Origin of the sequence: Chryseobacterium pennipullorum (assembly GCF_003384725.1) — a bacterium.
GTDB classification, from domain to species: Bacteria; Bacteroidota; Bacteroidia; order Flavobacteriales; family Weeksellaceae; genus Chryseobacterium; species Chryseobacterium pennipullorum.
In genome coordinates, this window is the sequence record NZ_QNVV01000015.1 from 57,672 (window position 1) to 115,342 (window position 57,671).

At 39.3% G+C, this 57,671-nt stretch carries 40 protein-coding genes and 1 tRNA gene (2 of these 41 cut by a window edge); 17 read left to right on the top strand and 24 right to left on the bottom strand.

Going from position 1 to position 57,671, the window contains the following annotated elements; genetic code table 11:
- The 4 genes from DRF67_RS15515 to DRF67_RS15530 all read left to right on the top strand — a co-directional run.
- Nucleotides 1-4,347, top strand: partial view of a SpvB/TcaC N-terminal domain-containing protein gene (locus DRF67_RS15515; protein WP_165851811.1) — the 3' portion only. It extends 3,138 nt beyond the left edge of the window; 4,347 of the gene's 7,485 nt are visible here — the last part of the coding sequence; its start codon lies off the left edge, out of view; it ends in the stop codon at nucleotides 4,345-4,347.
- Between the two features lie 198 nt (nucleotides 4,348-4,545).
- Nucleotides 4,546-12,543: a Tc toxin subunit A-related protein gene (locus DRF67_RS15520; RefSeq protein ID WP_165851812.1), complete on the top strand. Its 7,998-nt coding sequence runs from the start codon at nucleotides 4,546-4,548 to the stop codon at nucleotides 12,541-12,543.
- Between the two features lie 42 nt (nucleotides 12,544-12,585).
- Nucleotides 12,586-14,739, top strand: coding sequence for a Hint domain-containing protein (locus DRF67_RS15525; protein ID WP_115929213.1), 2,154 nt, complete (start codon nucleotides 12,586-12,588; stop codon nucleotides 14,737-14,739).
- Between the two features lie 65 nt (nucleotides 14,740-14,804).
- Entirely contained in the window at nucleotides 14,805-15,344 is a 540-nt protein-coding gene (locus DRF67_RS15530) for a hypothetical protein (protein WP_115929214.1), read from the top strand.
- A gap of 265 nt (nucleotides 15,345-15,609) precedes the next feature.
- Here the strand turns inward: DRF67_RS15530 and DRF67_RS15535 are convergent.
- From DRF67_RS15535 to uvrA, 3 genes are all read right to left on the bottom strand, one after another.
- A tRNA-Arg gene (locus tag DRF67_RS15535) sits at nucleotides 15,610-15,684 on the bottom strand.
- A 458-nt stretch (nucleotides 15,685-16,142) separates the two neighbouring features.
- The gene (locus tag DRF67_RS15540; RefSeq protein ID WP_228435825.1) at nucleotides 16,143-16,910 is read right to left on the bottom strand and encodes a S9 family peptidase; all 768 of its coding nucleotides are present in this window, start codon (nucleotides 16,908-16,910) and stop codon (nucleotides 16,143-16,145) included.
- Nucleotides 16,911-17,088: 178 nt separating this feature from the next.
- On the bottom strand, nucleotides 17,089-19,881 hold the full coding sequence (gene uvrA, locus DRF67_RS15545; RefSeq protein WP_115929216.1) for an excinuclease ABC subunit UvrA: 2,793 nt from the start codon (nucleotides 19,879-19,881) through the stop codon (nucleotides 17,089-17,091).
- 644 nt (nucleotides 19,882-20,525) lie between these two features.
- Here uvrA and DRF67_RS15550 point away from each other — a divergent pair.
- Entirely contained in the window at nucleotides 20,526-22,337 is a 1,812-nt protein-coding gene (locus DRF67_RS15550; protein ID WP_115929251.1) for a TonB-dependent receptor plug domain-containing protein, read from the top strand.
- Nucleotides 22,338-22,408: 71 nt separating this feature from the next.
- The gene (locus DRF67_RS15555; protein WP_115929217.1) at nucleotides 22,409-23,125 is read left to right on the top strand and encodes a DUF2490 domain-containing protein; all 717 of its coding nucleotides are present in this window, start codon (nucleotides 22,409-22,411) and stop codon (nucleotides 23,123-23,125) included.
- Here the strand turns inward: DRF67_RS15555 and DRF67_RS15560 are convergent.
- From DRF67_RS15560 to DRF67_RS15610, 11 genes are all read right to left on the bottom strand, one after another.
- Nucleotides 23,122-23,568: a phosphohydrolase gene (locus DRF67_RS15560; protein ID WP_115929218.1), complete on the bottom strand. Its 447-nt coding sequence runs from the start codon at nucleotides 23,566-23,568 to the stop codon at nucleotides 23,122-23,124. The two genes, DRF67_RS15555 and DRF67_RS15560, sit on opposite strands and share 4 nt — an antisense overlap.
- An 80-nt stretch (nucleotides 23,569-23,648) precedes the next feature.
- The gene (locus DRF67_RS15565) at nucleotides 23,649-23,984 is read right to left on the bottom strand and encodes a YegP family protein (protein WP_115929219.1); all 336 of its coding nucleotides are present in this window, start codon (nucleotides 23,982-23,984) and stop codon (nucleotides 23,649-23,651) included.
- A 238-nt stretch (nucleotides 23,985-24,222) separates the two neighbouring features.
- Entirely contained in the window at nucleotides 24,223-26,001 is a 1,779-nt protein-coding gene (locus DRF67_RS15570) for an acyl-CoA dehydrogenase family protein (RefSeq protein ID WP_115929220.1), read from the bottom strand.
- A 53-nt stretch (nucleotides 26,002-26,054) separates the two neighbouring features.
- Nucleotides 26,055-26,411 carry a four helix bundle protein gene (locus DRF67_RS15575; protein ID WP_115929221.1) on the bottom strand — a complete coding sequence of 119 codons (357 nt, stop codon included), beginning with the start codon at nucleotides 26,409-26,411 and terminating at the stop codon, nucleotides 26,055-26,057.
- Nucleotides 26,412-26,451: 40 nt separating this feature from the next.
- A complete protein-coding gene (locus DRF67_RS15580) occupies nucleotides 26,452-27,630 on the bottom strand; it encodes a thiolase family protein (RefSeq protein WP_115929222.1) in 1,179 nt (392 codons plus the stop codon).
- 104 nt (nucleotides 27,631-27,734) lie between these two features.
- Complete coding sequence (gene tnpA, locus DRF67_RS15585) at nucleotides 27,735-28,199, bottom strand: IS200/IS605 family transposase (protein ID WP_115929223.1); 465 nt, start codon at nucleotides 28,197-28,199, stop codon at nucleotides 27,735-27,737.
- Nucleotides 28,200-28,286: 87 nt separating this feature from the next.
- Entirely contained in the window at nucleotides 28,287-30,692 is a 2,406-nt protein-coding gene (locus DRF67_RS15590; RefSeq protein WP_115929224.1) for a 3-hydroxyacyl-CoA dehydrogenase/enoyl-CoA hydratase family protein, read from the bottom strand.
- A 9-nt stretch (nucleotides 30,693-30,701) separates the two neighbouring features.
- A complete protein-coding gene (locus DRF67_RS15595; RefSeq protein WP_115929252.1) occupies nucleotides 30,702-31,154 on the bottom strand; it encodes a MarR family winged helix-turn-helix transcriptional regulator in 453 nt (150 codons plus the stop codon).
- A 165-nt stretch (nucleotides 31,155-31,319) separates the two neighbouring features.
- Nucleotides 31,320-32,243 (bottom strand): ABC transporter ATP-binding protein, encoded by a 924-nt coding sequence (locus tag DRF67_RS15600; RefSeq protein ID WP_115929225.1) that lies wholly within the window; start codon nucleotides 32,241-32,243, stop codon nucleotides 31,320-31,322.
- A gap of 101 nt (nucleotides 32,244-32,344) precedes the next feature.
- Entirely contained in the window at nucleotides 32,345-33,316 is a 972-nt protein-coding gene (locus DRF67_RS15605; RefSeq protein WP_115929226.1) for an iron ABC transporter permease, read from the bottom strand.
- A gap of 24 nt (nucleotides 33,317-33,340) precedes the next feature.
- Nucleotides 33,341-33,901, bottom strand: coding sequence for a TlpA family protein disulfide reductase (locus DRF67_RS15610; protein WP_115929227.1), 561 nt, complete (start codon nucleotides 33,899-33,901; stop codon nucleotides 33,341-33,343).
- A gap of 33 nt (nucleotides 33,902-33,934) precedes the next feature.
- On the opposite strand from DRF67_RS15610, the gene DRF67_RS15615 reads away from it, so the two are divergent.
- Both DRF67_RS15615 and DRF67_RS15620 read left to right on the top strand, forming a co-directional pair.
- Complete coding sequence (locus tag DRF67_RS15615; protein ID WP_115929228.1) at nucleotides 33,935-35,059, top strand: ferredoxin--NADP reductase; 1,125 nt, start codon at nucleotides 33,935-33,937, stop codon at nucleotides 35,057-35,059.
- A gap of 56 nt (nucleotides 35,060-35,115) precedes the next feature.
- Complete coding sequence (locus tag DRF67_RS15620; protein WP_394337874.1) at nucleotides 35,116-35,673, top strand: SanA/YdcF family protein; 558 nt, start codon at nucleotides 35,116-35,118, stop codon at nucleotides 35,671-35,673.
- On the opposite strand, the gene tamL is transcribed toward DRF67_RS15620, so the two are convergent.
- Complete coding sequence (gene tamL / locus DRF67_RS15625; protein ID WP_115929230.1) at nucleotides 35,670-38,270, bottom strand: translocation and assembly module lipoprotein TamL; 2,601 nt, start codon at nucleotides 38,268-38,270, stop codon at nucleotides 35,670-35,672. The two genes, DRF67_RS15620 and tamL, sit on opposite strands and share 4 nt — an antisense overlap.
- On the opposite strand from tamL, the gene DRF67_RS15630 reads away from it, so the two are divergent.
- On the top strand, nucleotides 38,256-38,981 hold the full coding sequence (locus DRF67_RS15630) for a TrmH family RNA methyltransferase (protein WP_115929231.1): 726 nt from the start codon (nucleotides 38,256-38,258) through the stop codon (nucleotides 38,979-38,981). The genes tamL and DRF67_RS15630 overlap by 15 nt on opposite strands.
- Before the next feature lie 104 nt (nucleotides 38,982-39,085).
- Here the strand turns inward: DRF67_RS15630 and DRF67_RS15635 are convergent, their stop codons facing one another.
- The 5 genes from DRF67_RS15635 to porQ all read right to left on the bottom strand — a co-directional run bounded on the left by DRF67_RS15635 (nucleotide 39,086) and on the right by porQ (nucleotide 42,172).
- On the bottom strand, nucleotides 39,086-39,586 hold the full coding sequence (locus DRF67_RS15635; protein WP_115929232.1) for a phosphoribosyl-ATP pyrophosphatase: 501 nt from the start codon (nucleotides 39,584-39,586) through the stop codon (nucleotides 39,086-39,088).
- Nucleotides 39,587-39,589: 3 nt separating this feature from the next.
- Nucleotides 39,590-39,898 (bottom strand): phage holin family protein, encoded by a 309-nt coding sequence (locus tag DRF67_RS15640; protein ID WP_115929233.1) that lies wholly within the window; start codon nucleotides 39,896-39,898, stop codon nucleotides 39,590-39,592.
- Nucleotides 39,899-39,978: 80 nt separating this feature from the next.
- Nucleotides 39,979-40,326, bottom strand: coding sequence for a YtxH domain-containing protein (locus DRF67_RS15645; RefSeq protein ID WP_115929234.1), 348 nt, complete (start codon nucleotides 40,324-40,326; stop codon nucleotides 39,979-39,981).
- A gap of 95 nt (nucleotides 40,327-40,421) precedes the next feature.
- Nucleotides 40,422-41,096, bottom strand: a complete 675-nt coding sequence (gene cmk / locus DRF67_RS15650; protein ID WP_115929235.1) for a (d)CMP kinase — start codon at nucleotides 41,094-41,096, stop codon at nucleotides 40,422-40,424.
- Nucleotides 41,097-41,179: 83 nt separating this feature from the next.
- On the bottom strand, nucleotides 41,180-42,172 hold the full coding sequence (porQ, locus tag DRF67_RS15655; protein ID WP_115929236.1) for a type IX secretion system protein PorQ: 993 nt from the start codon (nucleotides 42,170-42,172) through the stop codon (nucleotides 41,180-41,182).
- A gap of 167 nt (nucleotides 42,173-42,339) precedes the next feature.
- Between porQ and pyrH the strand changes: the two genes are divergently transcribed.
- The 3 genes from pyrH (at nucleotide 42,340) to DRF67_RS15670 (ending at nucleotide 45,480) form a co-directional block, all read left to right on the top strand.
- Complete coding sequence (pyrH, locus tag DRF67_RS15660; protein ID WP_115929237.1) at nucleotides 42,340-43,047, top strand: UMP kinase; 708 nt, start codon at nucleotides 42,340-42,342, stop codon at nucleotides 43,045-43,047.
- Nucleotides 43,048-43,615: 568 nt separating this feature from the next.
- Nucleotides 43,616-44,170: a ribosome recycling factor gene (gene frr / locus DRF67_RS15665; protein WP_115929238.1), complete on the top strand. Its 555-nt coding sequence runs from the start codon at nucleotides 43,616-43,618 to the stop codon at nucleotides 44,168-44,170.
- Nucleotides 44,171-44,418: 248 nt separating this feature from the next.
- Nucleotides 44,419-45,480, top strand: a complete 1,062-nt coding sequence (locus tag DRF67_RS15670; protein ID WP_115929239.1) for a 3-oxoacyl-ACP synthase III family protein — start codon at nucleotides 44,419-44,421, stop codon at nucleotides 45,478-45,480.
- 67 nt (nucleotides 45,481-45,547) lie between these two features.
- Here the strand turns inward: DRF67_RS15670 and DRF67_RS15675 are convergent, their stop codons facing one another.
- The 4 genes from DRF67_RS15675 to DRF67_RS15695 form a co-directional block, all read right to left on the bottom strand.
- Entirely contained in the window at nucleotides 45,548-46,189 is a 642-nt protein-coding gene (locus DRF67_RS15675; protein ID WP_115929240.1) for a hypothetical protein, read from the bottom strand.
- Between the two features lie 342 nt (nucleotides 46,190-46,531).
- Entirely contained in the window at nucleotides 46,532-47,989 is a 1,458-nt protein-coding gene (locus DRF67_RS15685) for an LptF/LptG family permease (RefSeq protein ID WP_115929242.1), read from the bottom strand.
- A 121-nt stretch (nucleotides 47,990-48,110) separates the two neighbouring features.
- Nucleotides 48,111-48,758, bottom strand: a complete 648-nt coding sequence (locus tag DRF67_RS15690) for a LolA family protein (protein ID WP_115929243.1) — start codon at nucleotides 48,756-48,758, stop codon at nucleotides 48,111-48,113.
- Between the two features lie 64 nt (nucleotides 48,759-48,822).
- Nucleotides 48,823-51,393, bottom strand: a complete 2,571-nt coding sequence (locus DRF67_RS15695; protein WP_115929244.1) for an FtsK/SpoIIIE family DNA translocase — start codon at nucleotides 51,391-51,393, stop codon at nucleotides 48,823-48,825.
- Nucleotides 51,394-51,978: 585 nt separating this feature from the next.
- On the opposite strand from DRF67_RS15695, the gene DRF67_RS15700 reads away from it, so the two are divergent.
- From DRF67_RS15700 to ccsA, 5 genes are all read left to right on the top strand, one after another.
- Nucleotides 51,979-54,939 carry a hypothetical protein gene (locus DRF67_RS15700; RefSeq protein WP_123912763.1) on the top strand — a complete coding sequence of 987 codons (2,961 nt, stop codon included), beginning with the start codon at nucleotides 51,979-51,981 and terminating at the stop codon, nucleotides 54,937-54,939.
- Nucleotides 54,940-54,949: 10 nt separating this feature from the next.
- The gene (locus tag DRF67_RS15705; protein WP_115929253.1) at nucleotides 54,950-55,450 is read left to right on the top strand and encodes a hypothetical protein; all 501 of its coding nucleotides are present in this window, start codon (nucleotides 54,950-54,952) and stop codon (nucleotides 55,448-55,450) included.
- Nucleotides 55,451-55,657: 207 nt separating this feature from the next.
- Nucleotides 55,658-56,242: a cysteine hydrolase family protein gene (locus DRF67_RS15710; RefSeq protein ID WP_228435826.1), complete on the top strand. Its 585-nt coding sequence runs from the start codon at nucleotides 55,658-55,660 to the stop codon at nucleotides 56,240-56,242.
- Nucleotides 56,243-56,308: 66 nt separating this feature from the next.
- Nucleotides 56,309-56,890: a Crp/Fnr family transcriptional regulator gene (locus DRF67_RS15715; RefSeq protein ID WP_115929247.1), complete on the top strand. Its 582-nt coding sequence runs from the start codon at nucleotides 56,309-56,311 to the stop codon at nucleotides 56,888-56,890.
- 286 nt (nucleotides 56,891-57,176) lie between these two features.
- Nucleotides 57,177-57,671, top strand: the 5' end (the start) of a protein-coding gene (ccsA, locus tag DRF67_RS15720; protein ID WP_115929248.1) for a cytochrome c biogenesis protein CcsA. It continues 2,781 nt past the right edge of the window; the window shows 495 of its 3,276 coding nt (coding positions 1-495); the start codon lies at nucleotides 57,177-57,179; its stop codon lies off the right edge, out of view.

The following is a 57,671-nucleotide window of genomic DNA, read 5'->3' on the forward strand; positions in this document are numbered from 1 at the left end:
TCCTGGACCCGCAATTATTTCTGGAATGAAACACAAGATCATTTTTTACCATTACTCACAATCGCCTCACGGGGATTACAGGCATATACGGCCACAGCACAGTTTACCCAAAATTATATCGATTCGGCCTATAAGGGGAAATTAACGAACGATGTCGTTACCAATGCCGGATTTGTTTTCGATAAAGAAACGGGCTATTGGTGGAACAATGGAACGGTACAAACTTATTTTAAAGCCGATACTCCGGAGTTGTTTTTCTTGCCTGATGAAGTGATCAACCCTTTTGTTGCAGCTGATTCAGAATTGTCGGTTTGCGGGAAGATGGGCTATGATGCACCGTATAACATTCAGGCGGTGGAATTAATAGAATATATTGATCCCGATAATGACATCAAAAACACACAACTACTCACACTGGATTATCATACCTGTACACCCAAACAGTTGGTGGATATTAATGGTAATGTATCGCAGGTACTTTACGACCCGTTAGGACAAGTGCGTGTTTCGTCTCTATTCGGAATTAAAAATGGCGATTTGGAAGGGAGCATGCTCCTGTATCCATATGGCGGTTTTCCGGCAGAATATCAAACACGAACAACAGCACCGGATGGAACACCCATCACAATACAATCGGTTTTAGACCAACAGGATTACTATATACAAGGTGCTTTGACTTACTTTTTCTACGACGAGCATAACTGGACCGATCGTAAACAGCCTTTGGCGGCTATATCTTTATCGGCAACCAATTTTATTCATAAAGGTGCCGAAAATTCAGAGTGTCGAATCCGGATTGAGTTTTCAGATGGTTTTGGCCGGATTATCGAACAGAAAGAATTGGTGGATCCTGGATTGGCTTATGTCGACAATAAACTGGTTCAGGTCGAAGAACGCTGGAATACGTCCGGCCGAACCGTATACAATAATAAAGGACTGGTAGCACAGCAATACCTGCCTTTTTTTAGTGCAACATCCGATTACGAAAATCAACAGACATTGATTGATGAAGGGAATATGCCGCCCCCTTCGGTAATGCATTATGACCCTCTCGGCCGGTTAATCCGTACCGACGATCCGAAAGGGTTCTTTTCAAAAATCACTTTTACGGCCTGGGAACAGAAAACCTACGATGCAGACGATACGGTATTGGATTCGGAGTACTATAAAACGTTTATGGCTAATTATCCGGTCAATCCGACTCAGGAACAGCAGGACGAAAAAAATGCTTTAGATAAGGCGGCCAAATGTTATAATACACCTACAACCGAGGTTTTCGATAATACAGGAACGCAGTTTTTGCTTCAAACAAATAATCTGGGAAAAGTTACTGCTGCTACATTTGACGCCATTGCCACCGGATCCGGCAGTACGGGTGCCGAGATTTTGCAGGCTTTGGTGACCGCCGGTTATATTAGTGCCGAAGGATGGCTTACCTCAATTTTTACGCCGTATCAACCCGGATTTGAATTGCAGTTGGCCCCGAAATTCGACAGTATAAACGAACAGATAACCCTAATCTTGCTGCAAGGTGTATTAACATCTTATTCGGAAACCGATATACAAAGCCGGGTGTTGCTGCAAATAGATCCACGTTTGTATTACACGAATGTGACTACGGGTACCGATTATATTAATCAGCGCAACACCTATCAGATGAACGAAACAAGTGCGCTGGTCACCGAAAGTGCAGATGGCGGAATGGAGTTTCATTTTAACAATATCATGGGGTTGTTATGTTGGTCGTGGACACCAAGAATGTATAACCAACGCATTACATACGATCGTTTGCAACGTCAGAAAACGCTACGGGTTAAGCGATATGTTGATGGCGATCCGATTGTTCCGGTCGATCAATATCCTTTAGTAGAGGTGTGTACTTACGGTGAAGAAATTCCGGATGCCGCCTTGTTAAATCTCCGCGGAAAATTGTACGAACAAAAAGATTTATCGGGAATTGTAACGTTTAACAGGTATGCACTTACCGGACAATCGATTTCGAAAATCCGCCAGATGACTACCGTTTACAAAGATGCCATCGATTGGAACGATCCGGCAAAGGTTCCGTTGGATCCCCATACTTTATCACTCGAACAAATCTATAATGCTGTGGGCAATTTACTAACCGAAACAACTACCGACGGTACTGTAACACAACGCAGCTATTCGAAATCGGGCTTACTGGCAACGATCGATCTGAAATTACCGGACGGAAAGTCAAAACCGGTTATCCAACGAATTGAATATAACGCTTCAAACCAGCGAAACCGGATTGTTTTTGCCAACAATTCATCAACGGTTTATACTTACGAAGCGACTACCCAGCGGTTGATCACCCTTAAAAATACCCGATTGGTAACTTCGGGCGAAAATCCGCTGTTGCAGAATATAACCTATGTATACGATCCGGTGGGTAATATTACAAGATTACGGGATTTAAGCAGGGATACTATTTTTTATAACAATCAGAAGGTGGTGCCGCTATCAGATTATACCTACGATATTTTATACCGTTTGTCGGCGGCAAATGGCTATCAGCATCCCGGAATATTAGCCAACACCTATCAGAATAACGTGGTTAACAACGACTTTAAACAAAGTAAATTTTCGGTTGCACCCTCTGATTATGACAAACTGGAAAACTATAGTGAAAACTATACCTACGATAATTCCGGAAACCTAACTCAGTTAAAACATATTGCCAAATCAGCCTCCTGGACCCGCGATTTACCGGTTGAGGTGAATTCCAATCGTTTAACAGGTATTACGTACGACGACTCTGGGAATTTGCGTCAGGTTATGATCAATAAACCCGTGGCGCTGGATTATAACTGTTGCGAAAATCTGGTGCGTGCCGCTATTATTACCCGTCCGGAAGAAGAAGATGATGCCGATTATTATGTATATGACAGTGCAGAACAACGTACCCGAAAGGTGAGCGAACGAATGGCAAACGGCAGTACTGTAAACATGATGGAAAGTACGGTATACTTTGGCAACTATGCCTTAAAACAACAGCAAACGGTTACCAATAATACAACGACTACCACCTTAGAACGCGAAACCTTACGCATTATGGATGGCGAAACCTGTTTACTGATTATGCATTACTGGAAGCTCGACGACAATAAAAAGGAAAAACAAACCGGCGACCGCTCATTCCGATGGCAGCTTTGTACCCAACTGGATTCCGTAGCGGTTGAAGTCGACGATCAGGCGCTGCTGATTAGTTACGAAGAATATTTTCCGTATGGCGGAACGTCTATTATTGCAGGTCCGAATCAACAGGAAGTGAGTCTTAAAAACTACCGGTATTCCGGAAAAGAACGGGACGATACTACCGGATTATATTACTACGGGCACCGCTACTATGTTCCCTGGCTGATGCGCTGGAATAAACCCGATCCGGCCGGTGGCGTCGATGGTCTCAATTTATATGCTTTTTGTATCGGTAATCCGGTTAGCATGAAAGATGCTGACGGACTAAGTGCAGGTGGTAAGGGAGGAAACGCAAAAAAAGCAAAGAAAAAAAAGGCTTTTGCATTAAGCGACAGCTCAGCAACCGATGCAGATGATGAATCGGATGGTGGAAAGTCGCTTAAAAAACCCAGATTGCTGAAGGTTTCCAAAAAGATTCGTAAAGAAAAAAGTAAAAGGTTGAAAGAAAAAATAGCTTCCAGACATGGTAGCAATATGAAATTAGCCAAACGTGTCCATCAGTCCAATTTATATACAGGAGTCACCGAGGAGATTGTCGCTCCTAATAAAGGGATGAGTCCCGAACGGTTACTGGTTCGCCATTTATCGACGGCTCTTTTGGCTCAAAACGAGGAGTTTACCGAAGTGCAGGCAGCAATCAATCATACTGAAAAAACGATTTATGTAGCCAGCAACAAAAAGCAAAATGAACTCAGTACATTATTGTCAGACACTCTTAAAAATTTTACCGTTCCGGATAAAAAAAACTATTCAGGACGTGTAGCCCGACATCTGGGTAAACTGGAAACCGAGATCAACGGAGCGTATCAAGATTATAAACTGGAATTTGTTAAAGGCCATGAAGAACAACATGCCGAAACCAAAATTGTGGAAGCCGGAAAACAATTCAATTATATCGGCGGTACGCGTCGACCTTGTCTGGCTTGTAGCTTGTTTTTCCAGATTCATAGTATTGCTACCACATCCTATGGTCAGCACCCTGGCGCTTATTGGGATTCTGTAGCGGCACTTCTTTCGTTGAGCCCTTATCAGGAACATCTGAGTATGACGACTTATGCAGGAATATACTATAAAAATTTCGGGGTATCTGCCAGTCATGTACACGATTACGATACCGATAGTGAATAATGATATTAAAAAACAGTAAAACTACTACTCATGGAAGTAAAACAACTGATTCATAAATTTTATGAAGTAAATCCGGACATAGATTTGCTAACGGCCAATCTTCATATGGAAGAGACCTTAGCCTCCATAAAGCTACCCAAAACCAAATCTCGTACCACCGCAACCGACATGGTAGAACAGCTCAAACAAGTGGCTCGGGTGGTACGCTTACATCCGGAAGCGCAAGCGGGCAACAAATTAACGGCTGATGTGATGGTTACTCTATACGAAAAATTCGATGGATTAAACTCAGCTCACGACATTGTCCGACAAAGCAGAGAAGTGTTTGTAAAACAATATACCGATGCTTTTGGCTGCGCCGAAGTAGCATCGGAGGTATACAGGAGAGCGACTGAAGTAACCAATAATGTGGCTAATCTTACCAATGCCATTTTAAATATGTCGACGCCGCTTTCTAAAGCGATATCAACATCATCTGTAAGTGAAGAGGTAACCGAGTATTTTACTGGATTGGTAGGCTATCAGGAACTGTTTGGAAGTCTAAACTATTGCGATTGCCCGGAATGTAAATCGGTACTGGGACCAGCAGCCTATTTTGTCGATCTGATGCGTATTGTACAAAAATATATTACCGAACCCAATACCGCTACCATACCCCATGCAAGTACATTGGCTGTAAGACGTCCTGATTTGGGAACGATACCGCTAACCTGCGAAAAAACAAATACAATCGTCCCATATTTACAAATCATCATTGAACGTTTGGAACAAAGTCTGTCGACCAGTTGGAAAATTTCAGGTACAACCGATTTGTACAAGCAGCTTGCCGCGACGTATTATCCGTTTAACTTACCATTCCTGCAACCGTTAAGCAGTATACGGATTTATCTCGAGGAACTAAAAACAACACTGGGCGATATATTTGCCTGCCAACAATTAACCGGACCGCAATTAGCCGCCGAACAATTGCAAACAACCCTCGAAGGTTGGAATTTGCTTAAAACGGCAACGGTAGATACCGCGAAATTACAAACCTATTTTGGGGTGACGAAACTGGACGATCTGAATAGCTTTACAGTCTTTTCTAAACAAACCGATTTACTGGTAACGCAAGTCCAGGATTTACTATACCAAAACTTATCCGGTTCCGAAATTACAGCCGGACTAAATGGCCAGTTCTTTATCAATAAGGGGTTAGCCAAACCGATTGTAGTGGGGAATACCGATTCGGTAAATACCATCGATAACCTGACGCCAACGGCTCTGGATCAGATTAATCGCTATTTGCGCCTTACGTTGCTTAGCGAATGGTCGTTTGATGATCTCGACTGGGCTTTACATGCTTTGAATAACGGAACACCGGAAATTAATGAAAGTATATTACAACTGGTACCAAAATTACAACAACTGGTTACCCGAATGAATAGCGATGTCGCTACGGTAAGTACCTATTTGTTTGATTTGAAAACTTACGGAATGGGCAACGATCCGGCACAGTCGACAGCACCGTTTGACATCGTGTTTAACACCGGACAAACCGCTTTATACCACCCTAAAAATAGTGCTACAGAAGCATATCCGCTTAATAAAACCTATCTGGATACACCATTAAGTTGGGAATATGCTTCCAACAGCGGAAACAATCCGGCCAATGCGGTTCGTGTTGCTTCAGCCTTGGGCGTTTCGCAAAACGATTTGCAGCTGCTGGTTTCGGCTTTATATACGGCTACACCCACCATAGTGCTAAATGTACCAACCATTTCAGCCTTGTCGCGTCATGTAGGCCTGGCAGGCTATTTTAAATTAAGCATCCAAGATTATCTGAGCTTTTTAAGTTTATCGGGAAAAGTACAACTGGTTTTTACGATTGATGAGCTGACGGCACTCATTGACAACAAAGAAACACTGGCTACAGTGACCCGACTAACGTTTGAGGATCTCAATTATACGGTAAATGCGGTTGTATCGCCAACCGTTAACATTTTATACTATCCCGATAAAAGTGAAGCATGGCTTAAAACACTACCGATACTTATTCCCGCATCCGATTCTGAAGACGATCAATTGATCAAACTTTACGAACAGGTTGGTGCGTTCTTCGGTATTCCATCCTCATTGGCGCAATCGGTTTTGGGACTTACTGTTACCAATCCACTTTCGATATTCCTGAACCCTGATACAACCAATGCGATAAAAGCATTAAGTCTAATTTCACGTTGGTTGGTATGGGTAGAAAAAACTGGCGTCAGTCAGGATTTACTTGATAATATTGCTGTCAGTAAAGCGGCTTATGGCATTACCGATACCACAAAACTAACGTTTGCAAATAGCATTGTACTCCTTCAGTTCCAGTTTTTTACCGGTATTTATAATGATGTAAACAATCGGTTTTCAGACTACATGACGGCGATTACCGGCAATAAAAATGATGTTGCCGCAGCCATCTTGTCGGAAGCAACCGGATGGGATAAATCGATAATCACAGCATTGTATGCCTTAAAATATACCAATCAGGTTGATCGCCTGTACAGCATGCAGGCCGTTATTACGCTGCTTAATAAAACAGGTTTAAATCTGGACGCTTTTCAGGGGTTACTTAGTCTGGCCGGAAAAGGTGTTGCCGACTGGGATACATTTGTAGCACAGGAAAACAAATTATTAACCGCGATTCAGGCACGATATAATATAGGAAGCGACTGGAATCAGCTGGCCGTACAAATTGGCGGTAAAACCGCATCAGCCCAAAGAGACGCCCTGATTGGAGCGACTATCTTTGCCCTGCGCTCTGCCGATGACACTGCCTACATCCAGAATACACGCGATTTACACGACTATTTGCTTATTGATGTGGATATGTCGGATGTAGCACAAATTTCCTATATCAAAGAAGCACTTAATGCGATTCAGTTGTATATGAACCGTTGTCGTTCGAAACTGGAAGCCGGTGTGGTACTTTTACCGATCCCTGATGTTTGGTGGGAATGGATGATGAATTATAGGGTATGGGAAGCCAACCGCGAAATTTTCCTCTATCCTGAAAATTATCTCGATCCGGCTTTCCGCAGCTCCAAAACCGATCTGTTTAAACAACTGGAAAATGACCTAAAGCAAAACGATATTACCGATGGCAATGTAACATCGGCGTATATGAAATACTTGGAAGGCTTTGCAGAATTGGCAAAACTGGTGTATGTAGATGCCTATTATTGTAGGGTTTCTGACGATACCCGAGATAATCAGCCCACCTTGTTTTTGTTTGCGCGCACCGCTACCAATCCATATACCTATTACTATATCACAAGGGAAAGCGAAGGCACCTGGTCACAATGGATTAAAATTGATCTGGCCATTAATGCCGTACAAATTACACCGGTTTATGCCTTTAATAAGTTGTTCCTGTTTTGGGTAGAACAGAGTGTTGCGATCGATAAAACACCGAATACCACTACCGAAAACATTGTGAAGGCCTCGATAAACTATACGTTTTATAATTTTCAGAATCAATGGGTACCGGCACAATCACTGGTAAAAGACTATATTATTGATGTTAGTCCAAGTGCTTATAGAACAGCAAATAATAAACTTTTTCCAGACAATTTCTTCGACCCCAATAGTCTTTGGTGGAATAAATTATATCCGCTCAAAATACAACAGGATAGTTTCTGGGAAATTACCAATGGCGGTAATCGATTTGAACAATTAGTGATTGCCTTCGGCCCGATGATTGATACTACGGTGCAGTATCCGCAACCTGCCAATAATCCACCGAATGATTCCAATCCGGCAGTTCAGATTTTTGAAAATCAATTGTTTGAAACAGGGCAAAACTATAATTATGTCTATAATCTGGGGTATAAAGGGCAGTTGCCGTTGTTTAAGCCGATTGTTTTAAACGACAGTCTGGATAGCAGTTATTTGGTAAACCCCGACGAAATCCTGTTTTTCGAAAAAGACAGCGATAAGAGTAATCCTCTGTTTACTCCACAAATCGACGCAACATCGGGACAAATGAACCTGATTAGTACTTCCCGTACGATTTACGATAATGATATTGCGGGACAGATTATTACTCCGGCCATTCCAACACCACAAACTTCCTTATCGGACAGTTCATTTATTTCTACCGATGCGGGTATTAATGCGGCCGGTTCTAAAACGGTTTATAATACGTTGGTAGACTATGGTTATATCGATAGTAGCGGTATGCTGGGACGTTCTGATTATGCGGAAATGCGCACCGACGTGATGAGCATTTTTGAAGGCGATCCTGGTCAGCTTAAAAAGACACAGTTTGTAATGGGAGTCGTAAACAGGGCCAGTGGTTCCCGCTGGTTATCCCAAAACGTACGGAATAAAAATTACGGATTGTTTACGATTAAAAACGCCGTAGGAACCTTTGTTTTTTATGGCGACAAAGAAGCGTTTTTAATGGAAGATCCTGATAAAGATCCTGTATTTATTTCCGATTTGTTGTTTAATGCCGACACTATGTTTTTGGAAACATCGTTCCTTTCCTCGGGCGCCGGTATCGATGCCAGTGGATCCAGCCAGATTTATAATAATCTGATTGATTACGGGTATTTTACAGCCGACGGACAACTGGAACGTGGTACAACAATTAGCGATCTGACTAAGGCGCTCAATGAGATGCTGGAAGGACAACCGAATAAAGCCGATAAGGTTGATTCAGTTCTGGATATATTAACCAATCAACCGCTGTTTTATAATACTGATTTTATTTCTGACAGTGCCGGGATTAATGCCAATGGTTCTAAAAATATTTTTGATCAGCTTATGCAGGCCGGGTATCTCGATAAAAACGGCCGTTTAATGACGGATATTGATTTTAATGAGTTAACCGGTGAGCTTTACGATATTCTGGAAGGGCAACCGGATATCGATAAAAAAGTACGTTTTGTGGTACAGGTGTTGTATCAGGCAGAATACCCGTCGTCTATCGGATTCTTCCGAAGTTTGAACACCACTCCTTATGCTTGCGAATATAATTTTAAAGCGATACGTCTTACCACAGGAGCTATTCATAATCTCAGTGCCCGTATCTTTTCCGGTGGTGTCGGCAAACTGTTGTCACTCGAAAGTCAATTGATCCCGGTGGATCCGGAATTGCCTTTTAACAGGTTTGGTTTTGAAGAGCCATATGTTGTCGCTCCTGAAGCTCCCGATGGTGGACAGGTCGATTTTAACGGGGCGTATGAATTGTATTATTGGGAATTGTTTTTCCACGCGCCCATGTATATTGCCAATTTATTAAAGACAAATCAGGTATTTGATCAGGCTGAAAAATGGTACAAATATATTTACGATCCAACGGCGGCGCCTTATCTGGTAGAGGCAGATTCTTTTGTGTGTGCCACGATAGGAGTTACCGATTCGAGTCGTATTTACCGCGTTTTACTGGATAATAAATGGATTGATAGCGAAGGATATGTGAGCAGTAAATTTACAGCCAAAACCAATCTGAATTCGATTCTTTCTTTCCTTCAGCCGGTACAGATTCAATCGGTAAAAAATGTATTGCTCAACCATCAGGTAGCGCGAGATATATGCCGCGTATGGCAGTTTAATCCTTTCCGGAACCATACGGTAGCTTCGTTGCTCGAAAACATTACGAACGCCAAACAAATTGCGGCCTACAATCAATATCCGTTCGATCCGCATGCTATTGCCCGTTTGCGTATTGGCGCCTACGAAAAAACAATGGTAATGCAATATATCGATAACCTTATTAAATGGGGCGATTGGTATTTTTCGCAGTACACCTGGGAGAGTAATACCATGGCGAATATGTTGTACATCTACGCTTATAATTTACTGGGGCCAAAACCGGAAGATCTTGGACCGTGTCAGGCTGAGGATCCGGCGAATTTTAACGACATTGTGGCTCAATACGGCGACAATATACCACAGTTTAAAATTACCCTCGAAGATCATGTGGGAAGTAGTTCCAGCGGATTAAATTTCCAACCGTATAACGATATTGATGCTTATTTCTGTGTACCGGAAAATGACAAACTCGAACAATACTGGGATACTGTTGTCGATCGGCTTTATAAAATAAACAACAGCTTAAATATTAATGGAATACCACAACCATTGCAATTATTCGAACCGCCTATCGATCCTGGTTTATTGGCACGTGCTGCGGCAAGCGGAGGTAATCCGTTAAGTATTATAACGAACAATGCTGCTATTCCGGCTTATCGCTTTGAGTATCTTATCGATCGGGTAAAAAATATAGCTTCTACATTAAGTCAGTTGGGATCCGGTTTATTAAGTGCACTGGAACGTAAAGACGATTCAGCACTGGCCAAATTACAGGCCACACAGCAAAATGTGCTGCTTAATCTTAACACAATGATTAAAGAACAGGAGATCGAAGAAGCCAAACAAAACATCGCCGGTTTGCAGCAAAATCTGTTAAGTGCTCAAAATCGTGAACAATTTTACCAACAGCAGTACGACGAAAACCTGAGTCCTCTTGAAATCGCCAGCCTTTCGTTACAAGGTGCAGCTATTTATCCCGAATCGGTTTCAATTGGAATTAACGGAATTTCGATTGCCGGTTATCTGGCACCGAATATCTTTGGTTTTGCCGATGGAGGGATGAAGTTCGGAGATGCCATTAATGCGGGCGCTCAGATTGCACAAACGACTTCGTCTATTTTAAACCAGAGTGCCGGAATTATTGCGACGACTGCTCAGTATAACAGACGACGTGACGACTGGAAGCTGCAACAGCAAACAGCAACCTATGATGTGGCTCAAATTCAGGATCAGATTAATTCGGCTAATGCGCAACTACTAATCAACCAGCAGAATCTGGTGATTCATAAAAAAACAATTGATCAGGAGAATGCCTATGAACAATTCCTGACGACTCGTTTTACGAATATGGATTTCTATTCGTGGATGATCAGCCGATTGTCAACCATTTATTTCCAATCGTATCAGCTTACGCTGGGAATGGCGTTGGCAGCACAATCGGCTTATCAGAATGAGCTGAACAGTACCGAACAGTTTATTCAGTTCGATTATTGGGATACTCTTCACAAAGGACTGTTGTCGGGCGAAGCTTTATTATTATCGTTACAACAAATGGAACGCAGTTATGTGTTGAAAAACACACGTACTTTCGAAATTGAAAAGACGATTTCCTTGCTACAACTGGATCCGTTACAGTTTATGGAATTTAAAACAGGACTTCATTCGGGAGTAAAAGGAACGCTTCGTTTTAAACTTTCGGAACAGTTGTTCGATTTTGATTTCCCGGGACAGTATCTGCGTAAAATCAAAACGATCTCGGTATCGATTCCTGCTGTGGTAGGGCCTTATCAAAATATTAATGCGGTATTGCGACAAACCAAAAATTATACCGTGATGGAACCTAAAATCAATGCGGTTAAATATGTTATGGATCCGGTTAATAATCCCGATCCGGGTAATGTACGGGTAGACTGGATTCCCAACCAGAAAATCGCACTTTCCAAAGGTATGGACGATAATGGTTTGTTTGTGCTCAACTTTAACGATAGCATGTATCTGCCGTTTGAAGGAACCGGTGCTGTTTCGGAATGGGAATTAAACCTGCCGCCGGAAACCAATCATTTCGATTTTAATTCAATATCCGACATTATCGTAAAAATCAGCTATACGGCTTACGAAGATATGGGACAGTTTGCCACCGATGTAAAAAATCAGCTGCAATCCCAGAATCCACCGTATCCATATCAGGTAGCCAAGCAAATTGTATTGCAACAGGCTTTTAGTGCTAACTGGTATCAGTTTATGCATCCGCAACCGAATCCGGTAACGCAATCGATGGCGTTTAGTTTAACCGATGCTATTGTGCTGCCAAACCTTAAAAAGGTAGCACTACAATCGGTAACAGTAGTGGTGCAAACTCAAAATAATACAACGGTTTCCGATAAACAGGAGGGTAGCTTTTTAACCTTAAAACAATCGGATAAAAGCGATCTGAGCGTTCCGATAACGAATAATGTAGGAACGGTTGCACTTAGCGGGCCTTTTGAGGCAGAAACAGCAGAACTTCTATTTACAATCGCCAATACACCGGATGAATTGCTTACGGCCGATAAGAAACAACTTGATCCGAACAGATTAACCGGACTGCTCATTATTATTAACTATACATCTAATGTATTTGCAAAACAATAAAATTCATCATCAACTAAATATTAACCTTTAAACTTTTAAATTATGGCATGGGAAGAATGCGTAACATCAATTAGGGCGAACCTTGACCCTAACGCAAAAGAAGTAAATCAGGTAATCTGGACAGGGCCAAACGCACAGGTTACAGAAGAGAATCTGGAAACCGACAGTTTTTCGGCGAGTAAGCCGTTTGCCTTGATTTGTCCAGACCGTCACTGTCAGGATTATGGCGATTTTTCGCCTCAGGCACACGCTTTATGTAACTGTAAAGACGTGAACGGAAACCCAATTCCGGATTGTGTCCCTAAAAATGTATTATATCCTTATCCGAGTGGTGTTTGTTTGAACATCGACAATCCATCGGATTATAGTACCAAACGGGGACGGGCTTGTACTAAGCAAGGCGATAGCTATTATGCATTAACGTGTTTCTGTTGTTGTTCGTGTTATGCGAACGGTACCAAAATTGCTGTTCCGACGGGATTCAAAACGATTGAGTATTTTCAAACGGGAGATGAGGTATTAACCGCATCACTGGCAACAGGATCATTGAAATGGAATACCGGAAAAGTGGCGTATAGTATGGGTACCGGACCAGACGGACACCAGTCGGCCATGGTATATATGCATTATGGTGACGACGATCGTCAGATTATTGTAACTCCGGATCAGTTGTTTTTAATGAGTACCGGAAAATTAAAACGTAGTGATCGGTTGGTTCCGGGTGTGGACGAATTGGTAAATGAGTGGGGAGACGCGGTACCGATTCACGAAATCAGTATCGGAGAATATATAGGTGGAGTGCACCATATTTCTACTGCTGCTGCCTTCGATGGGGTTATAGACGGACACTTGTTATTGTCGGAAGGTGTTGTTTCGGGCGATTTTACCTTACAGGCCAATTCGGGTCAACTTATCGATATGGGTGCAATGGAAGATCATAAAGAATTGCCTAAAATCGGTTCGGAAGAATATGAGAAAAAGTATTCGCAATTATCGAAAGAATACTACGGCGTAATGCATATTACGGCATTAAGCGACGGAAAAAGAGAAAAAGTACAGCGTCCGCAAAAATTCTATCTGCATGGCGAACGTTCGATCACTGTTCCGAATACAGCAGCAACGTATCTGGACGATGCTCAGGCAGCGGACGTGTACAATAATGCACCGCGTTGGAGTTTTGAAGATATTGGAATGAACAGCTCGCTAATAAAATATGTATTGCGTTTGTTTAAAGGGTTTTTCCCGGAAATCAATTTCTATTATGATCAGTCAAACGTGACGCCTAATGCATATGCTTTTGTGTTGATGGATATGCAATACGTGGTGTTAACGGGTGGTTTAACACGTTTAAAAGGAATGGATCAGGAAGGATTATCGTTTGTATTGGCGCATATGATTTCGACGCTTCAAAAATCAAATCCGATTGGGGCTAATGGCTGGACTTCTGTGGCTATGGCCGATTATTACAGTATAGGTTTCCTAATGGATGTTTATTTCGGGAAAAATTTCGGAACCATGTACAATCCTGGAATTAAACAATTGGATACTTCGTTGTTTAAATATATTTCGCCCGAAAATCAGGCGTATACAAACGATCCGTATCACCCTACAGTAGATACGCGTTTCGATGCACTGGATGCAGGTAAAGCAATGGATTTCCCACCTGATGGAATTGGTGGTCCAACAGCCGGTGGATTGAAAGTGGTAGGCGTTAAAGCATTCCCGCCAATGGTAGGGGCGTTTAGTTTTGTGAATCAGGATATTGACGAAGCAGCATCGGAAGACGCATTCCATTTGTTGGTACAAAACAAAGTGGTGACTGTTGATGGTGAGGTTTCTCCGGACTTTACAGTGAATACCGACCTGAACTTTTTATTCCCTCATGTTTCGGATGAAAATCAACGCAGCATGATGATCGAACAGGTTCGCAGTAGTCTGATTCACGCGATGGGACTTATTCAATTGGAATTTAACGACCTTGTTAATCCGGCTTCGGCTTCCAGCTACCACGATTTTACACTCGATCCGGATGCCCGTATCGGTAGTGTTGTGGCCAAAACCAATATTCCTGTCGTGGAAATTGCTGCCGAAATTAAACGTGGTGTTAAATATACGTTGACTGCATCAACGAATGTCCGTTCGTATAACGGATCAACAATTGATTTACAACAACGATCTATTTCTTTTGAAGTCTAAAAGAGAGGATTACTATCGCTGCCGGTAATCTTGCCGGCAGCGATTTTAACTAAAAACCTGAATCTATGGAATTGAATGAACTAAAAGAAATGACCAACATGAACGAGGCTTGTGTGCGGTTTAGCGAAATTTTGGGATCGTCGAAACCTGTTCCGGACGGTGTGTTGTATGCTGCACTTGAGGATGAGGATTATGCACGGAATTTATTACTAGCCCGTAGAAGTCCTGAATTGATGAATATGCTATTGGCCCAACGGACCCAATACAGTCCGAAAACAGTTGTTCCACAAGAAGAAAAGCAAAGCGGCTATACCAACCTGCAATTGCTTGAAAAGCTAGGAAAATCAATGTGGAAATGGGGTTTGGTTGGCTTTTCTACGGTGACGGAAGAGGTTTATAACAAACGACTGGCGGCCTGTGCTTCGTGTGATCAATTAGAAGAAGCCCCCGATCAATTGGTGTATAAAATCAGCTTAAAGAAAAATGAAGATAAACGCACCTGCAAAACCTGTGGCTGTGTTGTGGCCAGGAAAGCAAGGTTAACAAACGATACCTGTCCCCTGGAAGATACCGGAAACCCCGGGTTTAATCGTTGGGGTGAGTAAACACCATCCCTGCAAAGATTCTTTGCAGGGATGGTGTTTTTAATCGATATGAATCGAAAAATACAGTATATTTAAGAAAAAAGTATTTTTCTCTCCACCAGTTGGGAAACTAAAACAAAAAAAAAATCCAGCAAATCTTGAATTTACAGGAATTGAATATCGAACTACCAGTGTAAATTCTGTATTAAGAAGTATGTCTCTTGTAACCAATGGATTAGGGGATATAGATAATAAAAAAATGATAAGAAAACAGCTTATCCCTGTCTGGTAGCCCCACCAGGGATCGAACCTGGATCTAAAGTTTAGGAAACTTTTGTTCTATCCATTGAACTATGGGGCCATTTTATACACTAATTTACAAATTATTCTGAAACAATTAATGATTAATGATGTCTGGAAAATTAAGGCACTTGTTATTGATGGCATCAATACGTATCATGATCATCTTATTGTATGTTTCGATGAGGGTAGCCTGTATCCACCGAGCTTTAGCTAAAGCATAAGGTATAAAAGAATCTGCCCTTTAGGGGCAGATTCAGTAGATAAAACATCTCATTTTTTTAATTAGACAACAATAAAAAGCACAGCCGACAATGCTGTGCTTAAATTTTTATTTCAAATTTAATTGCAATTTCAATAGTAGTAAGAAAAGCAAATAAAGTTTCCACTTCGATTATTATTACATAGTAAATGTAGTGATAAATTCAATACGAAATATGAATTAAATGTTAAAATTCACAAGTTATCCACATTTTATTGTGGATAAGTATTGAGATTTGGGGATAAACTATTTCAATTTCATTCAGAAAGGTATTTCAAAACATATTCTGACAGGATTCTTTTTTCCTCCATGCTGCCTTTATTATCCATGTGACCATGATTGATGGATGTGGGCTGGATGGTCATATGATGCTTTTTTTGTTCTTCTGAAGTAGGAAGGACGCCTTCATCAGCAGGATAGTCATTGGAGCGCAGAGAATAAATTTTCGGTAGGGAAGTTCTTGGCAGAAACATTCTTCGGTTATCCATGGCGATTACTTTATAGACCAGATTAGGGTGTTGGTTGGCAAACAGGGCTGCCATATCGCCACCGTTCGAATGGCCTATTACTGTGAGATGCTTATAATCAAGATCCGGACGGGTCTTTTTAAGCTCTTTAAGAACAAACAGGATATTATCCGAACCATTTTGCCAGAAAGGTCTTCTCACAATCTGAAGGTTTCCTTCCACAGGCAGCAGGGCGTCCGTAGTGAGCTCATGCTGAATACTCACCGTATAATATCCTTTTGAAGCTAATTTTTCCGTTAAGTACGAATACACAAAATAATCGCCTCCTTTGTTTTGACCGTAGCCATGATTGAAGATGACCACCTGCTGGTTGGGAATTTTCCGTTGGGATTCAGGACTGTAAATCGCAACAGGGATTTTACGGGCTCGGCCTGGATCAAATAAAGTCAGAGTGTCCAGCTTGACTTTATATTCATGATCTGAACTGATGTTTTTTTGCATGCTGTGGCAGCCCACTAAAAAAGGAATTGCTAAAAAAGTATACTGTTTATATTTCACGGATGATGTCATTTACTTAATGAAGTACGAATAGATTGTTCTCATGAGTAAATATAGGAGGAATTTTCAGAGCGGCAAAGTGACCGTTAATCGTTCCGGACAGTAGTGGTTTGGTAAGACCATACGCGAGTGTGCCTGTATAGAAAAGCAGAGAGCTCAATGGCTCTCTGCTGATTATTTAATTTTCAAGTTTCTCTTTGATATATTTGGCTGTAAAGGACTTCTTATTTTTCGTCAGATCTTCAGGAGTCCCGGCAAACACAACTTCGCCGCCATGCTTCCCTGCTTCCGGACCAATATCAATGATGTAATCCGCAGACTTGATGATATCAGGCTGATGCTCAATAACAATGACGGAATGACCAAGATCAATCAGCGCCTGCAGAGATTTCAGCAGCTTTTGGATATCGTGAAAGTGCAGGCCTGTAGAAGGTTCGTCAAAGATAAACAGCGTTTTGTCTGTTGTAACTCCTTTTACAAGGAAAGAAGCCAGTTTCACACGCTGTGCTTCACCCCCTGAAAGAGTGGAAGAGCTTTGTCCAAGCTGGAGATATCCAAGTCCCACCTCCTGTAAAGGTCTTAGTTTCGTTACAATTTTTTCTTCATTATTATCCTTAAAGAAATCCAGTGCTTCGTTCACGGTCATATGAAGAATATCGGAAATGCTTTTTTCATCAAATTTAACCTCAAGGATCTCGTTTTTAAAACGGGTCCCTTTACAAACTTCGCACTCCAGTTCGATATCAGCCATAAACTGCATGGAAACATTGATCACTCCTTCACCTTTACATTCGTCACATCTTCCACCATCTACGTTGAAAGAGAAATGCTTAGGCTTATAACCCATCATTTTGGCCACTTTTTGTTTCGCAAAAAGATCACGGATATCATCATAAGCCTTCAGATAAGTGACAGGATTGGAACGTGAAGATTTTCCAATCGGGTTCTGATCGATCAGTTCAATATTTTTAATGAGTTTTTTCGGAAACTCAACGGAATCGTACTCACCCTTTTTACCTCCCATTCCCAACTGGATCTGAATATCATTGGTAAGGATCTCCTTCATCAGGGTAGATTTACCACTTCCTGAAACACCGGAAATAACGACCAGACTTTCCAGAGGAACATCCACATCGATATTTTTAAGATTATTCTGACGGGCTCCCTTAATGTGGATCCATTCTTTTGCCTTTCTTCGTTTTTTGGGAACTTCTATTTCCAGTCTTCCTGTAAGATAATCAGAAGTCAGTGTATGGGCTTTTTTCAGATCCTTGTAATCTCCTGCAAAAACCAGTTCACCTCCAAGGTATCCTGCTTCAGGACCAATATCGATAATATAATCTGCAGCTCTCATAACGTCTTCATCATGCTCAACAACAATGACGGTATTTCCCAGATCGCGAAGATTTTTCAGCACTCCGATCAGGTTTTCCGTATCCTTCGAATGAAGGCCTATGGAAGGCTCATCCAGGATATAAATAGAACCTACCAGAGAACTTCCAAGGCTTGTTGCCAGATTAATTCTCTGACTTTCCCCCCCTGAAAGGGTATTGGACGTTCTGTTCAAGGTTAAATATCCTAAACCTACTTTCAATAAAAACTCGAGCCTTGTCGTTATTTCGTAAAGAAGTCTTTTGGCCACTTCTTTATCGTGTTCAGACAATTTTAATCCGTTAATCAGTGGTGCCAGCTCGTCCAAAGGAAGCTCAATCATAGACTGGATATTATGTCCGTCTACTTTTACCCAGCTTGTTTCCTCACGAAGTCTTAATCCTTCGCAGGTAGGACAAAGGGTTTTTCCACGATAGCGTGAAAGCATTACTCTGTACTGGATCTTGTATAAGTTTTCTTCAAGCATTTTGAAGAAATTATTAATACATGGAAAATTGCTATTTCCATTACCTTTCCACAAAAAGGCTTTCTGTTCTTTCGTTAGTTGATGGTAGGGCTTGTGAATAGGGAAGTCACCGGCTTTTTTGATAAAATCCTTCTTCCATTCGCTCATGGTTTCTCCTCTCCAGCAGACTACCGCATCTTCGTAAACGGATAAAGTCTTATTCGGAACCACGAGATCTTCATCAATTCCGATTACCTTCCCATAGCCTTCACAGGCAGGGCATGCCCCGTAAGGATTATTGAAACTGAAAAAATGAACATTCGGTTCCAGAAATTCTATTCCGTCCAGTTCAAATTTGTTGGAAAACTCTTTCACCTTACCGGTATCCGCGTTCTTTAATGAACAATATCCGCGACCTTCATAAAAAGCCATCTGGATAGAGTCTGCAAGACGCTGTAGAAAGCTTTCATCCTCTTCATACGAAAAACGGTCGATGACAAGATTGATCGTCATTCCTTTTTCCGGAACAAACCCGAAGCTTTCCAGATCTTCAACTCCGGCTACATTTCCATTCACTTCAAGCCTGGTGAATCCTGCAAGCTTTAAAACATTAAGAGTTTCCTTAAAATTGTCCGCATCATATTCCAGTGGAGCGGTGAGCAGGAAAGAGGTGTCTTTTTCAGATGCTTTGATAAAATCCACCACATCGGATACAGAGTCTTTTTTTACTTCTTCACCTGATATCGGAGAGAACGTCTTTCCGATTCTGGCAAATAAAAGCTTCATATAGTCATAGATCTCGGTGGAGGTACCCACCGTAGATCGGGGGTTGGATGAAATTACTTTCTGCTGGATCGCAATAGAGGGAGCCAGTCCTTTAATATCATCTACCTTTGGTTTCTCCAGTTTTCCCAAAAACTGACGTGCATAAGAACTTAAGCTTTCTACATATCTTCTCTGTCCCTCCGCATAGATCGTGTCGAAAGCAAGCGATGACTTACCGCTTCCTGAAACTCCTGTAATCACAATAAGCTTGTTTTTAGGGATCAGGACATCTATATGTTTCAGATTGTTAAGATGTGCATTCTTAACGTAAATCTGTTTTTTAATATCTATTTCTGTCGTATTGGCCATATTTTGTTTATTCATAAAATGTACTGTGCAGGACTAGGGTCTGCCGGTACGATGGTGTGTTGCCACAGATTATTCTACAGCAGTCATCAATTGGACTGTAATGTATTCCTGAATTCATCCGGCAGATAGCATTTTCTACATGATGCCATCAAAAAACACGGCTGAAAAAGAATGTTTTCGCAGTAAAATTAAGACCCACAAAATTACGAATTTTTAGTGAAAATTCTACGCTTCTTTTCATGCTAAAATTTAAAAGAAGAAGATGCAAAATATCTTTCGGATATAAAAATAACCGGGTACCACACAGAAAAAATAAAGCGATTTTTTAGACTTATTGTTTTATTAGTTTTTATTATTGTCGTATTCAAAACGATTGAGGGAGTTTTCTTATGTTTTTTTGTGCAGGTATTGTTTTGTATTTTAAAATTATTTAAAATTGCATTCATAAATATGTAATATAAGAATGAGAAAATTATTCAGAGATCTGGTTACACATTTAATGAGAAAACGATAAAAATTATTCACTTCGACACAAGATGCAGCCTCTTTGCTGCATTTTTTTTTATGACAAGTATCATTTGTCTGTCTTCATGAACTCCCTTACTTTTGAATCCTGTTATATAACGAAAACTACGGAAACGATTATGATCAAAAAGATAGGAAGTGTTTTTTTTCTCGGATCTCTGCTATGGGTGAATGCCCAGGAAAAGACAACAGATATAGAAAACATTGAATTTCAAGGGAAATTTATCTCTACCCCATATAAAAGTGCCAACCAGAATATCACGGTTCTTACCAAAGAAGATATTGCCCATTCTCCGGCAAGGAGTATTGATGAGATCCTCCAGCAGATCCCCGGTATGGATATCAGAAGACGTGGGGCCAACGGAGTTCAGAGTGATATCGGTTTTCGTGGCAGCTCGTTTGAACAGGTGCTTCTTCTGTTGAACGGAATCAGAATGAATGATTCGCAGACCGGACATAATAATATGAATGTTCCGGTGGATCTGGATGATGTAGAAAAAATTGAAGTGATCAAAGGCCCTGCTGCGAGACGCTTCGGTCAGAATGCGTATGCCGGGGTGATCAATATCATCACCAAAACATCTCCGGGAAAGAAAGTGAAAATAAGCGCTGACGGTGGAGACTACAGTACCTATGGATTGGGATTCAATGCCCAGATTGGTAACGAAAAGTTTTCAAATTCCCTTCAGGCGAATTCTGCTGGTTCGCAGGGATATATGTATAATACCGATTACGAGATCAGAAATGTATTCTATCAGGGAAAACTGAATATTAAAAACGGAGACCTGAGGCTACAGGCCGGTTTTTCAGAAAAAAAGTTTGGAGCAAACGGATTTTACGCCTCCAAAAGTGCTACAGAACAGTATGAGGAAACCCAGGCATCCATCGTGAGTGTCGCTCATCAGCAGACCTTTGGAAAACTGAAATTCAATTCAAATGTGTATTGGAGAAGAGGGCAGGACATGTACTTGTATACCCGGCAGAATCCTAAAGGATATAGGAATATGCATATCGGAAATAATGTAGGGGGTGAAATGAACTCCAGCTATCAATGGGGTTTGGGGACAACCGGAATAGGGGTAGAACTGAGAAAGGAATTCCTGGTAAGCAGCAATTTAGGAAACCCTAACCGTTTTGTTTCCCAGGTTTTCTTTGAACATCATTTCTCGTTGCTGGACAAGAAACTGAACATAAGCCCGGGAATTTCATGGGCTAATTATTCTAAAGAAGGAAATTTCTTTTATCCGGGATTGGATGTAGGGTATAATTTTACTCCGAACAGTAAAATCTATGGAAACATAGCAAAAGTACATCGGATTCCCACCTTTACAGAGCTTTACTACGTAAGTCCTACTGAAAAAGGGAACCCTGCGTTACAGCCGGAAAATGCTATTTCCTCTGAAGTAGGGTACCAGTATCAGAATAAACATGTTCTGGCAAAAATCAGTGGTTTTCTAAGAAACTCAAGCAATTCTATCGACTGGGTTAAAAAGAACGCAAACGATAAAGTATGGCTTGCAGAAAATGTTGGCGACATCAAAATAAGGGGAATCGAAGCCGAGCTTAGTCATAGAATAACGGACTGGCTGAAGTATATGGTAGGATACACCTATATCGACAGCCAATATCAGCAGTCTGATGAATTTGTTTCAAGATATATTCTTGATAATCTGAAGCATCAATTGGTTTCAAAGCTGGAAACCCGATTTCTTAAAAACTTTACCAATGAGCTGGTTTACAGGTACAGTGAGAGAATGAATCTGGGGAGCTATAACCTTCTGGATGAGAAATTAAGCTTTGCAAAAAAAGACTATTCAGTGTATGTTCTGGTGAATAATATTACCAATACACAATACACGGAAGCCTTTGGTGTCGAAATGCCGCAAAGATGGTTTCATATTGGTTTTTCTTACACAATTAATATTAAGTAGATATTAATTCGATGTTAATGAAAATTAATATTAACAAATTGTTAAAACATATACATTTGCAAAAATTTTTTATGAAACGGTTATTAGGATTAAGTTTACTTTTGGGCATTTCTTTTTTTAAAGCACAGGAACACGTTTCCAGCTTCAATGCAGTAACCTTAACCTATAAATTTCATCCAAAATTTTTCCTGTATGGGGAAGGCCAGCTTCGGGGTAACGAAGACTATACGTATCCGGATTATTATGAAATAAAAGGAGGCGTAGGGTATAATCTGACCAAAAACCATAAACCTTTCATCGGACTTGGGAGGTATGTCAATTATAAAGAACACAGCCTGAGCCGTGAAGAATTCAGGATGTGGCTTCAGGATGTTATCGACTTCAAAAAAGGGATTGTAAAATTTGAAAACCGTTTGCGGGCTGAGAAAAGCTGGTTTTATGAGCCGAAGATCGACAAGTCATCCCAAAGAATGCGCTATCGTTACCGTCTGAATATAAGTGTCCCTCTGAATGCCAAAACCATCAAGAAAGGAACTGTTTTTGCCAACGTTTATGACGAGATATTCCTTGTAAGTCCCATGAAGCCTACATTTGCCAGAAACAGGGTGTACGGCGGTTTTGGCTATCAGATTGACGAGTATTTTGGGATCCTGACCGGATATCTATGGCAGCGTGAGTTTGAAGCAAAAGGAAACAAAAACCTACACTTTATTTATTTGGCTTTAAACATCAATATAGACGATACAGATCACCATACCAAAACGTATGATTTCCCTGGTGCAGATTAATATTTTTCTATAAGATACCGGTACGCTTTAAGATATTTATTGAACCTTTTAATGTCCTTAGGGGTGAGCTCTCTGTTTACCCTTCTGAGGTCCATATTATCACGGAGGTCATTAAGTTTTACCGCAACGGCTAAGGGCGATCTTTCTGTTCTTTTAACGAACTCATCATAGTCTTCTTCCGGATCAAATTTAGTCAGGCAGCTGACTGCAAAAATAATATATTCCGGAAAACCTTCCGTTCTGAGATAGTCCAGACTGAATTCCAGCGGATGATCTTCCACCACATCATGTAAGACTCCTACAATTTTCTCATCCATTGTTTTTCCATATTCCATTACCCGCATAACATGGGCGATGTAGGGAGCATGGTATTTGTCGGTTTGTCCTTTATGAGCCTTATCGGCAATTTTTATGGCTTTATTTAATAGTTCTTCTTTTGTCATTGCTGATGAAAAATAGAGTACAAAAATAAAAAATGCCCTAAAAACAAAGGCATTTTTATCAGAATTATTTTCTTTTGATTTTACATATTGCTCTCATCCTCTACAGGAGCATTGGGAGCATTGTTTTTTACCGATTCTATTCCGTTTTCCATTCCGTTGTCAGATTCATACATCTGGCTGGTACCAATGATCTGACCGTTTCCGGCCTTAAGGTTGAAATAGCATCTGCCATCTTTGGCTACATTTCTTTCAAATTTAGAATCTTCCTGTGCGTTGGTTTTTACAGAGCCTATTCCATTTTCGCAGGAAGACCGTGTGCTATACCCCTGGCTGGTCAATATAACCTGTCCGTTTCCAGCCTTAAGATTAAACTGAAAATCACCATTTGTTCTTTTTGAAACAATAAATTTTCCCATATGTTTTTTAATTTGAGTTAATCGTTTTTAGTTTTAATAAAAATACTAAAAATATTTAAAACTCCGGATGTTTCCCTAATGAAAACAGGGTATTCAGGTACAAAAAGTAGTGAGGAACTTATTTTTCAATATATACTTTTACGCTTGATCCAAAACAGGACTTTAAAGATTATAGGTATGATCGTACGCAAAAACGCCCCAAAAATGGGGCGTTCAGAATCAAATTTATGTTATAAGACTAATAATTTCCTTTGTTGATATAATGAGCAGCCACCTTTTCAGTTAATGCCACTACATTAGGATGATTTGTATATTTTGTAAACCTTCTCAATCCTGAAAGCATCATTCTCTGCTCATCACCTTCAGCAAAAGAAATAATTCCTTCTTTAGCAGCCACAATGATTTTTTCAACGGCTTTATAAAGGTTCAGCTGAGCCATAGCTGCTTCTACAGAATCAGGAGAGAAATGTTTTTCAGCTCTTAGTACTGCCGATTCTGCCATGTAGATCTGATTAAGGATCTCCGATGCATTAAGCAATAAATGCTGTTGTTTTTCGATATCCATCATATATTTCTGAAGAGCGGCTCCTGAAACCATAAGGAATACCTTCTTAAGATTAGCGATGATCGCTTTTTCCTCACTCATGAACTCTGAGTAGTCAGGAACTTCAAATGAAGGGATTCCCATCAACTCTTTGCTGATTGCCATTGCAGGAGATAAAAGATCTAATTCTCCTTTCATTGCTCTCTTGATCAGCATTCCTACCGCCAATAACCTGTTGATTTCGTTTGTACCTTCATAAATTCTACCAATTCTGGCATCTCTCCATGCAGATTCCATCGGGGTATCTTCTGAGAATCCCATTCCGCCATAAATCTGGATTCCTTCATCAGCTGTATTTTGAGTAAGATCAGAAACGAAAACTTTAAGGATTGACGCTTCTACTGCAAATTCTTCAACACCTTTTAATTCAGCCTGTTGATGGTCCATGCCGCCAGCGACTAATTCTGCAATTTTATCTTCAACATTTTTTGCTAAACGGTAAGAACCCGCTTCACTTACAAAAACTCCGGTTGACATTTCTGCAATTTTCTTTCTGATGGCTCCGAAAGTAGAAATTGAAACACCAAACTGCTTTCTTTCATTTGAATATTGAATGGAATGGTTTAAAATTCTTCTTTGTCCATCAAGGTTTGCAGCTGCTAATTTAATTCTACCAACATTCAATGCGTTCAAAGCGATCTTGAAACCGTTATTTCTTTCGCCTAACATATTTTCAACAGGAACTTTCATATCATTGAAGAAAACCTGACGGGTAGAAGAGGAACGAATACCTAATTTATGCTCTTCTTCACCAAATGTTAAACTGTCCGGATTTTCTAATTCTGAACGGTTGATCACAAAACCGGTGATGTTTTTATCATCATCAATTTTTGCAAATAATGTGAAAGTATCTGCAAAACCGGCATTGGAAATCCACATTTTTTGTCCATTGATGATATAATGTTTTCCATCTTCAGACAATTTTGCTCTTGTTTTTCCTGAGTTGGCATCAGATCCTGCATCCGGCTCAGTCAAACAATAGGCTCCGAATTTTGTTCCTGTAGCTAAATCCGGAAGGTATTTCTTTTTCAATTCTTCACTTCCGTAAAGGAGAGTAGGAAGAGTTCCAATTCCCGTATGTGCCCCATAAGCTGTTGCTAATGAGCCATTTCCTCCGGAAACATAGTCGCAAGCCAACATTGTACTCACAAATCCCATTCCCAAACCGCCATATTCTTCTGGAACGGTGATTCCTAACAGTCCCATTTCCCCTAATTTACGCATTGTTTCTTCTGTCAATGCATAATCTTTTTTCTCAAAACGATCATGTTGTGGAATAACTTCTCTGTCAATAAATTCTTTAGCAGAATCACGAAGCATCTTCTGTTCCTCGTTCAGCTCTTCAAGACTGAAAATTTCGTTTGCAGGAATTTGTTTAATTAGGAATTCCCCACCTTTAAGTATATTGCTCATTTGTTATTATTTTAAATTTTAGATTAAAGAACAAAGAGAAAAGAATAAAGACTTTATAGTACTAAATTTCTTTGAAAGCCAGATATCATTCTCTGTAGTTCTGTTATTTTATTTTCTAGTTTTTCAGTTTTAGACATTTCAAAATAGTCTCTATTTCCTGAAATTATAATTTGAGTTTGCAATTCATAAAGAGAACCCAGACTTATTTCTAAAAACCGGTTAAAGTCTTTATTAGAACTTCTACTAGATCCCTCAGCAATATTTGAAGCGACTGAAACCACACACCTTCTAATTTGAGATTTCAGCCCGAACTCCTCATTTTTCTGAAAACTGTCAGTAGCTACATAAACTTCATCAGCTAATTCAATGGAAAGTTTCCAGATATTTAGATGCTTGAAATTATGTTTCATCTAGTTCTTTTCTCTTTATTCTTTGCTCTTTTAGTCTATTCTATAATAGTTCAAAAATAGAAGCTGCTCCCTGTCCGGTTCCCACACACATAGAAACCATTCCGTATTTATTGCCACGCTTTCTCATCTCGTCAAGAAGCTGAACCGTTAATTTCGTTCCGGTACATCCAAGAGGGTGACCCAAAGCGATGGCTCCTCCGTTTACATTTAGAATATCTGGATTTAAGCCTAATTCTTTTTTGATGGCAACAGATTGAGAAGCGAAAGCCTCATTAAGCTCGATAAGTTCGATATCCTTTAATTCCAGCCCTGCCTGTTTTAAAGCTTTAGGAATAGCGTAGATAGGTCCCATACCCATGATTCTTGGCTCCAATCCAGCTGCAGCATAAGCAACTAATCTTGCTTCAGGCTCCAAACCTAATTCTTTTACCATTTCTTCACTCATTACCATGACAAAGGCAGCTCCATCACTCATCTGAGAAGAGTTTCCGGCTGTTACGCTTCCTCCATTGGCAAATACAGGTCTTAACTTAGCAAGACCTTGCAAAGAAGTATCTGCTCGTGGACCTTCATCTACAGAAAAATCAAACTTTTTAGTCTGCATTTTCTGATTTTCGTCCAGGAAATTATATTCTACAGGAATAGGGACTATCTGGTTGGCAAATTTCCCCTCCTGATTTGCTTTTAAAGCTTTCATATGTGACTCAAAAGCAAACTGATCCTGTTCTTCTCTTGTAATATTATATTGTTTAGCTACTTCCTCTGCAGTATATCCCATTCCCCAATAATAATCAGGATTGGTTTTTGCGATATCTGTTTCAGGAACCGGCTTATACCCTCCCATTGGGATGTACGACATAGACTCTGTACCTCCGGCAATAATACAGTCAGCCATTCCAGCCTGTATTTTTGCAGAAGCAATAGCAATAGCCTCACTTCCGGAAGCACAATATCTGTTGACCGTTACGCCCGGAACTTTGTCCGTGTTCAGTCCCATTAAAGAGATCAAACGGGCAACGTTAAGACCTTGCTCTGCTTCAGGCATTGCATTTCCTACGATAAGGTCATCAATTCTGTTTTTATCCAGTTGTGGAAGCTCTGCCATCAATTTTTCAATAACAGTAGCTGCCATGACGTCAGGACGAGTAAAGCGCAGGGAACCTTTTGGTGCTTTTCCTACTGCTGATCTGAATCCTTTTACGATGTATGCTGTTTTCATTTTTTGTTTAATTAAATTGTTTTTGAAAGATTTTGCCTCGTAGAGGTAAACTGTTTATAGCTTATGTTGTTTTGCAATTTGTGGAGCTCCAGAGGAGCGACCTGTTAATTTTCAATCCATTCAAATACATATTTCGGATCATATTCAATTTCAAATTTTTCCAGAAAATCAAAATATTCTTCTCTGAATGTTTTCTTTTTATGATGGTCTTCCTGGTTTAAAATATATTTTACAACCGTATCAACGCTGCTTTTAGAATAAGAAAAAGCTCCATATCCTTCCTGCCAATTGAATTTTCCATCCATCCATTTTTTTTCATTAATGAATTTTGAAGAACCGGCTTTAATATCTCTTACTAAATCTGAAATTGAAACTGTGGGATTCATACTTACAAGAATGTGCACATGATCAGGCATTGCAAAAACTGCGAATAATTTTTGATTTCTATTGGAAACGATACCTGTAATCAATTTATGTAATTCTTCCCTGTTTTCTCTTGAAATCAGATTTTGTCTTCCTTTGACTGCGAAAACAATTTGAATATAAATTTGGGTATATGTGTTTGCCATAAAAATTAACAGGTCGCCTCTAGGAGGCTTTCTGATTTTTAAAATTATTCAATCGCTATTAACAGTTCGCTCCTACGGAGCTCGCCGTTAGTTTCTCAACGGCTTCCCATTTTGTAACATATACTGAATTCGCTCCAGAGTTTTTCTCTCACCGCAAAGCTGAAGGAAAGTTTCTCTTTCAAGGTTCAACAGATATTGTTCTGTAACGACTGTCGGTTCAGATAAGTTTCCGCCTACCATAACGTTGGCTAGCTTATCTGCAATTTTCTTGTCGTGTTCAGAAATGTATTTTCCTGTTAACATTTGATCTGTCCCTACATAGAACATCCCTAAAGCGTCCTTACCCAGAACTTTTACTCTTTGCTCAATCGGTTGAGTATAGCCTTGCTCTGCCAATAGTTTTGCTACTTTTTTGGCTTCTGCAATCTGTCTGTTTTTGCTTACGGAAACGATATCTTTTCCTTTTTCCAGGATTCCCATATCGTAAGCTTCGTAGGCTGAAGTGGCTACTTTACCCATTGCTATATTCATGAAAGCGTCACGGAGACGGTTGTTTTTAACGTCATCATTATGGAATTCCCTTGATGTTCTTAGGGTAAGTTCTTTCGTACCACCACCACCAGGGATTACACCCACGCCGGTTTCTACCAGTCCGATATAGGTTTCTGCTGCTGCAACAACTCTATCAGCATGCATGGTCATTTCGCAGCCGCCTCCTAAAGTCATTCCATGGGGAGCAACGACTACCGGGATAGAGGAATAGCGCACTCTCATCATTGACTTCTGGAAATAGGCAATTGCCATATTTAAGTCATCCCAATCCTGTTCGATAGCCATCATCAGGATCATGGCAAGGTTTGCTCCTACTGAGAAATTGGTTCCCTGATTTCCGACAACCAATCCGTCATATTCTTTTTCTGCAAGATCGATAGCTCTGTTAAGACCGTCCAAAACTTCACCTCCCAGAGAGTTCATTTTAGAGCGGATTTCAAAGTTGATAATTCCGTCTCCAAGATCTTCGATAGCAGCACCCGAGTTACTCCAGAGTGTTTTGTTCTTTCTGATATTGTCCAGGATAATGAAAGCGTCCTGTCCAGGGATATTATTATAGTTTCCTGAGTTTTTATCGTAGTAGATGCTTTGTCCTTCATCATTTACTTTATAGAAGGTTTCTCCTTTTTCAGCAAGCGCTTTTGCCCAATCTGAAACTTCGTATCCTGCATCTTTTGCCAGTTCGATACCTTTTGCTACCCCTACGGCATCCCAGATTTCGAACGGTCCGTTTTCCCATCCGAATCCTGCTCTCATGGCGTCGTCAATTTTATAAACTTCGTCAGAAATTTCTGGTACTTTATGGGAAACATAGGCAAACAGGGCTCCTAATGATTTTCTATACAGTTCACCGGCTTTGTCCTTACCTACAATTAATACTTTGAATCTGTCAATTGGTTTATCAATCGATTTGGTTAATTCCAGGGTAGGGAATGATGATTTTCCCTGAAGCTCATACTCTAAAGTATCAAGGTTAAGGCCGTGAATTTCAGACTTTCCATCTGCCTTTTTCACTTTTTTATAGAAACCTTGCTCGGTTTTGGAACCCAGCCATTTATTATCCATCATGGTCTGGATATAAGGAGGGAGAGCAAAGACATCATTAAAATCATTGGCTTCTGCGCCGCTTTGGCGTACACCGTTGGCTACCATTACCAAGGTATCCAGACCTACAACATCAGCAGTTCTGAACGTTGCAGATTTCGGACGTCCGATAACGGGACCGGTCAGCTTATCTACATCAGAAACGGTAAGCCCCAGTTTCTGCACATTATGCAGAAGATCCATCATCGAGAATACTCCGATTCTGTTGGCGATGAATGCGGGAGTATCTTTTGCTAAAACGGTTGTTTTTCCAAGGAATTTTGCCCCGTAATTCATATAGAAATCAATGATTTCAGGGTCAGTATCCTGGGTAGGGATAATTTCTAAAAGAGGAAGATATCTTACCGGGTTGAAAAAGTGTGTTCCTGCAAAATATTTTTTAAAATCATCACTTCTTCCTTCTGTTAACAAATGAATTGGAATACCAGAAGTATTGGAAGATATCAATGTTCCCGGCTTTCTGAACTGTTCTATTTTTTCATAGACCGATTTTTTAATATCAAGTCTTTCAACGACAACTTCAATAATCCAGTCCGTATTTTTTATTTTCTGTAAGTCATCATCAAAGTTTCCAACTTTGATTCGATCTGCAAACTTAGGTGAATAAAGAAGTGCAGGACTCGCTTTTTTAAGTTTTTCAAAGTTTTCGGAAGCGATTCTGTTTCTTACTGCCTTGTCATCTTTGGTCAAACCTTTTTTCTGTTCAGCTTCAGTCAGTTCAAAAGGAACAATGTCTAATAATGACACCTCCACACCAATATTGGCGAAGTGGGCTGCGATACCGCTTCCCATAATTCCTGAACCAAGAACCGTTACGTGTTTGATTCTTCTTTTCATTATAATAATTTATTTTCTGTTATTTAATAATTCGTTTGCAATTTTCATGATCTCAGTCATCACATCCTTGAACGTTTCCATTTTCTCTGGAGCAATTTTTTCCATCACCTTTTTATTAAAGTTGACAACGACCTCCTTAGACATGTTTCTGGAATTTAATCCTTTATCAGTAAGCTTAATGATGACCTCCCGTTTGTCTGTGGTCGTTTTTTCCTTATAGATATAGCCGTTATCCTCAAGAAGCTTGATGATTCTCGTTAAAGAGGTGGGTTCTATAGCCATCTTGGGACCAAGATTGGTACTTCGGGTTCCTTCTTTGGGATCTATTTTCAGAAGGGTGAGGGCTTGCACTGCTGTGGAATCATGTTCCTGAGCCAGTTCTGTATACATTTTTGAAACAGCCAGCCAGGTCTGTTTTAAAATTAAATCTACGTTTTCTATTTTCTCTCTGTTATTATCCATCATTTTTGCGCTAATGGTTTTACCCAAATTTAGTAAATATTATGCATGCATAGTATTTATTAACGTTAAATTTTGTTAACAGATTGACAATAAACAGATTAAATTGTATGATTAGCATAATACTATGCATGCATAGTATGTGAAATAATCAAAGAAAATTAGGTATTAATGAATGTTTGTGACTAAATGAATGATTTCTTCAAAAGATTCACATTGGTATTGGGAAGAACCTTTAGTGATGATCCAAAAACGGTTCTGAAATTCAAAATTCAGAGCGGAAAGGTCTTTTTGAAAGTTTTTTTGAAGCAGAGAATACAGCATCTCTTTGGGTACCTGCGGAGCGGAGATGTGTGGGGGGATATAATCGGCATTCATCTGAAACAGGGAAGCATTGGTCAGTTCATCATGCTGAAGTAAAATATCTTCAACAATTCCCGCATAGAGAGTGGAGTTTTTAATATACCATATTTTATCAGCAAATTCCTTAGCGAGCCTCCAGTCATGCGAAGAAAACAGAATGAGTTTATTTTGGTCCTTCGCCAGTTTTCTCAGTGTTTTTAAGATAATGATTTTATTTTTCTCATCCAGATGGGTCGTTGGTTCATCCAGAATGATGACAGGGGAGTTCTGAGTAATGGCCCGTCCTATCAATGCTTTTTGAAGATTGCCGTCTGAAAGATTTTTTAGAAGTGTATACCTGTATTCGTTAAGGTCCAGCTCTTCTATTATATGAGCCACCTCTTCACGGTCTTCTTTCTTGAGTTCAAAATAAAAAGGGTAGTAGATGTATTTCCCTAGAGAAATAAGATCTTCCACGGTATAATGCTGCGGAATAACCGACTTTGAAAAGACAATTGCAATATTCTCTGCAATTTCTTTTACAGAAAGGTTTTTTACATTTTTACCATTAATAGCAATTTCTCCATGTATTAAGGGCAGCTGATGAAGTATAGATTTGATCAGTGTTGTTTTTCCCACCCCGTTATTACCGATCAGCAGACAAACATCACCAAGTTTCAGATTGGCATTAGCATTTGATACTAATGTTTTGTTGTAACCGATGTTTGCGTTTTTGATTTCTAGCTGCATAGGGGCGGTGGTTATACGCAAATGCGTAATATGATTTTACAAAAATAAGATTTAAATTGAGTTATAAGGAAAACTTGCTGTTTGTTATTCACCAATAACCCTTATACCTTATTCTGCTTCAAAAGCATCAGCAAGATCACAGGAATTCCAAAAACAGAACTGATCACATTCAAAGGGATTTGGGTTTTCTCAGCAATGGTAGAAAACAACAACATGATAAGCATGCCCAGGAATATATTCAGAATCCATTGCTGCCAAAGTTTGGACGGATTATATATCAGCCTGCAGAAATGAGGGACAATAATTCCTATGAAGAGAATAGGCCCTAAAAATGCAGTCACAGAGGCCGAGAGCAGGGAAGAGGATATGATGATGAAAAATTTCAGTTGCTTGAGGTTTACTCCCAAACTTTGAGCATAGGCGGTTCCAAGAGAATTTCCGATCAAAGGCTTTATCGTTCTGAAGCAGAAGAACAGTCCTATAGCAACCAATAGAGATAAAACATAAATCTGATTTCTGCTCACCATATTGTTGGCCCCGAACGACCAGAGAATATAATTTTTCAGACTTTGATTTTCCGCGTAGAACTGAAGTAACGAAACGATGGCGCCGGCAAAAGCAGATACCAGGAATCCAAAGATGATAAGATAGGATTTATCCTGAAATTTATTTGACATCGACAGAAGAATCAGCATCAATATAAAACTTCCGCCGATAGCGGCTAAGCTTAGAAAACTATTTTGAAGAAATTCAGGCAGAAGGATGTCGTGGGAAAAGAAGATGTAAAAAGCTACCGATAGACTGGCAACTGAAGTGATTCCCAGTATATCCGGACCTGCCAAAGGATTTTGAAAATATTCCTGCATCAGAAAACCTGAGGTGGGAATTGAAATTCCTGCCAAAAGCATTACCAATACACGGTTAACCCGGATTTCAGCGATTTGGTTATGAACGGAATTCTGAAAAAAATCCTGTAAACTTAAATTCAGAAATCCTGTGTTCAGATTAATAGCAGCTCCCACTAGGATTGCTGTCATTAATAATAAACACAGGATTTTAAACCTTATAGACATATTTCTGAAAGGGTTCTGTAGGATTTACTTTAAAAAAGCATCAATTTTTGAATTCAGGACATCTTCAGTCATCATTCCAAGATATTCATCGGTTTTATCACCTTTTCGCATAAATGTGAAAGGAATAGAACCTCCGTCCCACTGTTTGAAGTTATTGGTAAAGAAATTCTGATCCAGTTTCTGTCCGTCCAGCAAAACAACATTGCGTCCCAGATTATTCTGAACCACAAAATCTTTAACGGCCGTATCCCATTCAGATTTATCATCCAGATTGACAAACGTAAATTTTACAGGCTTACCTTCAAGCTTCTGCATTTTATCTTTGAAGCTCGGAATTTCTTTCATACATGGGCCACACCAGGTCGCAAAGAAATTGGTAACATATAAAGTATCATTATTTTTAGCAAGGTGCTGGCCTACATTTTCCGGAGAAAGTTCTTTCGGAATATAGACTGCTGTTTCCGAATTTGAATTCTGGTTTACTGAAGTTGAATCTGCAGCGGTATCGGTGTCCGTTTTCTGGCCCTCTTTTTTACAGCTGTAAAGAGCCGTTAAGATCAACGTTGATAAAATTATCTTCTTCATAAATTATTTTTTATCTATTTTTGAATTGAAGTTATGGAACAACAAATCTATAAAGGGAAACTTATACAGTTTCATCCGTTAAAAATAGCGAAAAAGGAAGAGCTGACCAAAAATACTTTTTCCCTGGAGTTTGAAATTCCGGGGCACCTGAAAGAAAATTTTAGGTTTGAGGCAGGTCAGTATGTGAGTGTGAAATTTCAGTCACATGGAAAAGAAATAATTAATGACTATTCAATGACCTCCGCTCCGTATGAAGGAAGAATATGTCTTGGAATAAAGGTGAATTCACAAGAAGGTGCTACTTCTCAACTGTTTATGAACTATGAGGTAGGAGATGAGCTGATGGTCAGTGAGCCTGGTGGAAGATTTACACTGGTTTCCAAGCCCAGTGAGTTCAGGACTATTGTGGCCTTTGCGGCGGGAATAGGGATCACTCCAATTTTAAGTCATTTTAAAAATATTCTGCATAACGAGCACAGGACAAGATTGTTCTTGTTTTTTGGAAACAGAAGCTCAGAAGATCTGATTTTTCGCGAACAGCTCGATAACCTGGCCAGAACATGTGGTGACAGGCTTCAGATTTTTTATTTTTTCTCACAGGAGAAGACAGCGGATCAGTTTTTCTATGGAAGACTGGATGAAAAAAAACTTAGCCTGATTATTAATCAGATCCTCCACCTGGATGATACAGATGAAGAATCTACCATTTGGGATGCTGTAGATGAAGTTTTGATCTGTGGAAAAGGAGAGATGATCAAAACCCTGGCAAATGCCTGCTATCATCACGGAATTCCTAAGAAAAATATTCATTTCGAGCTTTTTGAAGAGTATAATGATGATATTTATCCCGTCGAAAAGGAATTTCCGTTGATTGAAGATATTGAAGTGGAATTTACAATGCTTGGAAAGAAATATGTGACAACGATTCCTGACAATCGGGATAAAATTCTGCAACAGCTTCTGATTCAGAAATTTCCTGTTCCATATTCCTGCAAATCGGGAATCTGTGGAAGTTGCGAATGTTCTTTGGAGGAAGGAGAGGTAGAACTGCTGGAAAATGAATATCTTACAGAGAAAGAAGAGTCCCAGGGCCACATATTGGCCTGCATGTCGATTGTGAAAAGTAAAAAAATAAAGCTTAACTTTGATCTTAGTTGAGAATTATTAGGAACATATTTAACTTAGGTTTCATATCAATAGAATTGGGTATTCTAATGATATGCTTGTGCAATGTGTGGGTTTTCGGGCTTACCGATGGGCGCACTTATACCAAAATATCCAAAATACCTCCCCGCGAAGTTGCCCTGGTCCTGGGGACCTCTCCCAAAATGAGATCAGGACAGTCTAATCCTTATTTTACAAAAAGAATGGATGCCGCAGCGCTTCTCTATCACCATGGGAAAATTAAAAAGATTATTGTAAGTGGTGAAAGAAGCAAAGGGTATAATGAACCCGGTGCTATGAAAAATTATCTGATTTATCAGGAAGGAGTTCCTGAAGATATCATCGTGGAAGATCCTAAAGGATTCAATACGTATAAAAGTATTCTTCGGTGTAAAGACGTATATAAAAAGAAAAATGTGATCATTGTATCGCAGGGATATCACAATCTACGGGCGCTATTCTTTGCGAGAAATAATGATATGAATGCTTTGGGCTTTGATGCTCAGGATGTCACCAAACCGGAAAGCTTCTACAGAAACCAGGCGAGGGAAATCCTCGCCAGGGTAATTGCTGTAGTCTATTTTATTCTGGGTGTTTCTCCGGATTAGAATGGGTATCCGAATGCAATATTCAGTGTAGGCTTGAAAGGCTGAAAGTTTTTAAACCTCCATCGGTCGCCCAAGGGTTTATTAGGATCATAGATCTTATAGGCAAGATCTATCCTTGCGGTAATGTAGGCTACATTTATTCTTAATCCGAATCCGCTACCTACCCCCATCTGTCCCAGGAATTTATTGAATTTAAATTCATCTCCATAGCCGTTATTATTATTTCGGAGACTCCAGGTGTTACCGATATCGGTAAACAAAGCTCCTTCATACATATTGCTGAACGGAATTCTGTATTCAATGTTCGTAGTAAGCTTTACATTATCGGTCATGTAGGTACGCACTCTCTCGTCAACCTGGGAATCGGAAGGTCCCAATCCACCAAAGGCAACCCAAGCTCTGATATCATTTGAACCTCCGTTAAAATAAGATTTAATGATAGGCATATCCTTTGAGTTTCCATAAGGAATACCAACTCCAACAAACTGGCGGAGCACCAGGGTCTGATTTCCATTGAATTTAAAATATTTTCTGGTATCGATATCAAACTTCACAAACTGGGCATATGGGATCCCGAAGATGGTTCCCTGAGGACCTGAGACAATACCTCCGCTATTATCTTTTTTGGTAAAGACACTCAGAAGATTTCCCGCAAGCTCCACTTTACCATTAAAGTAAAAAGCATTAGGATAGTCCTTCTTTCCGATTTCACTGTATACGAAGTTGTAGATCATGGAAGAGATCAGGACATCCTGTGTCTGTCTGTCTTTGTTCACCAGTGTTCCACGGAATGCTGTCAATAGATCTGTTCCCTGCTGATCTAAGCTTCCACTATAATCTTTGTTCTCGATAATTCTTTTTGACACTTCGTCTATCGTAAGCTGTCCATTCTCAAACTTCGTCTTGGTATCCGGATCAAACTCGAAATAATCCCCAAATATTTCATCTTTTACGACCTGATCGTTGACGAAGTAGTCGTAGTAGGCATCTTTGTTTTTAGTCAAGCTGACCTGGGTATTGAACAGTGTTAATTTGTGATACACCTGATCATTAATATTAGCCTGGTAATTTAATCCCGTATTGAAGTTGACTCTTCCCAGACCTATATTATTCTGGATGGAAGCCCCTAACAGGATGGATGACGTAGGCGTATATCGTTTCGGAAGAAATTTATAATAATTAAAAGGAAGCAGCAGCCTTGGAAAATTAAGAGAGGCCTGAGCTGATATTTCATAAGCCGGCACTCTTTTACCTATATCTTTGGTACTTCTGATAGAGCCGAATGTTCCTGAAAGGCTGGTAGAAAGGTTTTCTGCCCCTTTGAAGAGATTTCTGGTGGTAAGATCCACAGAAGGAGAGATCCCCAGGTTTAATATCTGGGAATAATTACCATCGAGTCCTACTTTAAGCTCATATTTCGGAAGGGGTTTCAGTACATACAATACATCTACAATACTGTCGTTAGGGGATGCCATTCCGCCTTGTCTTAAGGAGTCTCTTGCCTTTACAATACTGAAGTTATTCATCGCCATGATATTCCTTTTGGTCATATCCAGCTTCTTCTGGTCAAAAACCTGTTTGTTGTCCGGAATAATGGCTCTCCATATGGATGACGGCTTATACTTATTGTTCATCATATGGAATCGTATTCTCCGTAAACTGTCTTTCTTTGTATTCTTAGGATAATCACCCGGTTCATCAACAATTGCAACATCGATATTCCCAAACGTTGAAATTTTGTAGGGTCTGTCCAGAGAATCCTTATGAATTTCCATCGTAAGCGGAACCTGCGTTCTGCTTTTCAGAGAGTCTGCTACAAAATAAATTTCATCATTAGAACTATTGAATTTGTAGAAACCAAATTCTCTCATCATATCGGTGATCCTCGTCACTTCTTTTTCAAGAATAGTCTGGTCAAGGATCTGTCCGGACCGTATCAGGCTTTTGTTCAGATTATAAGTATAATACCCTTTGATTTTCGGATCAGGAATATTAAAATAATAATCTTTGATACGGGTTGCTTCGTTATGTTTGATGAAATAATTTACAGCAGCCTTTTTAGCTGAAGAATCAAGACTATGTTTGAATGTTACATCTGCATCCCAATATCCTCTGTAGGTCAGCCTCTTTTTAATAGACTCTGCACTTTTCTCCGTTCTGGTCTGATCCAGAATGACAGGAGGTGTTCCCCAGCTGTGAAGAATACGGTCTAAGAAAAGGCTTTTTCCTACACTGCTTTTCATATCATATTTAATGAATAAAGAATCCCTCAGTTTCTGATTTCTCATTTCACCGGGATAAGTCATATATTCATTAAGTATCGTATCATATTTGGGGTTTGCCATATTGTAGAAAGCCAAGCTTAATGGCATGAATAGAAGCTGCTTTTTATTAGGCTTCTGCTGTACATAATCTTTCAGTTCCTCATCAAAAAACTCCTTCTTGTCTTCGAACTCAAAGTTGTTCTTGGTAAGGAGATATTCGCCGTCGGGAACTTTTTTTGTCGTACTACAAGCATAAAGGAGACCAACAAATGTTGCAAATGAGATAATTTTATAATATTTTTGAGGAGAATTCTTATAATGCTTACAGCTCATACAATAAAAATTTTACAGTCTTTAGATAAAAAGAAGTTCAGACAAAAATACAATTTGTTTTTGGTTGAAGGTAATAAAATCATTTGTGAACTTTTCAATTCTAACTTTAAAATTAAAGAAATATTATCAACCGATCCACAAAAACTGGACCTGAGTGATAGCCCAATAACTCATATCTCTGAAAATGAGTTAAAAAAAATCAGTTTTCTGAAAACTCCAAAAGATTCTGTCGCCGTGTGTTACCTTGCTCAGGAAGAGATAATGGAGGATCAGAATATTCAGCTTGTACTGGATGGAATTCAGGATCCCGGAAATTTAGGAACCATTATCAGGCTTGCCGACTGGTTTGGGATAGAACAGATTATTTGCAGTGAAGATACGGTGGATTTTTATAATCCAAAAGTAATCCAGGCCACGATGGGATCTTTTACCAGGGTAAATGTTGTGTATACCAATCTCGTAGAATATCTCTCAGAAACGCAAAATGTGAATATTGGAACGGATATGGATGGAGAGAATATCTATACTTTCGAAAAACCTGAAAAGATCAATCTGATCTTAGGGAATGAAGGAAACGGAATGAGAGCGGAAACAGAAAAACTGCTTCAAAAGTCGATCTGCATTCCCAGGTTTGGAAAATCCCAGTCTACAGAAAGTCTGAATGTTTCTATGGCTGCCGGAATTATCTTAGGACAATTGTTTTCGAAATAGATTTTAGAGACAGAAACTTCAGATATCAGATGTGAGGTTTTGACGGTGAGCTTAGGTAAAGCTGTCTATGTCTTGAATCTTACATCTGACATCCGGAATTTCATTTATATAAGCTGTTCCAGACTGGAAACACTTTTGTTTTTCTGATACACCTCCATCTTTTTTCTGATGTATTTTAACGCTATAGGCGCAAGATAAATCAATGCCGCACCAATGAGTTTTTTCTTCCAATTGGAGCTTTTTATGTTCTTCTTGGCATAATTTCCCACTATGGCAGTAACACCAAGCTTAACTAAACCATCTGTAATGTTGCCACCCCCGAATGCTGAGCTGGCAATGCCCACAGCTGTATTTTTGCTGATGAGTAAATCTTTCACTTCTGAAGTCAGCTGCCTGGCAATAACGTCTTTTCTCAGAACCACTTTTTCATCACCGTCTTCATCCACTTTTTCCTGCAGATACTGATCGCTCAAACCATTGGTAAAAGCACTCAGGCTTTCTTTTGTATTTTTGAAGGTAAGAAGATTTTCAAGATCACTGATTTCACCCTGAAGCAGTTTTTTCTTTCTCCTTAATTCTTCTATGCTTTCGTATTTTCTGCCCATAGCTTAATGATTTAAAAATTTAATAACCTGATCTGCAACAGCATTGACGATCTTATTTTTGAATGCGACTACAAAAGCCATAACCAGGGCATAGAATGCAGCAACAATTAAGAATCCGTATGAATAATTATCCAGGGCTTTGCCAATAAGGAAAGCGATTCCGAAATTGAAAAGGATAATAAAAAAAGCAAAAGCAACAAGCAGTACTACAAAGTAGGTAATGAGCCCGGCAGAAAGTGAAGACTTTTCAGTGGCTTCAATTTTCAGGAGATCTATTCTCTTCGAGGCATATTCTTTAATAGTTTCTATCATTGTTTTTTTTTAAAGTTACAAAAAAAGGAACTTTCGCGCAAAAGTTCCTTTCTGTAATTTACTTAAAAAAGGTAAATTACTTATTTTTTTAGATCGTTAAGCTCCGCTTCCACATCTTTTACAACATCTGCAGTTTTAGAAACAATCTGATCCTTGTACTTGTCGTATCCGTCTTTCACAGTATGTGCTACGTTATTTGCTGTTTCTTTGAAAGTAGAAGAGATATTGTCATACTGATCTTTTACTTTTTCCGAAACTTCTCCGTATGTGTTTTTAGCCTGATCTTTTAAATCATTAGCTTTGTTCTTAATTTTCTTTCTGGTCTCTTTACCTTCTTCCGGTGCATAAAGCATTCCTAAGATTACACCTGCTGCAGCACCTGCAAGAAGTCCCGCTAATATACCTGCTGTATTTTTTCCTTTTGACATTTTAAGTTTTTTAATAGTTAATAATAGATTAGTTTTTACACTAATAAAACTTGCAATTTGTATACCAAAGGACCGATTATGCCTATTAAAAATTGTTAAATCTTTTCTATATAGGAAAGAATAAGATCTATGGTTTCTTTCTTGGTAAGATCAGAATTATCAATCACAATGGCGTCATCCGCTTGTTTTAAAGGCGCTATTTCCCGCTCGCTGTCTATCTTATCCCTTTCCATAAGATTTTGTTTCACCTGTTCCTTATCAGCTTCCATACCCATGCCCTGTAATTCCAAAAACCGTCTGTTGGTTCTTTCGTCAATACTGGCGGTAAGAAAAAATTTATAATCAGCATTTGGCAGAACTACGGTCCCTATGTCACGTCCATCCATAATGACACCTCCTTTTTCTGCCAAAGAACGCTGGGAATGAAGTAAAAATTCTCTTACTTCTTTCTGTTTGGCGACAAGGCTGACATTATCAGAAACCTGTTGTGTACGGATTTCTTTGGAAATATCGGTATGGTTAAGGAAAAGAATAAGTGTTCCTTCGTTATTTTTAAATTCCAGGTCGATCTGATGAAGGGAGGAGAACAGTTGGCTCAGATCTATTTCGCCATAGGCATCCAGACAATGCTGCAAGGCAAACCAGGTTACTCCACGGTAAAGTGCTCCCGTATCCATATGAATAATGCCCAGCTTATCGGCAATGACTTTGGAGATAGAGCTTTTTCCGGTAGATGAGTACCCATCGATCGCTATTACAGGTTTTTTCATACTGCAAATTTCAAGATTTTTTCTTAAAAATCAAGAAGAAGTAAGAAAATTTCAGAATAATTAAGAAAATTTCAGGTGAAAGATTATTCTCCCCTGTGGCTGGAAAGATCCATGGAAACTCCTATCTGGTTGACATTCGATGAGTTGTGATATCTTACGTGGGCGTAGTCTATACGGAACCTCGATACTTTCACACCAAATCCTGCAGAAAGTCCTGAAAAATTTCTCTGATCCGCTACGGCAAGTTCATTGCCTCTCTTCACATTATATCCCAGTCTGATATTAAAGTTTTTTTCCGGAAACAGTTCTGCCCCCAGAGAAAAATGGTCTGCAATTTTTCTGCCTGCATTTACTTTCTGGCCGTCTGCAGTATATTCTGAAGAAATATCAAACTTCTGAAGGTCGTGAGCTGTAAGGGTAATCGCAAGAGGGAAGTTCTTTAATATTCTGGTATAACCCAGATCCACTCTGAAAGGAAGATTTTCCCGTACTCCATTGAATGACTTCAGCTGAAAACCAAAATTTCTAAGAACAAGAGAAAGTACTTCCTTGTTCTTTTTATTATGATAGGTAACTCCCGCAGTTGCTGAGATGGCGGAAGAAGTATAATTGTCTATTTTTGAGGTTACAAAATTAAGCCCTCCACCAATAGTCCAGTCTTCTTCAAACTGGTAAGCATAACCCGCGCCAATAGCTACATCAGACGCTTTAAATTCTCCATTTTCAAAACCACTTTCATCCGTTCGTGGAATACTTCCGTAGCTCATATACCTTGCATTGATAGTGGCCATGTGACCATTTTCAAAATCTTTGGCATAGGCAATGGTTCCATATTTAGAATCGGCAAGATAAGCGGTAGCATTTACTGAAAGCTGTTTGTCCGAATCTTTATTTAGGAGAGCCGGGTTTGCAATAGCAAAGGAAACATCATAATCTCTTATCGAAATTGCATCACCACCCAGAGCGGCCTGTCTTGCAGATACAGGTACGTTTAAGAACGGATACACATTTGTTCCCATTTGCGCATAAGAAACAATTCCTGATAGAAATAATGAAAAAATGATAATTTTCTTCAACTCAATTTATAATTAATGCAAAAATAATCCTTTTTCGTACTTTTCAAAATATTTCTGACATTATTTCTAATTAAATATTTTTCTTTTATCAATATTTTTAATGATTATATTTGCAAAATCAAAATTTGGGAAAACCCGTACTAATAAAAGTTTATTAAAAATAAAAGATGAAATATAAAAGAATCCTTCTGAAACTGAGTGGTGAGGCCTTAATGGGGAACAGACAATATGGTATTGACAACGAGAGACTGCAGGAATACGCTGAAGAGATCAAAAAAGTAGTTGATAAAGGATGTGAGGTGGCAATCGTTATCGGAGGTGGAAATATTTTCCGTGGTGTTGCTGGAGCTGCCAAAGGAATGGATAGGGTGCAGGGTGATTATATGGGAATGCTGGCCACTGTAATCAATGGAATGGCATTGCAAGGGGCATTGGAAGATGCAGGAATCAAAACAAGGCTTCAGTCTGCTATCGAAATGGATAAAGTAGCCGAACCTTTCATCAAAAGAAGAGCAGTAAGACATCTTGAAAAAGGAAGAGTGGTCATCTTCGGGGCGGGAACAGGAAACCCTTATTTCACTACAGATACTGCAGCTACCCTGAGAGCAATCGAAATAGGAGCTGACGTGATTCTTAAAGGAACAAGAGTGGATGGGATTTATGATAGCGATCCTGAGAAGAATGCCGATGCAGTAAAATACAACTCATTATCTTTCGATGAAGTATTTGAAAAAAACCTTAAGGTAATGGATATGACCGCCTTTACGCTAAGCCATGAAAATAAACTGCCTATCATTGTATTCGATATGAATAAAATAGGAAACCTGGAAAAAATTGTGGATGGAGATAATGTAGGTACATTGGTAAATTTATAATAAAGCACAGGCGATCAATAATAGATAGTATAACTTATTTGCGCTATATTTCTGTAACTATTGTACAGGACTTGAAAATATATAAACCAGCTGTCACAACTTAATTGTAGTGGCAGCTGGTTTTTTTTTGGAGATCTCATTGTTCTCACAGCTGAAAAAACGGATCAGGCGTTAGATAGAGGCCACGCAGAAAGTTGAGTTAATGGAATAGAATGATATTGATCCTCTTCGATTTCAAGGCAAAATTATATTTAGAAAAATATTTCGTTCCCCCCAAACTTTTGTACCTGATCCGAAAAAGCAGAGTAGAAATAGGAGAGGATAGCATGCCATACTTTTAATAAGGCTATTTTCAATACTTTTTATTCTATCCTTAACGGCGTTGATGAAAAATAGACAGTCATACTCACTTTATATCAAAAACAATCATTATTTTTGCAGCACTGAATAGTAAAAAGCGGCAGGTAAACGATGTCATGGATAATGAAGGTGAAGTGATTTACAAGTATCACTGCTTTGGTATTCAGTGTTTTATAATATGTGTAATTTATCAAACTATCAAATAATAATGGAAGAATTAGATCTTATATTAGAATCTGTAAAACAGGACATGGATGCAGCGGTAAAGCACTTGGATCATGCATTTCAAAGAATTAGGGCGGGACGTGCTTCTACATCGATGGTTCAGGATGTAATGGTTGAATATTACGGAGCTCAGACTCCTCTCAACCAGGTAGCCAATGTTTCTGTTCCAGATGCAATGACCATCTCTATTCAACCTTGGGACAGAACAGCGATCAATGCCATTGAAAAAGCGATCATCAACTCCAATTTAGGTTTTGCACCTTCTAACAACGGAGAGAATATTATTCTGAATGTTCCCCCTTTAACGGAGGAGAGAAGAAGAGAGCTGGCCAAGCAGGCTAAGACCGAAGCTGAGCAAACGAAGGTGACGGTAAGAAACGCAAGACAGGACGGTTTGAAAGAACTTAAAAAGCTTGAGGGTGTTTCTGAAGACGTGATCAAAGGAGTAGAAGAGGAGATTCAGAATTACACTGATAAATATGTAAAACTTTGCGATGAGCATCTGAAAACAAAAGAAGCTGAAATTATGAAAGTATAATTTTCAGTTTTTTAAAATAAAAAAGAGGTTTCCGAGGGGAAACCTCTTTTGTTTTTGCCGAATCTGATTCTGAATCCAACTTTTTTATTAATGAAAGTTACATTCAAGCGCCCTGTAGATGGGTTGTTTTGAATTTTTGTTACAATACTGTTCGTCTCTATAATATTTTGATAAGTATTGACGTTAATTTGTTATATTTATACAATTATTCCTGAAGTCATTTAAAAGCAGGAAATTTAAACATTATAATGATGACGAAGATTATTGGAGTAGGCAACTACATCCCATCAGAAACAATTACTAATTTATTTTTTGATAAACACATTTTTCTTAATGAAGAGGGCATATTATTAAAAGAAAATAATGCAACTATTACAGACAAATTAAAAAAGATCACAGGAATAGAAGAACGGAGGTATGCTCAGACCACACAGGTCACTTCAGATTTGGGATTAATTGCTGCTCAAAAGGCCATAGATCATGCGGGGATAGATCCGGAAACACTGGATTATATCATATTTGCCCACAATTTTGGGGACGTCCGTTTCGGAACGGTTCAGTCGGATACGGTGCCCAGCCTTGCAGCCAGAGTAAAGCATTTATTAGGGATCAGAAACAATTTCTGTGTGGCCTATGATGTACTTTTTGGCTGTCCGGGATGGATAGAAGGTATGATACAGGCTAATGCATTCATTAAAGCCGGAATTGCCAAGCGGTGTCTGGTCATAGGTGCTGAGACGCTTTCGCGTGTTGTGGATATTCATGACAGAGACAGTATGATTTATGCTGACGGTGCAGGAGCGGCAGTTTTAGAGATTAATAAAGATGATGATTCAGGGATTAAATCCCATTTGTCTGCTTCCTATACTTTCAAAGAGAAAGACTTTCTGTATTTTGGAAAATCTTATAATAATGAAAGATGCCCCGATACCCGATACATCAAAATGGATGGAAGGAAAATTTACGAATTTGCCCTTGTGAATGTGCCTGATGCGATGAAGAAATGCTTCGATAACAGCGGATATACTATCGATCAGCTTGACAAGATTATTATTCATCAGGCCAATGAAAAAATGGATGAAGCCATCGTTGATAGATTCTATCAGCTGTATAATACCCCGGTTCCTGAGAATATAATGCCAATGGTCATTCAAAAGCTTGGAAACAGCAGCGTGGCGACCATTCCGTCTCTACTTTCAATGATTTTAAACGATGAGCTGGATCACCATAAGATTGAAAAGAATAATGTGGTTCTGTTTGCCTCAGTAGGGGCAGGTATGAACATTAATGCTTTTGTGTACAAATTCTAGCTGCCACACATACAAACTGAAATTTCAGTGTATCATAAAAAGAGGTTCTTCTGAAACCTCTTTTTTTTTACAGACATCGGACAGCTCCTTTCTGGTCTTTATGCTTCAATAAAGTTTCATAAGCCTTAAGCAGCTGATCTGCATGGCACGGAACTTCTTTGTTGGCAAATTGATCTCGAGAAGATTTCGTTTTATGGTTCGATCTTATGCTGTATTTCTTTTCCAGGCATTTCAGTGGCTGCCCATCTTGCAGATACGTACGGGTTTCTGTAATATCATCTTTCGTAACAGGCTTTTCCGGGGTGCCGCCATCAAAATTCCAGACTGTTTCTTCAGTGAAAATAAAGAACGGTTTTCCCTCTTTTATAAAATATCTTTCAACTGCTGAAAAATGAGAATGTTCAGCGTAAAAATGTTCAATGATTTTAACGTTGTCTTTGTCAGAATGGAAAACAACTTCACCTGTAGGCTCCCCGTTACAATCATATGTGAATTTTGAAGTGCTGAATTTTTTCGCATTCATTTGATCCTGCAGAGCTGTATATTCTTTTTTTATCTGATCAATGGGGTCTGAAGAGATTGCTTGTAGAGGATCCTTTTTTACAACAGCACTGTCCCGCGAAACAGATGATGTGGAGGGGTTCTCTTTTTGATTTTCTTTGCATGACAGTAGGGCGAGCAGTCCGGCCATGAGGAATAGTATTTTCATAGTATATAGGGTTTGGTGTTGGGTAAAAATACAAAAAAGTAAAGCCATCCAAAAAGACTTTCAATTTGAAAGCCTCTATTTTTCTTTATTTGCAGTTTACAGTGTGGTCATAGTTCATCTCACTGATTGTGAAAGTTTATCTGTTGTAGAATTACTGATTACTTCCGAGATAAATTTCTAAGTCCAATTCTTTTTTCTCCTGATTTTTAAGAGAATCTTATTTTCCTTTCGACTTTTTTTGCTTTGACAAATGGACAGTCTGCAAAACTGAAAATTTATATGAATGCAATAAAAAAGATCCAGCGAACTGGATCTTTGGTGTGTTTATCTATAAAACTAATCTTATTGATATCTTTTATGCTCTCTGCTTTTTGAAAACCTTTTCGTAATCGGCTTAAACAGAGCTTTGTATTTCTCTGCGTCAAACAGCTGCGAATCGGTGAGGGCTTTATACGTCATCCATATTCCAAAGGGAAGAAGGATGAGATTTGGAAGCCATGCCGCCAGATAAGGGTTCATTTTTCCGCTCCAGGACATGTTTTCAACCCCAACATTCATTACGTAAAAGACGATGAAAATTACGATGGCAATAATAACCGGAAGCCCCATACCTCCTTTTCTGATGATAGATCCCAAACTGGCTCCAATCAGGAAGAAAATGATACAGGTCACAGAATAGGATACAATTCTCTGCTGGTAAATGACGATCTTGCTGAAGTATTTTACATTGGAGCTGAACTCGTTCTTCTTGGATTCCAGGGTGCTTTTCAGGTTATCTAATCGGGTATAAGATTGGTAAATGATCTCCAGCTTCTTTTCACCTTTGATGCTGTCCAGTTTGATCTGTGATTTCGGGGCTTCTTTTTTCTTGTTTCCAACATCCATATAGCTGACAACCGAATTGGTCTGGCTCAACACTTCGGCGCCGATATTTTTGAAGAACAGCTCGTTTTCCTTTTTATTCTTATCAATCGTTCCGTTTAGCTGACCATAGGTCTGAAAACGGAAGTCATCGGTGATTTGTTCTTTTTCAATGGCTTTATTGATGATCTCACTGATGTCAAAGTGGGAGACCAGAGTATCGAATTTAATAGCTTGATCAGGCTGTTTCAGCCTTGCCGATTCCCCTTTTCCAGCATGTGCGTCTTCAAATACGTAACCGTTGTAAAGAACCAGTTTCAGGAAGTTTTTATTGGCTGCCGGTACAAATTTTCCCTTTTCCGCTACTACTGATTGCTGGTTTTCATAAGAACTGGCTTTTTTGTGTACAAAAACCCCTTCAATATTTTCTCCGTTATCTCCATATATTTTATCAAACTTTACCATGTATCCGGGTATCTGATCAATAAACTGTCCCGGTGTGAAGTTAATCGCCGGTTTGGTCTGAGCTATATTGAAAAGCATGTTTTTTGCCTTTTTCTGAAAATCCGGAATAATATTGTTGGAGAAAAAGAACAGCATGATGGCAAGTGCGGCAGCAATTCCCAACAACGGGGTCATGACTCTGGTCAGTGGAATTCCCGCAGCTTTCATTGCAGCAAGTTCGTAACGCTCTCCAAATTCACCAAATGACATAATACTGGCGAGAAGAATCGTGAGGGGAAGAACCATACTGATGACGTTCACCCCAAGGTAAAAAAGAAGTTTCAGGATCTGAAGATAACTCAATCCTTTTCCCATAAACTGTCCCAATTGAACCCAGATAATGTTTACAATAAAAATGAAAAACAAAACGCTGAATATAAAGAAAAACGGTCCAAAGAAGGTTTTTATGATATATCGGTCTAGTATTTTTAACATGCGCCAAAATTAATCAAAAAGCCACAAAGTTTACTTGTGGCTTTTTATATTTTGTTATTTTTTTTTCAAAAGTAATGGGTGCACAGCAAATTTTTGAGCGTTGCAGTTATCCGTTTTACTTTTAAAGTTCTGTAATGACATAGTTTTTGAACTTATTCTTATCAAAAACAAACATATTCGGATCCAGCTCCTGGTTTTCCTTGTATTCTTTAATGGCTATCACTGCAACATCCTTATTGCTGCCATGTTGTTCAAGCTTTACCATTTGTTTTTTAGCAGAATCTACAAACAGATAAACATACTTGATGCCGTTTGCTTTTACCGGAGTGAGCTTAATGAAATCTGTATTAACGCCATTAACCATCTTTTTCCCGTTATAGGTCACGTTGTACTCATTTCTGTAATTCGTCAGGTAATTGATAGGGGAGAACATGGTACTGCTTCCGTTAGGTTTTGCTACAGTTACTTCCATATCATCTGTGCTGATGTTGTAGATTTTGTTTCCGTCGAAGATCTGTTCAGTATCCATAATCTTCAGTTTATATTTTTCACCGGCAACGTAATAAATCCCTGGCTCCGTTTTGGCCACTTGTCCGTTCATACCGCTTCCAAAAGAAAATTTGAAGTAAGAATTCTTTTTAGAATTGTAGTTGGCTGTAATATCATCCAATATTTTTTTTGCCTTAGCATCAATCTTCTGTGCATTAGCCATACCTACTGCTCCTACCACAAAACTTCCTAATATAACTTTTGAAATAATATTTCTCATTTTTTTATTTAATAATCTTTAGACATTCTTAACTGTAAAAGGTTAAACCCTATGGTTTTTGCTTTTAGCTACGCAGATCTTCCAAAAACTGTTCCAAAGAATGAAGGTCACTGATCAGGACTTCTCTGGCTTTGGCTCCGTTGAAGCCTCCTACAATGCCGCTGGCTTCCAGCTGGTCCATAATTCTTCCCGCTCTGTTGTATCCTAACTTCAACTGACGCTGAAGCATAGAGGTGGAACCCTGTTGGGTAGAAACAATGATTCTTGCTGCTTCTTCGAACAAGGCATCTTTTTCATTCGGATCAAAAGTTCCTGCAGAGCTTGTAGAGTCTTCGGAAACATATTCAGGAAGAAGGAACGCTGATGAATACCCTTTTTGCTCTCCGATAAATTCTGCAATTCTTTCCACTTCCGGAGTGTCTACGAAAGCACACTGAAGCCTTAAAATCTCATTTCCGTTGAAGTAAAGCATATCTCCTTTACCAATCAGCTGATCTGCCCCTGGAGAGTCAAGAATTGTTCTGGAGTCTACACTGGAAATTACTCTGAAAGCAGCCCTCGCCGGGAAGTTGGCCTTGATCATACCTGTAATTACATTAACCGATGGTCTCTGGGTAGCAACAATAAGGTGAATTCCTACAGCTCTTGCAAGCTGCGCAAGTCTGGCGATCGGTAATTCAACTTCTTTTCCGGCAGTCATGATCAAATCTGCAAACTCGTCTACCACCAATACAATATAAGGTAAGAAACGGTGTCCGTTTTCAGGATTCAGCTTTCTTTCAGCAAATTTTTTGTTGTATTCCTTTAAATTTTTACAAAAGGCGTTTTTAAGAAGATCGTATCGGTTGTCCATCTCAACACACAGGGAATTTAAGGTGTTGATTACCTTATTGGTATCTGTGATGATCGCTTCTTCTGCATCCGGCAGTTTAGCCAGATAGTGTCTTTCAATCTTTGAATATAAAGACAATTCTACTTTCTTAGGATCTACCATAACGAATTTAAGCTCGCTCGGGTGTTTTTTATAAAGAAGGGAAGTCAGAATGGCATTGATTCCAACAGATTTACCCTGTCCGGTGGCTCCCGCCATCAGTAGGTGAGGCATTTTTGAAAGATCAGCCATAAAAATCTCATTGGAGATTGTTTTCCCGAAAACTACCGGAAGGTCCATGTCTGTATTCTGGAACTTCTGGGAGGCGATCACGGAACGCATCGAAACCATGGTAGGATTTTTTCTGGGTACCTCAATACCGATGGTTCCTTTTCCGGGCATCGGAGCAATAATCCTGATTCCCAGCGCGGAAAGGTTCAATGCGATATCGTCCTGCAGTTTTTTAATAGCGGCTACCCGGATTCCTGCTTCCGGTACAATTTCATATAATGTAACCGTAGGACCGATTGTTGCCTTGATCTCTGCAATTCCTACGTTGAAGTTTTTCAGAAGTCCAACGATTTTATTTTTATTTTCTTCTAATTCTTCTTTGTTGATGGAAATTTCTTCACTGCCATAATCTTTCAGTAATTCTACAGGAGGCATTTGGAATTTAGCCAGATCAAGCTTGTGGTCATACAAACCGTGTTTTTCTACAAGTTCCTGTGATTGCTTTTCAGAGTCATCAAGAATGTCAATTACAGGAGCCACTTCTACATTGAATTTAATGTTTTCCTGTGCTGGTACCGAAGTCTGCACCGGTGAAGGCGTAGAAGGCCTGATGTCAAAAGCTTCTTCCGGGCTAGATACCGGAACCGATGGCTTGGTGCTCAAGTGTAAACTGACCGGTTGAGTTGTCAGTTTTTGCTCATCTTCAAAGGAAGTATGATTGGGAGTGGCAATTGTTTCAATATCTGTGGAAACCGGAACTTCAGGAAATCCTTTAGGAACGTTGACAGGTTCCGGGGCTTTTGTTGTACCGATCGGCTTATTTGAATCCTGATGGGTAAGATCGCTTACGATGACATTGGATGCTGTTTCTTCTTCTGCTTCCTCCTTCAGGTCTTCATCTGCTTCAAAATCTTCATCAGAATCAGGAATCATAGATTTTACCCGGCCAATCGTATTTTCATTGATCTTATCCAGTTTTGCTTTGATAGAGCTTGGGCGAAGATTAAATTCAAGAATGAAATACAGAAGTATACTCGCTGCCAGTACGGTCCATAACCCTACAGCTCCAATAATGGAATTAAGATAATCCATGATCTGAAAGCCATAAACGCCTCCCAAAACACCCTGTCCTTTTGTAAGTGCTCCCATGAAAATAGGAAGCCAGCAAATAAAGAATAAAGAATGTCCTATTGTTTTCCATGGTTTGAAGGTCTTCTTTTTCAGAATCAGGGTTCCTACCACCAAAAATAAAAAGGCAATAATAAAAGAAGCGATCCCGATACTTTCAAAGATGAAAATATTTCCCAGCCAGTCACCCACCTTACCAAAAACGTTTGATGATTTTATGCTTTTATCAAGCATTGTGCCTGCCTGGCTCTGATCTGCTTTCCAGTTCATTAAATAAGAAATGAAAGAGAACGTGAGAACGGCAGAGAAAAGGATGAAGGTAAGCCCGAAGAATATGCGTGGCTTAGATAAAATTCTGCCTTTTTCAGGCGATTCAGTCTGTTTTTTTTGTGTCTTTCTATCCATAATAACAATGTCGCAAATTTAATGTTTTTCAACATTAAATGAATCTTTTTTATCCAAAAAACATTTTGGAAATCCCGCTTTGTAGAGCAGTTATTTAAAATCTGATTAAAAAATATTTTTTATTAATAGTAGAATAAAATAAGGCTATTTTTTTTGTTTATCCAAATCTGAAAAGGTTAATTATTTTAACTTTCATTTATTTATTCGTTACATGATTTTAAATTAAGTATAAATTTCTTGAATAATAACATGTTATTAAAAAAAATAAATTGATAATTAATTATGAGTTAAAAATTTAAATTAGGCGATTGTTTTTTATGTGATAGATCTGCGATTTTTTTTCGAAAAAATTAATAATATTGAAATATTTTAATATTATTTTTTATAATATAATTAAAAAAATATATTTTATATTTGCATAATATCAAAAAGCTATCTTCATAAAGTGGTTGCTGTTGTTTACCAATGGCCTGTATAAAAGCTATAATATAAGCTTTGTGTAATCATATTCCATTCACCTATTCCACTCAACAGCACCTCTTAAAGATTTGCTACATAAAAGACAATAATATTAAAAATGCATCAATGAGAAAGAATTTATTATTTGTATTCTTGTTGGGTAGTTGTATGCTATGGGCGCAATCTCCTGGTGGTGTTTCAGCCAATCTGCAAATTTGGGTAAAAGCCGATGCGGGTACAGCAACTACGACAGATAATGCACAGGTACCCGTGTGGACCAATCAGAAAACAGGTGGTGCTAATGGGATTGCCAATCAAGGGATGCCGGGTTATTATGCTGATCCAGGGGCCGGTGCAAGACCAGTTTACCGTGCAGCAACAGCTATTCCGAGTTTTAACTTTAATCCTGCTATCGAGATTATAAGTACCAATGTATATCGGTCCGGTTATAAATTCCCTTCCGGTTTTCCGGATAACGCTACCAATGCACTCACTTCATATATACACCTTTCCAGAACGGCGTCTGCGTCTTACAGATCGGTATTTGTCATGAATGGCACTCTGGTGAATTCCAATCCAACGGAAATAGCGGGATCCTGGCAGTCTCCTTTTTTTGGTACTCAAAATAACCGCCCTGAGTTTTATAACGAAAAGGAGTCTGGTGATGTGCTCTTCGGTACCAAAGTGATCAATACCGTGGGGACCGGCGTTCCGAGTATACAGTCTTATTACAATAGTGCTTCAGGAGGAAACATGAACTATCTTTTCGGAAATAACGGTTTGGAGTTCGGGCAGCCTTCGAATAATGTCTCCTCCACCAGTAATTATCCGGGAATGGTTCTGTTAATGGACAACGATGGCGGAAACGGAAGTAATTCATTGACTGGAGACAGAATCGGTGAGTTTATACTGTATTCAGGAACCCAGACTCCTGCTGAAAGACAAAAAGTGAATTCTTATCTGGGGTATAAGTATGGGATAACTCTCGACCAAAGTACACCGCAAAGTTATATTGCATCAGACGGAACAACGATGATGTGGGATCATACGGGTACGGGAGCTTCTGCTTATAACAATAATATTGCCGGTATCGGTAGAGACAATGGATCTGCACTCAATCAGAAACAGTCGAACTCTGTCAATGAAGAAGTAACTCAGGTTGTGATTGCGGCAAATACTTTTGTAAGCTCTAACGCTGCCAATACAAGTAGCATGGAAAATATGCAGTTTCTTAGCTGGGGAGATAATGGGTTGAGAAGAAGCTACAGTGTGCCGGTTTCACCACCGGCAGGAAATACAGCAAATTATAGAATGGCAGCCATATGGAAAGTTCAGCGGTCTTCAGGATTTACACAACCCGTCACAATCGCGCTGCCTGCTGTTCCGGTAAATACTGTTTATCTGGTAAGATCTACAGATGCTTTGTTTAACGGAGCTGACACCTGGTTGCCTTTATCCGTAACAACAGTAAACGGAGTCAGCTATGTGCAGGCTCCCAATATAGACTTTTCTGATTCTGCCGGTGAATATTTCACTTTTGCAACTTTTGTGATCGGTCCGGGAGGCGTAGATAATGGATTGAGGATGTGGCTTAGAGCAGATAAAAGCTTTTCGCCGGATCGATGGGAAGATCAGTCTGTTGAAGGGAATGATTTTACTCAAACTAACCCATCAAGACAGCCTGTTTTGGTGCCTGCGGATGTAAAACATAACTTTAATCCTTCTGCGGATTTTGGAGATGCAACAGCATCAGGAGCAAAATTTATGGTAGTACCTTCCGGTAAACCTTACTCTGCCAATGGAATGGATTCTTCTGTATTTACCATGATCAACCCAAGAGATTTTGGACCGAGTACATATAATGAATATTTTGGCTTTGGAGGTACCACGACCGGCTCTGCACTTACAGAGGCTAACTGGCCGGTATATACCAGTTCAGGAACCGACGGAAATATGCAGGTTGGGCCCTATACGGCATCCACAATGGCCAGAGTGAAAGGGAAAACACAGTTGACAGACTACTCTTATACCATGGGAGGTTCTATTAACTATGGACTGGATGGGCAAAATCAAAATGTAAATGCTACGGTTACCGCAACGAACAGCAGAACAGCAAGCGGAGCTATCTTAGGCAGCCAGCCAAGTTATTTTCCAAATGCTGACATCGGCGAAGTTATTGGATTTGAAAGAGAATTATCTCCAGTGGAAAAGCAGAGGGTGAGATCTTATCTTGCCATAAAGTATGGAGTAACCTTGCAGCAGCCACAGAACTATATTGCAGCGAATGAAACAACAATCACTTGGAATTCTGCTTTAGATACGAATTTCAATAATAATATTTTTGGTATGGCGAAAGATGTGGCAACAATTTTGGATCAGGTTGTTTCCTCCAGTATCAATGCAGAAAATAATATTATCCTGACTGTATCCACGAGCAATAATTTTGTGTTGCCCAATATAGATCCTACCCGCGTGACTTTCCTGCAGAATAATACATTCCTTCTTATGGGGGATAATAACAATCAGGATCTGACATTGGTGAATTATGGTATAGCTCCCGGAAAAATCATTCAGCGGTCATGGCTGGCACAAAGAACAAATAATACAGCTGTTACCTGGCTACAGGCTGATCTTTCGGCTTATAGCGGGATTTTACCAACTGATAAGGCGTTTATGGTGGTGGCTGATGACAGTGGTTTTTCCCAGAACGTACAGTTGATTTCAGCTGCTACATTTTCGGATGGAAAAGCAGTCTTCAGGTATTCTTTTCCTGCTAATAAATACTTTACATTCGGAATTAATCTTCAGACGTATTGCACCCAAAATCCACAAATAGGAACTCCGGATGGGTATACCAAAATGGGGATTACAAGGCATACGGATACACAGAGCGGCTGGCCTGGAAATATACCCAATGGTTTTATCGCATTGGAATCAAAAGATAAAGGACTGGTAGTAACCAGAACGACACCGGAAAACATTGCCCTGCCTGTGGAAGGAATGTTGATTTATGATACCACAGATAAATGTTTTAAGTTGTATAACGGTACCACCTGGAAATGTATAACCAGAACTTGTAATGAATAAAGCGACAAAAATGAAAAGCATAATTGTAATAGGGGCGTTATTCTGTGCGGAAATCTTATCCGCACAGGTTGCCATTGAAAAAAGTCAGGTGGATGGTGATGGGGTGTTGGACTTTCCTGCAAATACTACAAAAGGTATATTGTTGCCTATCGTAGAAACACTTCCGGCTAATGCCGTAGAAGGAACGCTTTTGATGGATAGAAATGATAGCGTATTAAAAATGAAACTTGAGTCTGCCTGGGTTCCGTTGAGTGATGCCGGCTCCGTAGCAGCTGTTTCTTTCAATACCAGTGGAGAAACTTCGGGCCAGAATGGAGTGGTTATGGGATCCAATACCACCAATGCACCGGGGATTTTGGTGTTGGAATCATCCAGCAAAGCGCTTATTCTTCCTAAGGTAGCGGAACCGCATCTCAATGTTAAAAGTCCCTATCCTGGTATGGTATGTTACGATACTGTAAGCAAAACTATGGCTGTTTTTGACGGTCTGAAGTGGAGCTATTGGAAATAAATTCAATGCATTTTAAATAATGTATCTTAAGGGTTGTTTCAGATTGAGGCAACCTTTTCCTTTATCATGTATACCTGCACTTTTTTGAACTAGTTCATATTCCAGGAATTTTGAGCTCTGTAATTTTGCCCTATTAAAATATAACAAATGAAAATCGGATTTAAAAATGTACTCACAGTATGTTTAACACTAACTTTATTCTTACCCATGAACGCACAACAAAAAAGAACAATGGAAAACACCGCATTATTGATTATCGATGTCCAGAACGATTATTTTCCGGGAGGGAAAATGGCATTGGAAAAAGCTGAACAGGCTGGCGAAAACACTAAAAAGATTTTAGAATATTTTAGGAAAAATAATCTTCCTGTTATTCATATTCAACATATTTCTGCCAATGAAGGAGCTGCCTTTTTTCTTCCTGGTACTTCAGGTGTGGAGATTAATCTGCTAGTTTCACCAAAACCGGGTGAAAAAATAATTACAAAGCATTTCCCCAACAGTTTCAGGGAAACTGGCCTTTTAGAATATCTTCAGTCAAAAGGGATCAGGAATCTCGTCATTACAGGAATGATGACGGATGTGTGTATAGAATCTACCACCAGGGCTGCTTTCGATTTTGGCTTCAGCAATACCATTATCGGGGATGCTACTGCCACAAAGGATAGAGAACTGGGTGGCCAAATTATAAAAGCTTCAGAAGTTCAGAGATCTTTTCTCGCAGGAATATCAGCTTTAGGAAACCTGTACAGCCGGGTTACGACTACCCGTGATTTTATAAACGGAAAATAGCTTAAAGTAACTTAGTGAATAAAGATGCTGGTATTATTGGTATCTTTATTTTGTTTTTATTAAACCATGTTCGATTTACTGTATAAAAATATCAGCCGGTACGCAGTGTTTTCTGAAGAAGAATTTGCACGGTTTGCAGCACCGTTTCAGTTGAAGAAGTTTAAAAAGAGAGAAGTTGTTCTCAAAGCAGGAGATTATTGCTTTTTTGAGGGGTTTGTTGTAAGCGGGTGTTTTAAAGTATATTATCTGAATGAAAAAGGGTTTGAGCAGATTTTGTATTTTGCTGTTGCCGGATGGTGGATTACAGACCTGGACAGTTTCATCAATCATATTCCGAGCATTTTGACTATTGAAGCCCTTGAGGATAGTGAAGTGCTGATGATTTCAAAAAAAGAGAAGGAACATCTGTATGTCACGATGCCTCCGATAGAAAAGCTTTTCAGAATCATGAATCAACAGTCGTCGGTGGCACTCCAACGAAGAATTCTCTCCTTAACGGGTCAAACAGCGGACAAACGGTATCTTGAATTTCTGAAAAAATATCCCGGATTGGAACAAAACCTGACCCAGCAACAGGTCGCTTCATACCTGGGAATTACTCATGAGTTTCTCAGTAAAATCCGAAAAAAAATAACGCTCCAAAAATAAGGAAGCTGTTTTTTTTAATTACAATGAAATGCTTTGATTTTAATAAACGGAAAACTAATACTTTACATAAAAGTTAAATCAATCATATAGAACTATTCAATGACTGGGATAGTCATAATGAATCTATATTCTTGCGGTTTTAAAAATTGAATTTTTCCTAATGTTTTCAAGCTTATTAAGAATGTTTCAAAATAAGCAAAATGGGGACCAAAGTGACAAAAAACAGCTTTTTTTAACTCCTTTGTTGTTTATCATGCTTATTTTTGCATGTCAAGTACAATAAATCATGAAGAAGCTCCAAGATATTCTTATCTCAACCAGGACAATGGCTGTATTGTTGCTGGTGTACGCATTTGCAATGGCTTATGCAACGTTCTTAGAAAACGACTATGGAACTCCAACAGCAAAAGCATTAATTTATGAGGCAAAGTGGTTTGAATTAATCATGTTCCTGCTCATTCTCAACTTTATAGGAAATATCGGAAGATATCGACTTTGGAAAAGAGAAAAGTGGCCGGTGTTGGTTTTTCACCTTGCCTTTATTTTTATTTTTATTGGTGGTGCCATTACAAGATACATTAGTTTTGAAGGGACCATGCACATCAGGGAGGGAGAAACCTCCAATGAGATCGTAACGGACAAAAACTTCTTTAAAATCCAAATCGAAGAAAAAGGAGATGTTCTCAATTATCAGGATGTTCCTTATCTGATGTCCCCGTTACATAAAGATTTTAAAGCGACGTATGACTTCCACGGAAAAGAAGTAAAAGTTTTTGCAAAG

Bases quoted from the DNA above. Each gene is read 5' to 3' on its own strand.
- DRF67_RS15525 (WP_115929213.1), top strand. From the start codon at position 12,586: ATGGCATGGGAAGAATGCGTAACATCAATTAGGGCGAACCTTGACCCT.
- DRF67_RS15530 (WP_115929214.1), top strand. From the start codon at position 14,805: ATGGAATTGAATGAACTAAAAGAAATGACCAACATGAACGAGGCTTGT.
- uvrA (WP_115929216.1), bottom strand. From the start codon at position 19,881: ATGGCCAATACGACAGAAATAGATATTAAAAAACAGATTTACGTTAAG.
- DRF67_RS15550 (WP_115929251.1), top strand. From the start codon at position 20,526: ATGATCAAAAAGATAGGAAGTGTTTTTTTTCTCGGATCTCTGCTATGG.
- DRF67_RS15555 (WP_115929217.1), top strand. From the start codon at position 22,409: ATGAAACGGTTATTAGGATTAAGTTTACTTTTGGGCATTTCTTTTTTT.
- DRF67_RS15560 (WP_115929218.1), bottom strand. From the start codon at position 23,568: ATGACAAAAGAAGAACTATTAAATAAAGCCATAAAAATTGCCGATAAG.
- DRF67_RS15565 (WP_115929219.1), bottom strand. From the start codon at position 23,984: ATGGGAAAATTTATTGTTTCAAAAAGAACAAATGGTGATTTTCAGTTT.
- DRF67_RS15570 (WP_115929220.1), bottom strand. From the start codon at position 26,001: ATGAGCAATATACTTAAAGGTGGGGAATTCCTAATTAAACAAATTCCT.
- DRF67_RS15575 (WP_115929221.1), bottom strand. From the start codon at position 26,411: ATGAAACATAATTTCAAGCATCTAAATATCTGGAAACTTTCCATTGAA.
- DRF67_RS15580 (WP_115929222.1), bottom strand. From the start codon at position 27,630: ATGAAAACAGCATACATCGTAAAAGGATTCAGATCAGCAGTAGGAAAA.
- tnpA (WP_115929223.1), bottom strand. From the start codon at position 28,199: ATGGCAAACACATATACCCAAATTTATATTCAAATTGTTTTCGCAGTC.
- DRF67_RS15590 (WP_115929224.1), bottom strand. From the start codon at position 30,692: ATGAAAAGAAGAATCAAACACGTAACGGTTCTTGGTTCAGGAATTATG.
- DRF67_RS15595 (WP_115929252.1), bottom strand. From the start codon at position 31,154: ATGGATAATAACAGAGAGAAAATAGAAAACGTAGATTTAATTTTAAAA.
- DRF67_RS15600 (WP_115929225.1), bottom strand. From the start codon at position 32,243: ATGCAGCTAGAAATCAAAAACGCAAACATCGGTTACAACAAAACATTA.
- DRF67_RS15605 (WP_115929226.1), bottom strand. From the start codon at position 33,316: ATGTCTATAAGGTTTAAAATCCTGTGTTTATTATTAATGACAGCAATC.
- DRF67_RS15610 (WP_115929227.1), bottom strand. From the start codon at position 33,901: ATGAAGAAGATAATTTTATCAACGTTGATCTTAACGGCTCTTTACAGC.
- DRF67_RS15615 (WP_115929228.1), top strand. From the start codon at position 33,935: ATGGAACAACAAATCTATAAAGGGAAACTTATACAGTTTCATCCGTTA.
- DRF67_RS15620 (WP_394337874.1), top strand. From the start codon at position 35,116: ATGATATGCTTGTGCAATGTGTGGGTTTTCGGGCTTACCGATGGGCGC.
- DRF67_RS15630 (WP_115929231.1), top strand. From the start codon at position 38,256: ATGCTTACAGCTCATACAATAAAAATTTTACAGTCTTTAGATAAAAAG.
- tamL (WP_115929230.1), bottom strand. From the start codon at position 38,270: ATGAGCTGTAAGCATTATAAGAATTCTCCTCAAAAATATTATAAAATT.
- DRF67_RS15635 (WP_115929232.1), bottom strand. From the start codon at position 39,586: ATGGGCAGAAAATACGAAAGCATAGAAGAATTAAGGAGAAAGAAAAAA.
- DRF67_RS15640 (WP_115929233.1), bottom strand. From the start codon at position 39,898: ATGATAGAAACTATTAAAGAATATGCCTCGAAGAGAATAGATCTCCTG.
- DRF67_RS15645 (WP_115929234.1), bottom strand. From the start codon at position 40,326: ATGTCAAAAGGAAAAAATACAGCAGGTATATTAGCGGGACTTCTTGCA.
- cmk (WP_115929235.1), bottom strand. From the start codon at position 41,096: ATGAAAAAACCTGTAATAGCGATCGATGGGTACTCATCTACCGGAAAA.
- pyrH (WP_115929237.1), top strand. From the start codon at position 42,340: ATGAAATATAAAAGAATCCTTCTGAAACTGAGTGGTGAGGCCTTAATG.
- frr (WP_115929238.1), top strand. From the start codon at position 43,616: ATGGAAGAATTAGATCTTATATTAGAATCTGTAAAACAGGACATGGAT.
- DRF67_RS15670 (WP_115929239.1), top strand. From the start codon at position 44,419: ATGATGACGAAGATTATTGGAGTAGGCAACTACATCCCATCAGAAACA.
- DRF67_RS15675 (WP_115929240.1), bottom strand. From the start codon at position 46,189: ATGAAAATACTATTCCTCATGGCCGGACTGCTCGCCCTACTGTCATGC.
- DRF67_RS15685 (WP_115929242.1), bottom strand. From the start codon at position 47,989: ATGTTAAAAATACTAGACCGATATATCATAAAAACCTTCTTTGGACCG.
- DRF67_RS15690 (WP_115929243.1), bottom strand. From the start codon at position 48,758: ATGAGAAATATTATTTCAAAAGTTATATTAGGAAGTTTTGTGGTAGGA.
- DRF67_RS15695 (WP_115929244.1), bottom strand. From the start codon at position 51,393: ATGGATAGAAAGACACAAAAAAAACAGACTGAATCGCCTGAAAAAGGC.
- DRF67_RS15700 (WP_123912763.1), top strand. From the start codon at position 51,979: ATGAGAAAGAATTTATTATTTGTATTCTTGTTGGGTAGTTGTATGCTA.
- DRF67_RS15705 (WP_115929253.1), top strand. From the start codon at position 54,950: ATGAAAAGCATAATTGTAATAGGGGCGTTATTCTGTGCGGAAATCTTA.
- DRF67_RS15710 (WP_228435826.1), top strand. From the start codon at position 55,658: ATGAACGCACAACAAAAAAGAACAATGGAAAACACCGCATTATTGATT.
- DRF67_RS15715 (WP_115929247.1), top strand. From the start codon at position 56,309: ATGTTCGATTTACTGTATAAAAATATCAGCCGGTACGCAGTGTTTTCT.